The sequence below is a fragment of the Microbacterium sp. 22242 genome (assembly GCF_052045495.1).
Classification (GTDB): Bacteria; Actinomycetota; Actinomycetes; order Actinomycetales; family Microbacteriaceae; genus Microbacterium.
The window spans coordinates 114535-169603 of the sequence record NZ_JBQEOZ010000007.1 but is presented as its reverse complement, the minus strand read 5'-3'; the positions used below and the strand labels follow the sequence as shown (position 1 = coordinate 169603).

The following is a 55069-nucleotide window of genomic DNA, read 5'->3' as shown; positions in this document are numbered from 1 at the left end:
GCTCAGCGACGAGCACTACCCGGCGGCGCTCGTCGATGAGCGCGGCGGCATGGAGCGCCCCTCGCGCACCCTCGCCCCGCCGGCTCCCGCCGAGGAGCCCACGGTGGACCGCTATGCGCCGCTGATCGCGCGGCTGCGTGCGGCCGGCGGGGCGGACGCCGACACGGCCTGGCTGGAGCGCGAACTGGAGCACGCGGCGAAGCAGCGCTCAGTGGTCGCCGTCTCGGTGGCGATGCCGGACGGCTCCACCCGCGAGCTGATCCTCGAGGTGACGGGATTCGGCGGCGGGCGCCTGCGCGGCAGGGACCGCGCGAGCGACGTCGAGCGCACCCTGCCGCTCCGCTCGATCCTGTCCACCCGCGCCGTCGAGGAATCCGGCTCCTGAGTCGCCTACCCATCGGCGGTGCTTGACAGCGGCCGACGGACGGGTATATGCAGAAGTCGGGCGCACACCGCGTCCAGGCACAATGGTTGGAGTTCTCCGATCAGGACGCCGGTGGGCCCGAAACCCGACTTCAGGTTTGAGATCTCCAGGTCTTCGAGGAGGAGACATGGACAGAAGGCGTTTTCTGGCCGGCGGGTCGGATCCTCGGTGGCCGAGGTGAACAATGATCCTGCTCATCATCCTCGGGATTCTCCGGATCATCATCGGGGTACTCCTCACGCTCAGCGCGTACGGCAAGTACGCCCAGAGATACACGGCCGCTGTACGCGATGTTCGTGCATACCGGATCACGGGGCCACGCCAATCCGAGGCAGTGGCGATCGTCCTTCCCGCCATAGAGGTCTTCCTTGCGGGCTGCCTCATCCTCGGCGCAGGCCTGCCGATCTCGACCATCGCCGCTGCAGTCCTCTTCCTCGGGTTCGCCGGGGTCGCGATCTCGGCAACCGCTCGGCGCATCGTCACCGATTGCGGATGTTTCGGAAGCGTCCTCCGGCAACGGGTCGGGCCTGCGCTCATCGTCCGCAACCTGATCGTCGCCGTAGTCCTGGCGATCGATTCGTTCGCGGCGCCGCATCAGCTGGTCCTCGTGCAGAACCAGACCGAGGTTCTGATCGGGCTAACGGTGGCGGCGGGTCTGGGAGTCCTATGGGGCTTCGCGCGGCGCGCTGACCATCGGAGGGCGCCCGTGCGGACCTGAGGAGCGCGTCCCGCCCGCGGGCCGCGGGGTCGCAACGTTGTCGTGAGCACCGCCACGCCGAGCACCGGACGCGCCCGGTAGACTGGTCCGCTATGTCTGATGGCCCGCTGATCGTCCAGAGCGACCGCACCGTGCTGCTCGAAGTCGCGCACGCCGACGCCGAGAGCGCCCGCCACGAGCTGGCGATCTTCGCCGAGCTGGAGCGCGCGCCCGAGCACATCCACACCTACCGGATCACCCGTCTCGGGTTGTGGAACGCGAGGGCGGCAGGGCACACGGCCGAGGACATGCTGGAGACCTTGGACCGCTGGTCGCGCTTCCCGGTGCCGCCGTCGGTCTCAGTGGACATCCGCGAGACCGTGAACCGGTACGGCCGGCTCGTGATCGAGCGCGACGAGGAGGGCGCGCTCGTGCTGCGCTCGACGGATCCCGCGGTGCTCACGCAGGTCGCCGGGAACAAGCGGATCCAGCCGCTGCTGGTCGGCCACCCCTCCCCCGACTCCTATGTGGTCGACGCCTGGGCCCGGGGCCAGATCAAGCAGGAGCTGCTGAAGATCGGCTGGCCCGCAGAAGACCTCGCCGGCTACACGCCCGGCACGCCGCACGAGATCTCCCTTGCCGAGGACGGCTGGGAGATGCGTCCGTATCAGCGCCAGGCCGTCGACGCGTACTCGAAGGACGGATCCGGTGTCGTCGTGCTGCCCTGCGGGGCCGGCAAGACGATCGTCGGCGCGGGCGCGATGGCGGCCACGAAGACCACGACGCTCATCCTCGTCACGAACGCGGTCTCGGCGCGGCAGTGGCGCGACGAGCTGATCAAGCGCACCAGCCTCACCGCCGAGGAGATCGGCGAGTACTCGGGGCAGGTGAAGGAGGTCAAGCCGGTCACGATCGCGACCTACCAGATCCTCACCGCGAAGCGGAAGGGGCAGTACGCGCACCTCTCCCTGCTCGACGAGATGGACTGGGGACTGGTGGTCTACGACGAGGTGCATCTGCTGCCGGCGCCGGTGTTCAAACTCACCGCCGACCTGCAGGCACGGCGCCGGATCGGCCTCACCGCGACCCTGGTCCGCGAGGACGGCCGCGAGGGCGACGTGTTCAGCCTGATCGGCCCGAAGCGGTTCGACGCGCCGTGGAAGCAGATCGAGGCGCAGGGGTTCATCTCCCCCGCCGCCTGCTACGAGGTGCGGGTCGACCTGCCGCCGGACGAGCGTCTCGAATACGCCGCCGCGACCGACGACGAGCGCTACCGCCTGGCCGCCTCGGCTCCGGCGAAGATCTCGGCGGTGCGGGAACTCATCGCCAAGCATCCGGGCGAGCGGATCCTCGTGATCGGGCAGTACCTCGACCAGCTCGAAGAGCTGTCCGAGGCGCTGAACGCCCCCTCGATCACGGGCGCCACCCCGGTGGACGAGCGCGAGGAGCTGTACCGGCAGTTCCGCGAGGGCGAGATCGAGCTGCTCGTGGTCTCGAAGGTCGCCAACTTCTCGATCGATCTGCCCGAGGCCTCTGTCGCGATCCAGGTGTCCGGATCCTTCGGCTCCCGCCAGGAGGAGGCCCAGCGTCTTGGCCGTCTGCTGCGGCCGAAGCAGTCCGGGCACACGGCCAGCTTCTACACGCTGATCGCGCGCGACACGATCGACCAGGACTACGCGCAGAACCGCCAGCGCTTCCTCGCCGAGCAGGGCTACAGCTACACGATCATGGACGCACACGACCTCGAAGCCGCCTGACGCTCTGCCGCACTGGAGATCTGCGTCTCGTCGTTCGGCGCGAACCGGTCGAGTGCGAGACCGCCCCACGTTCAGGCATCGCGCGGTGACCGGTACGCGCCCCGTCTTCGGCGCCCCCTCAGCAGCGATTGCGCACTCGAACGTTATCGATCCGTGACACTGTGGCTTCGCCTATCGCCTCGTACATGTCTTCGAATGTCGGTGGCCGGTCGGAGAATCGGGGTATGGCAACTTTGGAGACGATCGCGACGCTGATCCCCACCCTCGCCGGGCGGATCGGTTCCGGTGCGAGCGCGTCCGCGGTGCAGACCGTGATCGAGGGCTTGGCCGACGCCGAGGCCGTCGCGGTGCGCCGTGAGGCCGGCGAGATCGGACGGCTCGTGGAGCAGATCGAGGCGATCAGCGCCGGCGTGATCGCGGACCGCTCGACCCGCGATGCCGGGCACGCCGGGCTCGCGCAACGACTCGGACACCGATCCGCGACCTCGCTGATCCAGGAGATCGGCGGTCTGACGAAAGGTGAGGCGGCGCGACAGGTGCGCGTCGGCGAGGCGCTGCTCGACCGTACGGCGGCCCGTCCCGGTGCGCGTGAGGCCGGGGACGTCCTGGACTCCGCTTCCGCCGACGGGCTGTCGTCGGAGCAGCCGGAAATGCACGATCCGCGGCAGGTGCTGCGAGTCGCGTTGCGGAGCGGGATGCTGACATCGGCGCAGTTCGACGCGATCCGGCGTGGACTCGGCGAACCACCCTCCGGCGCCGACGAGGCGTGGGCTCACGCGGCGAAGCAGCTCGTCGATGAAGCATCCGTGCGGACTGTGGAAGAACTGGCCGCGTCTGCCCGGACGGTCCGGGATCTGCTCGATCCCGAAGGCGCCGAGGCGCGGTTCCTCGCGCGATACGAGAATCGGTCGTTCCGGACCTGGCTGGACGGCGAAGGGATGCGGCGGGCATCGATCGCGTTCGATGACGAGGGCGGCGCGTTCGTGGCCTCGCTGTTCGCCGCCGCACTGCGCCCGCGCCGCGGTGGGCCCCGGTTCGTCGACCCGGACGAGAAGTCCGCTGCGGGTGAGCTCGTCGCCGATCCCCGCACGAACGATCAGCTCTCCTACGATCTGCTCCTGGACGTGATCGGCGCCGGAGCCCTCGCCGACCCGGCAGCCGTGTTCGGCACCCGGCAAGCCGGGCTGAGGCTCGTACAGGCCATCGACGCGGACGGCACCGTAGGGAAGGTCACGGTCGCCGAAGACGGGCTCCGCTCCCTGCCCGCCCCCGTGGCCGAACGCCGCCGTTGCGAGGCCGGAACGGTGACCATCACCGTCGACGCGTGTGGAAACCCGTTGGACGTCGGGCGGGAACAACGCCTGTTCACCTCACGGCAACGCATCGCCCTCGCGATCCGCGACGGCGGATGCCGGTGGACGGGGTGCGATCGGCCGACGTCGTACTGCGAAGCCCACCACATCGACGAGTGGCACCGAGACCAGGGACGCACCGACATAGACCGCGGCATTCTGCTCTGCCGCTTCCACCACATGCAACTCCACCACAGCGGATGGTCGATCACCCGGGAGGAGTGCGGCGGCCTCGTCCTGCACGATTCCTCCGGGAACGAGACCGTCCTGCCCCCGCGACTCCCGCTCCGCTACCTCTGGGGCAACATCGACCCGCCACCCCGACGATTCCGGCCCGCAGCCTGACGCGAGCCGTGGCCCGCGAGCCGGGTCTCAGCCTCGCGGCGGGTCGCCGGGCTCCAGGCCGCAGCGCCAGCAGGGGGCGGCGACGTCATCGAGCAGCGCGCCGCACTCCGGGCACACCTTCGAGAGCCAGCACGCGGAGTCGCCGCCGTACTCCTCGTCGTCCATGCTCGGGATCGTACCTCGCGGCTCGGGAAGGGGATCCGGATCCGCGCCGATCCGGATCCGCGCCGACCCGGATCCCCTTCGGGGGGACGGCCGTCAGGGCCGCGGGATGACCGTGAGCACGCGCAGCACGTGCTCCGCGAACGCCATGACGAACGTCCGCAGGAACTCCTCCGTCTCCGGCACGGTGACCTTGCCGTCGTCGTCCACGAGACCGGGCCGGTACTGGATGTAGGCCTCCGGCGAGGTCATCTGCCGCACGTTCAGGAAGCTCAGGGTGCCGCGCAGCGACTGCTGGCCGAGGGCTGTGCCGATGGCGCCGGAGGAGGCGCCGATGACGCCGGTGGGCTTGTTCGCCCACGCGTTCTGCCCCCACGGGCGGCTCCCCCAGTCGATCGCGTTCTTCAGCGCACCAGGGAGCGACCTGTTGTACTCGGGCGTCACGAACAGCAGCGCGTCCGCCTCCGCGACCGCCTCCTTGAAGTCGATCGCGACCTGGGGATAGTCGGCATCGAAATCGCGATTGTAGAGCGGCAGATCCGCATAGGAGATCTCGAAGAACTCGAACTCGGGAGGGGCGAGCCTCTCCAGGGCACCGGCGAGGCGGCGGTTGATGGAGTCGCGGGACAGGCTGCCGATGATGACGCCGACGCGGTACGGCGGCTCATGCTCGATGATGTCGATCTTCATGCCAACACTCTGCACCGGCGACCCTTGCTTCACCAGGGAATCGCACGCAATCAGCGCGAACACCGATCGGGTCACCATAATGGGGGCATGACTGAAGCGCGCATCCTGGTCGTCGACGACGAACCCAACATCCGCGATGTCCTCTCCACGGGCTTGAGCTTCGCCGGATTCTCGGTGAAGACGGTCGCCAACGGCGCCGCCACGATCTCCGCGGTGCTGGAGGAGGAGCCCGACCTCATCATCCTCGACGTGATGCTGCCGGACATGAACGGGTTCAGCGTCACCAAGCGCCTGCGCGGCGCGGGCTTCACCGCGCCGATCCTGTTCCTCACCGCGAAGGACGACACCGAGGACAAGATCGAGGGGCTCAACGCCGGAGGCGACGACTACGTCACCAAGCCGTTCGCCCTCGACGAGATCGTCGCCCGTGCGCAGGCCATCCTGCGCCGGACCATGCAGGCCGACGAGGAGTCGGTGATCCGCGCCGGAGAGCTGTCGATGGACCAGGACACGCACGACGTCTTCGTCGGCTCCTCCCCCATCGAGCTCAGCCCCACCGAGTTCAAGCTGCTCCGCTACCTCATGCTGAACCCGAACCGCGTGCTGTCGAAGGCGCAGATCCTCGACCACGTCTGGGAGTACGACTTCAACGGCGACGCCGGCATCGTGGAGAGCTACATCTCGTACCTGCGCCGCAAGATCGATCCGCACACCGAGGAGCCCGTCATCCAGACCAAGCGCGGCTTCGGCTACATGCTCAAGGTGGGAAAGCCCGCGTAGCGGATGGCGAACAAGCCTGATGCGATCACTCGGTGGTGGCGTCGGATCAGCCTTCGGGCCAAGGTCACCGGCGTCACCGTCGGCGTGCTCGCGCTGGGTCTCGTCGTCACCGGAATCGGCACGATGCCGATCCTGCGCAACCTGCTGATCAACAACGTCGAGTCGCAGCTGCCGACCCTGGTGACGAGCGACCTCGCGACGATCGCCCCGGACGGCTCGGGGAAGCTGAGGGTGACACTGAAGGACGAGACGCTGCGGCTCTCGGACTACTTCGTCGCGATCTACAACACCGAGGGACAGCTGGTCTACTCCGGCGGAGGCACCCAGAAGGCGGTCAGGCCCGACTTCCCGGTCGGGTATCCGCTCGCCGAGGCGACGCTCGACGCGGAGCGGAGCGAGCCGCGCGTGCTGACCGGCAAGGACGGATCCGAGTTCCGCGCCGCGGTCGCCGTGCGCGAGGATCCCAACACGAACGTCACCTACACGCAGGTCGTCGCGCTGTCGCTGGACGAGGTCGACCGCATCATCGCGACGTTCTTCGGCGTGTTCACGACGGTCGCGCTGGTGACGATCATCATCGGCGCGCTGCTCACCCGCGGTCTGGTCACCCTGACGTTCCGCCGGCTCGGCCGGGTCGAGTCCACGGCCATGGCGATCGCCGCCGGCGACTTCAGCCAGCGGCTCACCGATCTCGAGCCGACCACCGAGGTCGGGCGGCTGAACAGCGCCATCAACACGATGCTGGACCGCGTCGACGCCTCGCTCGCCCAGCGAGATCGCACGGTGCAGCAGATGCGCCGTTTCATCGGCGACGCGAGCCACGAGCTGCGCACTCCCCTGGTGAGCGTGCGCGGATACGCCGAGCTGTACCGCATGGGCGCGATCAAGGGCGACGAGGACACCGCACGCGCGATGGACAGGATCGAGAAGGAGGCGCTGCGGATGGGCGTGCTCGTCGAGGATCTGCTCGCCCTCGCCCGCCTCGACGAGCAGCGCCAGCTCACGATCGAACCGCTCGATCTCCGTCCCCTCGCACAGGACGCCGCGCTCGACCTCCGCGCGGCGGCGCCGCAGCGTCCGGTCACCGTCATCGACATGACCGCCGAGGCTCCGCCCGCCCCGGCCGAGCCCTCCGTCACGGCGATCACCCGGGCGGTTCCGACGCCACGGGCCGTGCCGCCGCGCGGCAGGATCCCGGCGATCCTGCGGCGCCGCCCCAGGGAGGACGAGCCGCTGCCGGAGATCGACTTCTCCGAGGCCGTCGTGGTGCCCGTCTCCACCCCGCCGATCGTGCTCGGCGAGGAGAACAAGGTGCGCCAGGTGATCGCGAACCTGCTCGGGAACGCACGGCGCTTCTCGCCCGCCGACTCCCCGATCGAGGTCGTCGTAGGCGCGGACCGCCATCGCGGCGTGGGCTGGTTCTCCATCGTCGACCACGGCGAGGGCGTGCCGGAGCAGATCAGGGATCAGATCTTCCAGCGCTTCTGGCGGGCGGACTCGTCGCGCACCCGCGACACCGGCGGAGCGGGGCTCGGGCTCGCGATCGTGGCCTCGATCGTGCGCGCCTTCCACGGTTCGGTGCGGGTCACCGAAACCCCCGGCGGCGGGGCGACGTTCACCGTCTCGCTGCCGCTGGCGCCCTCCCGCGACACACCGGAGCACCTGCTGCAGGACACGCAGCCGATCGAGCCGCTCGACCTGCCGCGCTGAGGATCCTGCCGGACCGCCGGAGGCGGATCACGCCGGGACCGGCTTGACCCCGCACAGCGAGCGGTGCGGCGGTTCTTCTCACGGATCGCGGCCCGTGGCTCCGCGCGGGCAGGGCGGCCGCCTAGCGTCGGCGGCGAGAACCCGCTCGACGAAAGGATCCGAAATGTCCGTCTACACCGTTGACACCGATGCCGTGCTGTCGACCACGAACGCCGTGCGCGGCACCGTGGATCGCCTGCAGGCCGAGGCGACCACCCTGATGGCCCAGCTCACCGGCCTGCAACCGTCCTGGACGGGCGCGGCCGCCGTCGCCTGCCAGGGCGCGGCCGAGCAGTGGCGCGGAGCCTATGCGCACGTCGAGGAGGCCCTGGCCGCGATCGCCCAAGCGATGAGCGCCGCGGGGCAGCAGTATGCACAGGCCGAGGACTATTCGGCTTCGCTGTTCCGCTGAGGCGCGCCCCGGTCGGGCCGGCGCCCGGGTCGAGCCGCCCGGGTCGAGCCGGTCCTCCGGCGTCGGCCCTCCGGCGTCGGCCCGAAGCGCGAACCGCCCTGCCGCGGAGGTCCTCCGGCCCCGGAGGTCCCCAAGCCCTGGAGGCCCCCAAGCCTCGGAGGGATCCGGACGTGGAGGGATCCGGGCGTGGGTGCTCCCGCCGCGGATGCGGAGAAGGCCCCCGGGACGGATCCCGGGGGCCTTCTCGATAGGGGCTCTGAACTCAGAAGTCCATGCCGCCGGACGGGTCGCCGGCCGGGGCCGAGGCCTTCTCCGGCTTGTCGGCGACGACCGCCTCGGTGGTGAGGAACAGGCCGGCGATCGACGCGGCGTTCTGCAGCGCCGAGCGGGTCACCTTGGCCGGGTCGATGATGCCCTGCGCGAACATGTCGCCGTACTCGCCGGTCGCGGCGTTGAGGCCGTGTCCGACGGGCAGCTCGGAGACCTTGTTCGCGACGACACCCGGCTCGAGGCCGGCGTTCAGTGCGATCTGCTTGAGCGGCGCCTCGATCGCGACGCGCACGATGTTCGCGCCGGTCGCCTCGTCACCCGTGAGCTCGAGGGCCGCGAGGGCCTTCGTGCCGGACTGGATCAGGGCGACGCCACCACCGGCGACGATGCCCTCCTCGACGGCCGCCTTCGCGTTGCGGACGGCGTCCTCGATGCGGTGCTTGCGCTCCTTGAGCTCGACCTCGGTGGCCGCGCCCGCCTTGATGACGGCCACGCCGCCGGCGAGCTTGGCGAGGCGCTCCTGCAGCTTCTCGCGGTCGTAGTCGCTGTCGGTGTTCTCGATCTCGCGACGGATCTGGGTCACGCGACCGGCGAGCTGCTCGGCGTCGCCGGCGCCCTCGATGATCGTGGTCTCGTCCTTGGTGACGATGACCTTGCGTGCACGGCCCAGCAGGTCGAGGGTCGCGTTCTCGAGCTTGAGACCGACCTCCTCGGTGACCACGGTGCCGCCGGTGAGGATCGCGATGTCCTGCAGCTGCGCCTTGCGGCGGTCGCCGAAGCCCGGAGCCTTCACGGCGACGGACTTGAAGATGCCGCGGATCTTGTTCAGCACCAGCGTCGCGAGGGCTTCGCCCTCGACGTCCTCGGCGATGATGACGAGCTCCTTGCCGTCCTGGATCACCTTGTCGACGATGGGCAGCAGATCCTTGATGTTCGAGATCTTCTGGTTCGCGATGAGGATGTACGGGTCCTCGAAGACGGCCTCCTGGCGCTCCGGGTCCGTGACGAAGTACGGGTTCAGGTAGCCCTTGTCGAAGCGCATGCCCTCGGTGAGCTCGAGCTCGGTGCCGAAGGTCTGCGACTCCTCGACCGTGACGACGCCTTCCTTGCCCACCTTGTCGATGGCCTCGGCGATGAGCTCGCCGATCGCGGGGTCGGCGGCCGAGATCGATGCGGTGGCGGCGATCTCCTCCTTGGACTCGATCTCCTTGGCGGAGGAGAGCAGCTCGGCGGTGATCGCGTCGACGGCCTTCTCGATGCCGCGCTTGAGGCTGATCGGGTCGGCGCCGGCCGCGACGTTGCGCAGGCCCTCGCGGACGAGCGCCTGGGCGAGCACCGTGGCGGTGGTGGTGCCGTCTCCGGCGACGTCGTCGGTCTTCTTCGCGACCTCCTTGACGAGCTCCGCGCCGATCTTCTCGTACGGGTCGTCGAGCTCGATCTCCTTGGCGATGGACACACCGTCGTTCGTGATGGTGGGGGCGCCCCACTTCTTCTCGAGCACGACGTTGCGGCCACGCGGGCCGAGGGTCACCTTGACCGCGTCGGCCAGGATGTTCAGGCCGCGCTCGAGGCCGCGGCGGGCCTCCTCATCGAAAGCGATGATCTTTGCCATGAGTACTGTCGTCCCTCCTGGACGTAGACATTGGGTTTAGCACTCAGATCAGTCGAGTGCTAAACCCAGTCTGGCACTCGCCCCCTGAGAGTGCAAGCCGCCGGGACGGCGCGGGGCGTCAGCCGCCCGAGCCGTCCGTGGCCGTGTCGGAGGGTGTCGGCTGGACGCTCGGCGCATTCTTCGCGAGGTCGGCGCCCAGCACGACGGTGAGCTGCTTCTGATCGGCGACGACGTCGTTGGAATAGACGTCGCTCTGCGCGATCCGGGAGACCCCGAGCAGCGACGCGAGGGCCTCGGCTCCGGCCTTGTCCGCCGGGGTCTGGTAGTACACCACGGAGACCGCGAGATCCTGCTTGTCGGCGTCGGCGGCGGCGACGGAGCCCGCGGAGAAGCCGGCGTTGACGACGGTGTCGCGGGTGGCCGTGGCGAGTCCCGTCGCCGTGGTGCCGTTCAGCACGAACACGGCGAACGACGTGTCCAGCGCGGGCTTGGCGGCGGTGGCGGTCGGTGAGGCCGTCGGCGCGGGCGTCGCGTCGAACCCGATCCGGCCCATCGCGAGCATCGCGAGGAAGATCCCCGCCGCGATGAGCACGACGGTCGCGACGGCCGCCCACAGCAGCACGAACCATCCGTGCATCCCGGGGTTCTCGGCACGGTGGGCGCCGACGCGTCCCTGCGAATGAGGGATCACGTCGAATCGGTCGCGCGCGGGTTCAGGCATCCCCCGATGTTATCCGGAGCGGGCCTGCGGATCCCGAGAGGCACGGACCCTGCACCGTGGCGGCGCGCCGGTCAGCCCGCGGAGGCGGTGCGGCCGGAGCGGCGAAGCGCCGCCTCGTCCCTGATCCGGCGCAGGCGGCGCACCAGCAGCGGATCCGCGGCCAGGGCCGGCTCGGTGTCGATCACGCGATCGAGCAACTGGTAGTAGCGCGCCGGCGTCAGCTGCAGTTCGGCGCGGATCGCCTCCTCCTTCGCGCTGGAGTGCCCGGGACGCCGCGCCTCGAAGTCGAGGATCACGCGATCGCGGTCGCTGAGGAGGTCGGTCACGCCTTCAGGGTACGTCCGCGATCGTCCGGTCCCTGGACGGCGCGCGGGCCGCGACGCCGACGGCCCAGGATCGCGGGAGAATGGACACGACCCCCGGGAGGATCCATGTCGCACCATGTGACCAAGACCGATGCCGAGTGGCGCGCCGAGCTCGCCCCGCAGCAGTACGCCGTGCTGCGCGAAGCCGCCACCGAGCGCCCCTGGACCGGCGAACTGCTCGACGAGCACCGCGCAGGGCTGTACACCTGCGGCGCGTGCGGGGCCGAGCTGTTCCGCAGCGGCACCAAGTTCGACTCCGGCTGCGGGTGGCCGAGCTTCTACGAGTCGGTGCGCCCCGAGGCCGTCGAGCTGATCGAGGACACCAGCCTGGGCATGGTCCGCACCGAGGTGCGCTGTGCGAACTGCGGCTCGCATCTCGGCCACGTGTTCCCCGACGGCTTCGGCACCCCGACCGGCGACCGCTACTGCATGAACTCGATCGCGCTCTCGTTCCAGCCGGACGCGGCGCAGTCGGACGCGGCGCAGTCGGACGACAGCGGCGTATGAGCGCACTCGAGGCCGTGCGCGCCCGTCAGTCCTGGTCGAAGGTCACCCCGGAGGCGCCGAGCCGCGAGGAGCTGCTGCCCCTCATCGCCGCCGCGGGACGCGTGGCCGATCACTCGTCGCTGCAGCCGTGGCGGCTCATCGAACTGCGCGGCGAGGACCGGGTGCGGCTGGGCCGGGCGATCTCGACCGTGCGGCACGATCCGGAGCCCTCCACGAAGCCGCTGCGCGCGTCGCTGCTGATCGCCGTGGTGGTGAGCCACCGGCCCAGCGAGAAGGTGCCGCACTGGGAGCAGGAGGCCACCGCCGCGGGCGTCGCGCACGTCCTCAGCCTGCTGCTGGACGAGGCCGGCTGGGGTGTGATCTGGCGGACAGGCGACTACACCCGATCCGCCGAGGTCGCGGAGCTGCACGGCCTGGGACCGGACGAGGCGCTGCTGGGCTGGCTCTACGTCGGCGGCAAGCCGAGCCGCTCCCCCGGCACCCGTCGCTCCGTCGACGCCGACCGGCTGCTCACCGCTCTGCCGCGCTGATCCGCTCCGCGCCGCTCGAACCGGCGCCGCGCCCGCGTCTCCGCCACGGCAGCGCGACGAGGACCGACGCCACCGCCGCGGCGACCATGAGGGCGACCTGCCAGGCGGCAGGACCCGCCGCGGGCGGCCAGACCAGGTCGATGAGCACCGAGACCACCAGCTGGCCGAGCACGGCGCCCAGGCCCATCAGCAGCACGCCGGTGCGCGCCACGATCACGACACCGAGCAGGATGTAGGCGGCGCCGAGCAGGCCGCCGAGATACAGCCAGCCGTCCCCGGGGAGGCTCAGCGGGAACGGTGCGGGGCCGCCCCGGAACAGCATGCTCGCGCCGGCCGCGAGGGCGAGCACCACCACACCGCCGACGAAGCTCATGAACGTCGCGGCGAGCGGCGACGCGATGCGCTGGCCGAGCCGCCCGTTCACGGCCGACTGGAAGGCGATCCCGGCGCCGGTCAGGAAGGGCAGCAGGAGCATCCACAGCGGCGCCCGGGCGAGCACGTCGCCGCCGAGCGAGACGCCGACCGCGATGAGGGCGAACAGGCCGCCCAGCAACCGCCCCGGCGTGATCGCGACGACGCCGGCCGGTCCGAAGCCGAACCGGTCCAGCAGCAGGCCGTGCAGCGTCTGCCCGGCGACGACGCCGACCGTGAACAGCGCCACGCCCAGCACACCAGCCACCAGGCCCTGGGTGGAGACCGTGAGCGCGCCGCACGCCCCGCCGACCAGCATCCACCAGGGCGCTCTGCGGGTGCGGATCCCGGTCCACAACCGCCCGAGCCCGGCACGTCCGGAGCGGGTCAGGAGCACGGGGACGCACAGCAGCACCAGGCCGACCGCGAACGAGACGAAGCCGGCGAGGATGCCGTTGCCGATTCGCACGCCGAGCTGGCCGTTCACCCGGGCCTGGATCGCCGTCATCGCGCCGATCGCGACGGCCCCGCCGAGTGCGAGGGCGGTCGCCCCGCGCACTGTCCGCCCCTGACCCGTCATCGCTCCGAGCCTACCCGCCGGCCCGCGACGCCTGTCGCGATGTCGGCGCACGGAGGTACGCTCCACGCATGTGCGCGAGCTACGGACTGGATCCTCGTTTCAGCGATCAGCAGCTCATCGAGGAGGCCGACGACGAGCTGATGGAGGGCATCAGGGCGTGGGCGCGGCGCAACGCCGACGAGACGCTGCGCCCGACCGGCCGGAACCTGCGCAACCTGAACCCGATCGTGGTGCCCGGGGATGATGCGCCGGCGCTCGAGCTCGGCTGGTGGGGATTCCTCATCGACGGGCGGCCGTCGCGCTTCCCCTCGATCAACACCCGTTCGGAACGGCTGCAGGATCGGCCGGGCGGACTGCGCGGGCGGGCGATCGTGCCGGCCACGCGCTGGTTCGAACTGCAGAAGCCGGCCGGGGTCTGGCACGAGTTCGGACTGGACGGCGCTCTCTTCGGCATGGCCGCGGTGACCCAGCGCGGGCGCACCGAGGACGGGTCCTGGTTCACCTGCTACTCGATCGTGATGCAGCCCGCGCCGGAGCGCCTGGCGGGTGTTCACGACCGCATGCCGGTGCTGCTGCCGCCGGGCTTCGCGGCCGATTGGCTGGCAGGAGCGGCCACGAGGGAGCTCATGGACGAGGCGCTGCTGGCCGCTGCGGACGAGACACGGCAGGTGCGGGCCGCAGCCATGACGAGCGCTCCCTGAGGCGGACGCCGCACGCAGGCACCCCGTGGGATGCACCCGGTCCGGACCGAGGGTGGAGCCTCCTGCCGGACTCGAACCGGCCACCTGCGGTTTACAAGGCCGCTGCTCTACCAGATGAGCTAAGGAGGCGAGGAGTGGCCCGAGAGCCGCTCCCAGGGTAGCAACTCCGGGCCGCGCCCTCGCGCGCGGCGGAAGGGCGCGAGAGCGCGCGTCAGGAGGTGGGCGTCACCGTCGGGGTCGGGATCGAGGTCGGCCCCGGAGTGCCGTAGTACGCGTCGCTCGCGACGGAGAGGACGAACTGACTGAACTCGGCCGCGTCGGTCAGCGAACCGGCGTAGGCCTGGCCGTTCACGACGATCGTCGGCGCGCCGGTCAGCACGAGCTTCTTGGAGCCGGGCAGCGGGCCGTCGAGCGCCCGGGTGGTCGCGTCCTTCACCCAGGAGGCGTAGGTCGCCTTGGCGATGCAGTCCTTCAGGCCCTTCGCGTCCTTGACGCCGCTCGCCGTCGCGAGATCCGCGAGCTCCGCGTCGGTCTTGCCGTCGCTGTCGAGCTTGGGCTGGTCGGAGAGCAGTGCGTGGTTGTAGGCGTAGAACGCGTCCGGCTGCTCGGAGGCGACGCAGGCCGCGGCCGACGCGGCACGCAGCGAGTACTTGGTCCCGTTCGAGTTCGCCGTCAGCAGCGCGACCGGGTGGTACGTCACGGTCGCCGCGTCCTGCTCTACCCAGGTGGCGAGCTGCTTCGCGTTGGCGCGCTCGAAGTCGCCGGCGCCCGGGGACAGGTAGTCGACGTAGATGTGGATGTCGACCGTGCCCGCACTGGTCGGACTGGGCGAGGACGTGGTCGACGCCGGAGCCGGCGCCGGGGTGCCGGCGGGCGTGGGCGTCGCCGACGGGGACGCGGTGGCGGATCCGCTCGAGGTCTTCGCGAAGTCGCCCTTGCTCACGAGAACGCCGTCGTCGTGCAGGTTCGACGGCGCCACCGAGGGCTTCGAGATGGCGGATCCGACGGCCCAGGCGACGGCGCCGCCGGCGGCGCCCACCACCACGATCGCGGCCAGTCCGATGCCCACGCGTCGCAGGATCCTGGCGCGGGACTGCTGGGCGTTCACCTGCTGGGCCTTCTCCCGCACGGCCGCACGCGAATGCGAGGGCGTGGGGACGTTCGGCGTTTCGTCGCTCGACATCGTTCCTCTTGATTCCCGGGGACGGGCATCCCCTGAGCGCCACGGCGACCATGCGCGGCGCGGCATGTCCGATGCTAGCCAGGCAGGCTGAGAAATGCCCAGACGGGCGCTGGCCGCAACCTGCGAGCCGTCGGCCTCGGCGGGTCCGGCCGGCCACGAGACGCCGGACGGTGGACGCTTCCCGCTCCCGCATGTCATACTGATCCCGGCCCGATGGCGGGCCACGGCGGCTCACCCCCGCCGCTTCCTCACTACGGATCGTCCGGCACGTACCTGCCGGTGAAGGAGAAGAGCAGATGGCATCTGTCACTTTTGACGACGCAACCCGACTCTACCCAGGGGGCACACGTCCCGCGGTGGACAAGCTGAACCTCGAGGTCGGCGACGGCGAGTTCCTCGTCCTGGTCGGCCCCTCCGGCTGCGGAAAGTCCACGTCCCTGCGCATGCTGGCCGGCCTCGAAGAGGTCAACGCTGGCCGGATCCTGATCGGCGACCGCGACGTGACCGACGTCCCGCCGAAGGACCGCGACATCGCGATGGTCTTCCAGAACTACGCGCTGTACCCGCACATGACGGTCGCCGAGAACATGGGCTTCGCGCTCAAGATCGCCGGCGTCGGCAAGGAGGAGCGCGCCAGCCGCGTCCTCGAGGCCGCCAAGCTCCTGGACCTCGAGCAGTACCTCACCCGCAAGCCGAAGGCGCTCTCCGGCGGTCAGCGTCAGCGCGTCGCGATGGGTCGTGCGATCGTCCGCCAGCCGCAGGTGTTCCTGATGGACGAGCCGCTGTCGAACCTCGACGCGAAGCTGCGCGTGCAGACCCGCACGCAGATCGCGTCGCTGCAGCGCCGCCTGGGCGTCACCACGGTCTACGTCACGCACGACCAGACCGAGGCGCTGACCATGGGCGACCGCATCGCGGTCCTCAAGGACGGCCTGCTCCAGCAGGTCGGCACGCCGCGCGACCTCTACGAGAAGCCCAACAACGTGTTCGTGGCCGGCTTCATCGGCTCCCCCGCCATGAACCTGTTCCCGGCGGACCTCGCCGAGGGCGGCGTGCGGTTCGGCAGCGAGGTCGTCGCCCTCGACCGCGACACCGTCGGCCGCGCCACGGGGTCGCAGGTCATGGTCGGCGTGCGCCCCGAGGACATCACCGTCGGCCCCGCCGACGGCAAGGGCCTCTCGGTCGTGGTCGACCTCGTCGAGGAGCTCGGAGCGGACGGCTACCTGTACGGTCACACCGACATCAACGGCAAGCGCGCCGACATCGTCGCGCGCGTGGACGGACGCAACCACCCGAACGCGGGCGAGACGGTCGCTCTGGCGGCGAACCCGGGCCACGTGCACGCGTTCGACCTCGAGTCGGGCGACCGGCTGAACGACAAGGTGATCGCAGCTTCCTGATCACGGATCCGGTCCGGTTCCCGGATCCGATCCAGCGACGCGGCGCGGGGGTTCGCCCTCGCGCCGCGTCGTCGTTCCCGCCGGCATCCTCCGGCACAGCACCCCGCACAGCACCCGAGGAGCCTCGATGAAGGACGCTCTGACCATCACCGCGAGCGCGGTCGATCCGGGGCTGCTCTCCCTGCCCTGGTCGCAGCCGCTGGCGAAGTGGCCGTCGAACGTCATCGTGTCGCTGCCGAAGGGCCTCTCCCGGCACCTCGTGCGCTTCGCCGACCTGTCGGGATCCGTCGTCGCGGTCAAGGAGACCACGTCGGAGATGGCCCGCCGCGAGTACGAGATGCTCGGCAACCTGGCGCGGCTCGACGTTCCCTGCGTGTCCCGGGTCGCGGTGATCGCCGGTCGCGTCGATGACAAGGGCGAGCAGCTCCCTGCGGCGCTGGTCACCTCGCACCTGCGCTTCTCGATGCCGTACCGCGCGCTGTTCACCCGTGTGCTGCGCCCGGACACCGCCACCCGCCTCGTCGACGCCCTCGCGCTGCTGCTCGTGCGACTGCACAACGTCGGCTTCTACTGGGGCGACGTCTCGCTCTCGAACGCGCTGTTCCGCCGCGATGCGGGGGCGTTCGCCGCCTACCTCGTCGACGCCGAGACCGGCGAGCTGCATGAGACCGGCCTGACCGACGGCCAGCGCGCGTACGACCTGGAGCTCGCCCGCACGAACATCGCCGGAGAGATCATGGACCTGGCCGCCGGTGGCCGCCTGGAGCACGGCGTGGACGCAGTGGCGATCGCGGACGGCATCGTGTCCTCGTACCGGTCGCTGTGGGACGCCCTCACCGAGCACGAGTCGTTCGCGGCCGGCGAGGCGTGGCGGATCACGGAGCGCGTGGAGCGGCTGAACGCGCTCGGCTTCGACATCGGCGAGATGTCGATCCAGACCACGGGCGACGGCACCCGCGTGGAGATCGAGCCCAAGGTCGTCGACTCGGGGCACCACCAGCGCCGGCTGATCCGGCTGACCGGGCTCGACGTCGAGGAGAACCAGGCGCGGCGGCTGCTGAACGACCTGGACGAGTTCCGCGCCCGCTCCGCGAAGCAGTGGGCCGACGAGGAGATGTACGCGCACGAATGGCTCACCCGCGTCTTCGAGCCGGTGGTGCGCGCGATCCCCTACGACCTGCGCGCCAAGCTCGAGCCCGCCGAGGTGTTCCACCAGGTGCTCGAGCACCGCTGGTACCTGTCCCAGGCCGAGGGTCGCTCGGTCCCGCTCGCCGAGGTGCTCACGTCGTACATCAACGACGTGCTGCGGCATCGCCGTGACGAGGCGACGATCATGGGTCCGCCGACCGAGACGACCTCGCTGCCCGTGATCACCGGATCGGTACCGCTCGATGACGAGGAATCCGGGATCGACTGGCGCGACCTGGTCTGACCGCGGGAGCGCCGCTCTCCCGCACGCGGGGCAGGATCCGGCCTGCGGCCGTCAGGCGGGAAAGGCGTCGAGGCCCGGCCTGCCGGACGGCGCCGGGGCGACGGACGCGTGCGTGCTCGGGGCCGCGCAGGGCACGAGCACCTGGGTGGGCGGCGCCTGGGACCCCTCCAGCCGGGCGATCAGCGCCTCCGTGGCCAGCCTGCCGAGCTCCTCGGCTGGCTGCGCGTAGGTCGCGATCGCCGGATCCAGCACCGCACCCGCCGACTCCGGCGCCGAGAGCATCACGATCGACAGGTCGCGGGGCACCACGACGCCCCTGCGACGGAGCACGTTCGTCAGCCCGAAGTTGGCGTCGCGGTGCATGCTGATCACGGCGGTCGTCCGCGGGGCCTCCGCGATCAGGATCTCGGCGAGACGTTCACCCGAGGCCGGGCCACGCGGCAGCCGCACGGAGAATCCGTGCACGCCCGACGCCAGGGCCGCGTCCGCGAACGCCTGCTCGACGCGGGGCGGCGGGGCATAGCCGGACAGCGGCGTGCCGTCGTTGTCCTCGACGACGAGGCTCACCTCACGGTGGCCCAGTGCGACGAGGTCGGCGAGCGCACGCGCGGTGGTGGACTCGAAGTCGATGTCGACGTAGTCGATGCCCTCGGTGTCGCGGGTGCGCCCGATCAGCACGAACGGGGCGGCGGCCTCCCGCAGACGCGTGACGCGCTCGTCTTCGAGGGTGACCTCCATGAGAAGAGCGCCGTCGGCGATCCCGGTCTTGATGAGCGAGGTCACCTCGGCCGCCGCGTTGTCGTTGCGGATCGGCCAGAGCACGAGGTTGTACCCCTTGGCCCGCGCCGCCGTCGCGGCCGCCTCGACGAACGGATTCAGCTGATGTTCGAGCAGCGGGAAGAGCAGGGCGATCACCCGCGAGCGCTGACTGGCCAGAGCCCGCGCCACCGCGTTGCGGCGATAGCCGAGCTCGTCGATCGCCTCCTGGATCCGCTCCCGCGTCTCCGGCGTCACGGGCTTGGTGCCGTTGACCACGAACGACACGGTGGAGATGGACACCCCCGCCCGGTCGGCCACCTGCTGCATCGTCACACGTGACCCGTGCGTCTTCCCGTGTCGCATAGTGTGCCCAGTATCGCACCCTCCGGGAAATTGTGGTCAAGCGCTTGACTTGATCGTCGCGACGGGTGCAGACTGCCTGTCAAGCAGGTGCGGCCCCCTTCGCGTGACGAACCACAGCCGTTCTGCCACCCGAGAGGTCAAGCGCTTGACCGTCTGGTCTCCCGGCACCCGCACGCAAGGAACGAAGCAAAGGAGCTCATCCGTGAACAGATCACGCATCGTGGCAGCGCTCGGCGGCGCGGCCGCGATCTCACTCGCACTGGCCGGCTGTTCCGGCGGTGGCAGCGGGGGCGGCGGCAGCAACACGCTGACCATCGAGGACTACTACCAGGCCAACTACGATCCGATCTACAAGGACTGCGCCGGCCAGGTCGGCGCGAAGGTCTCCATCAACCACATCGCGGGTGCCGGCCTCATCGCGAAGGTCCTGCAGCAGGCCTCGTCGAAGACGCTCCCCGACGTGCTGATGCTGGACAACCCCGACGTCCAGCAGATCGCGGCGACCGGGGCCCTCTCCGACCTGAAGGACTACGGCCTGAGCGGTGACGGGAACGTCGACGGCGTGACCAAGGCCGGCAGCTACAAGGGCACGCTCTACGGCCTCGCCCCGGTGACCAACTCGATCGCCCTGTACTACAACGCCGACATGCTCAAGGCCGCGGGCATCACGCCGCCGACCACGTGGGACGAGCTGCGCGCCGCGGCGAAGAAGCTCACAGATCCGGCTCAGGGCGTCTACGGCTTCGCGATGAGCAACATCAACACCTATGAGGGCACCTGGCAGTTCCTGCCGTTCTTCTGGACCAACGGCGGGGACGAGAAGAACATCGCCACCCCCGAAGCGGCCCAGGCGCTGCAGTTCGTCGTCGATCTGCAGAACGACGGGTCGATGTCGAAGAGCTCGATCACCTGGGCTCAGGCCGACGTGAACAACCAGTTCATCGCGAAGAAGGCCGCCATGATGATCAACGGCCCCTGGCAGCTGCCCGCGCTGAACGCCGCGAAGGGCCTGAACTTCGCGAGCATCCCGATCCCGGTGCGCGAATCGTCGCAGAAGATCGTCTCCCCCCTCGGCGGCGAGACCTTCACCGTGCCCAACACCGGCAGCAAGGACAAGATGGCGCTGGCCGGCAAGTTCGTCGGCTGCCTGAACTCCGAGAAGATGCAGCCGAAGATCGCCCAGGTCAGCGGGAACGTGCCGTCGAACCAGAAGGTGGCGGACGCGTGGGCGAAGACCCACGAGCAGGTCGCATCGTTCGTCACCACGGTGAAGACCGCACGGGCACGCACCGCCGAACTGGGTGAGAAGTGGCCGACCGCGGCCACCGCGATCTACACGGCCGTACAGCTCGCGCTCACCGGCAAGGAGACGCCGGCCGCCGCGCTCGAACAGGCGCAGCAGCAGAACAAGTGACCGCCGGGTCGGGCGGCCCGCGGGTCCGCCCGACCCTCCTCGACCGCGCAAAGGAGCGTGCCCATGTCCACGGTGAACGCCACGGCCCCGGCCGGCGTCGCACAGCCGCACGGAGGCGGCACCCGGCCGCGGAGACGCCGGAGGGTCGGCGCCACGATCTCTCGCTGGCTGTTCGTCGCCCCGGCGGTCCTGTTCGTGCTGATGTTCTTCGGCTACCCGGTGGTCAAGAACATCACGATGTCGCTGCAGAAGTACACCACGGCGACCTTCTACACCGGCGAGGCGCCCTGGGTCGCCTTCGCGAACTACGTCAGCATCTTCACCAGCCCGCTGTTCAGCACGACGGTCATCAACACCGCGCTGTTCACGGTCGGCTCGATCGTGCTGCAGTTCGTGATCGGCCTCGCCCTCGCCCTGTTCTTCACGCGGCGCTTCCCGCTCAGCGGGTTCCTGCGTTCGCTGCTCCTGCTGCCCTGGCTGCTGCCGCTGATCGCCTCGAGCGCCGTGTGGAAGTGGATCCTCGACCAGGACAGCGGGGCCCTGAACCAGTTCCTCGGGCTCTTCGGCATCCAGCCGGTGCCCTGGCTGGTGAGCCCGGGCCTCGCCCTCGTGGCCGTGATCGGCGTGAACGTGTGGCTCGGCATCCCGTTCAACACGACGATCCTGTACAGCGGCCTGCAGGCGGTGCCGGAGGAGCTCTACGAGGCCGCGGCCCTCGACGGCGCGGTGGGCTGGCGGGCCTTCTGGCACATCACCTGGCCGAGCATCAGGTCGGTGGTGAGCGTCGTCGTGGTCCTGGGCGTCGTCTACACGCTGAAGGTCGTCGACATCATCCTCGGGCTGACCGGAGGCGGGCCCGCGAACTCCACGCAGACCCTCGCCACCTGGGCCTATCAGAAGTCGTTCGTGCAGTTCGCGTTCGGCGAGGGCGCCTCGATCAGCAACGTCCTGATCGTGGTCTCCCTGGTGTTCAGCATGGTCTACCTCTACCTCTCCCGGAAGGAAGTCGACGAATGAGCGCGACGCAAGCCCTGATCCTGCCCCGCGGCTCGCGCGCGGCACGCCGCAGGCACGCCAGCCGATGGCCGATGTCCGTGCTCGGGGTGCTGTTCCTCGCGATCATGATCTTCCCGGTCTACTGGATGGTGAACAGCAGCCTGCAGGCGAACACCGGGGCCGCCACCACGACCTGGCTGCCGTGGAACCCGACGTTCCAGGGCTACCTCACCGCGTTCCAGCAGCAGGGCCAGAACTTCGTCACGAGCCTGATCATCTCCCTGAGCACGGTCGCGCTCACGATCGCGATCGCCACGCCCGCCGCCTACGGCCTCGCGCGCTTCAAGATGAAGGGCATGACGGTGTTCGTGTTCGCCCTGCTCATCACGCAGATGATCCCGACGATCGTCATCGCGAACGCGCTGTACACGCTGTTCAACGACGTGGGACTGCTGAACTCGTACCTGGGCCTGATCCTCGCGGACAGCGCGGCCCAGATCCCGTTCGCGATCCTGCTGATCAGGGCGTTCATGGCGTCCATCCCGCAAAGCCTCGTGGAGGCGGCGCTCGTGGACGGGGCGAACAACTTCCGCGCCTTCGTCTCGATCGTCGTGCCGATCAGCAAGAACGCGATCGTCACCGCCGCGCTGTTCACGTTCCTCGGCGCGTGGGGCGACTTCCTGTTCGCATTGACCCTGACGAGCACGCCCGAGGTCAGGCCGATCACCCTCGGCATCTACAACTACCTGAGCGCCAACGTGCAGCAGTGGGGACCGGTCATGGCCACCGCCGTGCTGGCCTCCCTGCCCGCGGCGGTGCTGCTCATCCTGGCGCAGCGCTACATCGCGGCCGGCGCCCTCGGCGGAGCCATCAAGTGACCCGCGCGGATCCGGCACGATCCGCGGTCCCAACCCGCTGTCTGCCCTCTCGGGCGGGCAGCACCACGAACAACCAGAAGGAGTACCGATGAACCCCACTCGCGAGCACCCGCTCCGCGTCGTCGTCTGGGGCGAGAACCGCCACGAGCAGGCGGAGCCGCATGTCGCCGAGATCTATCCGGACGGCATGCACAACGCGATCAGATCCGGCATCGAGGAGAACCTGGGCGACCGCGTGCAGGTGAGCACCGCGCTGCTCGACGACCCCGAGCACGGCCTCAGCGAGGAGCTGCTGGCGCGCACCGACGTGCTCACCTGGTGGGGCCATGCCGCCCACGGCGAGGTCTCGGACGAGATCGTCGAGCGCGTGCACCGCCACGTGCTGGACGGGATGGGGCTCGTGGTGCTGCACTCCGGGCACTGGTCGAAGATCTTCATGAAGCTCATGGGCACGACCTGCACGCTGCGGTGGCGCAGCGAGAACGACCGCGAGCTCGTCTGGACGGTCGATCCGACCCACCCCATCGCCCAGGGCGTGCCGCACCCGATCGAGATCCCGCAGCAGGAGATGTACGGCGAGCAGTTCGACATCCCCCGCCCCGACGAGATCGTCTTCCTCAGCACGTTCTCCGGCGGCGAGGTGTTCCGCAGCGGCATCACGTACCGGCGCGGCAACGGGAAGGTCTTCTACTTCAGCCCGGGCGATCAGGACTACCCCGTCTACCACCACAGGGACGTCCGCCGCGTGATCGCGAACGGCGTGCAGTGGGCCGCCTCGGATCGCCCGCAGCGCGAGACGCCGGTGCTGCTGCGCTACGACACCGGCGACTTCTTCACCGGGCACGGCTACCAGGGCGCGATGCACAACCGGGACGACTCGTGACCGGTGCGTTCGCCACGGTCCCCGGCGACGCCCCGCTGCGGGTCGTGGTGGTGGGTGCGGGCGCCATGGGGCAGGCCTGGCTGCACACGGTCCGCGAGACGCCCGAGGTCGAGCTGGCCGGGGTCGTCGACCTCGACCAGGGCGCCGCGTCCCGCGCCGCCGCGGTCCACGGCCCGGAGGTCGCGTTCGGCGATTCGCTGAGCGAGGTCGCGGAGCGCGCCGGCGCGCAGGCCGTGATCGACGTGACAGCGCCCGCAGCGCACCGCGCGGTGAACACGGAGGCGCTGCGCGCCGGCCTGCCGGTGCTGTGCGAGAAGCCGATCGCGCCGTCGGTCGCGGAGACGCTCGCCCTCGTGGCGACCGCCGAGCTCTCCGGCCAGCTGCTGATGACGAGCCAGTCCCGCCGCTACTACCCCGCGCTCGCGCGGCTGAAGGCCCTCGCGGCGGGTGTGGGCGAGATCGGCCTGCTCACGACCGAGTTCTTCAAGGCGCCGCATTTCGGCGGCTTCCGCGACGAGATGGACGACCCGCTGCTGGTGGACATGGCGATCCACGCGTTCGACGTCGCCCGGTACCTGCTGGACGCCGAACCGGCCTGGGTCGACTGCCGCTCGTTCAACCCGCCGTGGAGCTGGTACCGCGGAGACGCCGCAGCGACGGCCACCTTCGCCTTCGACGACGGCGCACGGTTCGTCTACACCGGCAGCTGGTGCAGCCCGGGGCTGGAGACGTCCTGGAACGGCTCGTGGCGGCTGAGCGGCGCCCAGGGCACGGTGACCTGGGACGGCGAGGGGGAACCCGTGGCGGCCCCCGAGCCCGCCGTCCTTCCCCCCGCGCACGCGGGACGGGCCGAGATCGCCGGCGCCCTGGACGAGTTCGTGCACGCCCTTCGCACCGGACGCACCCCCTCGGGCGAGGTGCATGCGAACGTGCACACCATCACGATGGTCGAGGCCGCCGTGCGATCAGCGCGCACCGGTGGCCGGGTCGAGCTGGCGGACGTGCTCGCCGAGGCCCATCTGGCGGCCGTCGCGACCGAGACGGATCCCGCGATCCTCGAGGTGCTCACCTCGTGGGGATCGGCGGACGAGGTCAGGGCGAGGCTGCGATGAACGGCACCGGCACGCTGCGCGTCGGCATGAACCGCCACGGGTTCTTGGGGGCGGTGCAGGCGCACGTGTGGCGCACCGCGCACCGGCTCTTCGACCCGGACGCGCTCGTCGTGCCGCGCGTGCTCACCGCCGTGGAGGCCTCGGCGCGGACGGGNGCACTCCGTCCGCGCCGAGGCGGCGGGTCAGTAGCCGACCGTGAAGCGCTCGCGGCGGTGCTTGCCGTTCTCGATCTCGTCGACCACGGCGATCGCGAAGTCCGCCCCGGAGATGTAGGACTTGCCCTCGGCGTCGCGGACGATCACGTCGCCGCCGTCGCGGTAGCGGCCAGTGCGCTCGCCCTCCACCCAGGCGCCGAAGACCTCGGCCGGGTGCACGAAGAACCAGTCCAGCGACGGGTCGGACTCCTCGAGCAGCGCGAGCGAGTCGATGCCGACCTGCGCCTCGTGCTTGTACTCCTCGGGGAAGTCGACGTCGAACAGACGCGGGCCGCCGGGAGCGATCAGGCTGCCGCCGGCGCCGCCGACCACACCCAGCCGGGTCGAGGTTCCGGTGAGCTTCGCGGCCAGCGCCTCGATGATCGGGAGCACCGCGTCCTCCATGTCGCCGCGGGGGCTCAGCGCCGAGACGACGGCGTCCGCGCCGTCGAACACGTCGCCGAGCGAATCCAGGTCGACCACGTTCCCCTGCACGTTCGTGGCGCCCTCGACGGGCGCGGCCGGAACCGAGCGCGAGACCGAGACGACCTCGTGACCGCGGTCGACGGCCTCCTGGACGATGTGACGACCGGCGTAGCCGGTCCCTCCGATGACGACGATGCGTGCCATGCGCGTTTCCTTCCGTTCCTGGACTGGTACGAGGGGTGCAAGGATCCCGGGCGCGCGGCTATTCCGCCGGTACGACTTCTCGCGTCATCGTGCGCGCTGGACCAGGTCCCGTGCGCTCCGGATCAGGCTCCGCCGCCGCGGGGTGCGGGCCCCGCGCGTCAGCCCTTCGCGGCGCGGACGGTCGAGACCTGGTAGAGCGCGACGGACGCCGCGATCCCGGCGTTCAGCGACTCGGTCGCCGCGGAGATCGGGATCGAGACGATCTGGTCGCAGGTCTCGGTGACCAGACGCGACAGTCCCTTGCCCTCGGATCCCACCACGATGACCACCGGACGGTCGGCGAGCTCGAGCGCCGGAAGCGAGACGTCGCCGCCGCCGTCCAGGCCGAGCACGAACACGCCCTGCTTCTTGAACTCCTTGAGCATGGTCGTCAGGTTCGCGGCGAGCGCCACGGGGGTGCGCGCGGCGGCGCCGGCGCTGGTCTTCCAGGCCGCGGAGTTCACGCTCGCCGACCGGCGCTGCGGCAGGATCACGCCGTGACCGCCGAACGCGGCGGTCGAGCGGATGATCGCACCCAGGTTGCGCGGGTCGGTAATGCCGTCCAGCGCCACGAACAGCGGCGTCTGGCCGCGGTCGATCACCTGCTCGAGGAGGTCCTGCGGGTGCGCGTACTCATACGGCGGAACCTTCAGCGCCACGCCCTGATGCACCCCGTCGAAGCCGGCCATGCGGTCCAGCTCCTGACGGGTCACCTCGAGCACCGGGATCTCCCGGTGCCGAGCGATCGCGAGCATCTCCTTGACCCGGTCGTCCATCTCCACGCGCTGCGCGATGTACATCGTGGTGGCAGGGATCTTGGTGCGCAGCGCCTCGAGCACCGAGTTGCGCCCGGTGACGGTCTCAGTGTCGTTCGAGGTCGCCGAGGAGGGCACCCGCCGGCTCGGGTTCGGATTCTGCGGCCGCTGTCCGGGGCGCCCCTTGCCGCCGGCGGCGGCGTAGCGCTCCTGGGCGGCCTTGCGCTTGCCGGCGACGTGCCAGGCGCGGTCCTCGGCCTTCGGGGTGTTCCCGCGGCCCTCGAGGGCCTTGCGGCCGTTGCCGCCGCTGCCCTTGGTGGCGCCCTTCTTCTTGCTGTTGCCCGCTCCGGGGCGGCTCGGCTTAGCCATCGATGCTCCAATGAGTTCCGTCTGGAGTGTCCTCCAGGGTGATGCCCGCCGCACCGATCGCATCGCGGATGCGGTCGGCGGCAGGCCAGTCCTTGTCTGCGCGCGCCCGGGCGCGCTGCGCGATCATCGTCTGGACGAGGGCGTCCAGGGCGACCGCGTTCCGGGAGTCCGCCGCGGTCCTGCCGCCCCACTCCGGCGCCTCGGGGTTGAGGCCGAGCACGTTCGTCATCTCCATGACGTCCATCACGTGCTGCTTGGCCCGACCGTACTCGCCGGCGTCGAGCAGCGCGTTGCCCGTGCGGATGCTGCTGTGGATCACGGCGAGAGCCCGGGGAACCGAGAGGTCGTCGTTCATCGCGTCCCAGAACTCGGTGGGCAGGCCCTCCTTGTACTCGGCCCAGCCCGGCTCGGCCAGGCGCCGTCCGCGTTCCAGGAAGCCGCGGATCCGCCCCAGCGCCGCCTCGGCCTCGGCCCAGGACGAGTCGCTGAGGTCCAGGCTCGATCGGTAATGCGCGGCGGCGAGCGCGTAGCGGACGACGAGCGGGTCGTGCTGCGCGAGGACGTCGGCGGCGAGCGTGAAGTTGCCGAGCGACTTCGACATCTTCTGCCCGTCGACCGTCAGCAGCCCGTTGTGCACCCAGTACCGCGCGAAGCCGTCTCCGGCCGCCGTGGACTGGGCGAGCTCGTTCTCGTGGTGCGGGAAGCGCAGATCGAGCCCTCCGCCGTGGATGTCGAACTCGTCGCCGAGGTAGCGGCGAGACATGGCCGAGCACTCGATGTGCCAGCCCGGCCTGCCCGCACCCCACGGAGAGGCCCAGGTCGCGTCGGCGGGCTCGCCGGGCTTGGCGCCCTTCCACAGCGCGAAGTCCTGCGGCGCGCGCTTGCCGCGAGGCCCTTCGACAGGCTCAGGGACCGGCTGTTCCTGAGCCTCCATCGCGTCGACGGACTGGCGGGTGAGCTCGCCGTATCCTGGCCAGGAGCGCACGTCGAAGTAGACGTCTCCCGACGCGTCCGCCGCGGGATAGGCGTGGCCGCGCTCGATGAGCCGCTCGATGAGCTCCTGCATCTGCGGGATCGAGGCCGTCGCGCGCGGCTCGTACGTCGGCGGCAGGATCCCGACCGCCGCGAAGGCGGCGGAGAACTCCTGCTCGATGCGGTACGCGAGCGCCCACCACGGCTCCGACTCGGTCGCGTTCACGAGCACCTTGTCGTCGATGTCCGTGACGTTGCGCACGAACGTGACCCGGTCGTAGCGCCGCTGCAGCCAGCGGCGCAGCAGATCGTAGCTCAGCGCCGAACGCACGTGCCCGATGTGCGGGCCGGACTGCACGGTGGGTCCGCACACGTAGATCGTCACGTTCGAGGGGTCGATCGGGACGAAGTCGCGCAGTTCCTGCGCGCGCGAGTCGTAGAGGCGGATCGTCACCGCCTCAGCCTACCGGGGCGCGTCTGCGAGACCGCGGCCGGCCCGTTCCCTGTCGACCTGCGTGTCTGCGGCGGTCGCACCGACCTGACCGCAGACATCGCACGTCGAATCGGAACCCCGTCAGGGACGCAGCAGGATCTTGCCCTCGCGCCCGGCGCGCAGGTTGCCCTCCGAGGCCTCCGCGACCCGCTCGAACGGCAGCACGGCCGACACCGGGAGGGTGAGCACGCCGTCGCGCAGGCGCTGCAGCAGCTCGGTGAACAGTGCGCCGCGCTGGTCGGCCGGCATCGCGGCGGCGACCTTGGATCCCCAGAAGCCGCGCACGGTGAGCTGCTTGAAGATGACGTCGCCCGAGGCGATCCGCATGGTCGGGGACTGCATGGCGCCGAACACGACGAGCAGCCCTCCCTCGCCGAGCATCGCGGCGATCTGACCGCTGCCGTCGCCGCCGACCGAGTCGATCCCGGCGCGGATCGGGGCTCCCCCGGTCAGCGCGCGGACCTGATCCTGCCAGTCCTCCGCATCGGTCGCGATCGCATCGCCGACGCCCTGCGCGGCGAGCTCCGCGATGCCCGCCGCCCGGCGGACGAGGCTCACCACGTGCACGCCCCTGGCGGCGGCGAGCTGGGCGACCATGCGGCCGACGGCGCCGTTCGCGGCGTTCTGGATCATCCAGTCCCCGGCGGCGAGGCCGAGGGAGTCCAGCACGCTGATCGCGCTGAACGGCATGGATCCGAGCTGGGCGGCCTGCTCGTCCGGGACGTCGGCCGGCACCGGGATGAGCCCGGCGGCGGGGGCGAGCACGTACTCGGCCCAGGCCCCGAACGCGCCGCCGACCGTGACGCGCCGCCCGGCGAGCGCCGCATCGACGCCCTCGCCCACGGCGTCCACCACGCCGACGGCCTCCGTGCCGGAGCCCGCGGGCAGCTCCGGCTTGTACCCGTAGAGTCCGCGCACGGTCAGCAGGTCGTGGTTGTGCACCGTGGCGAGCAGCACCCGCAGCCGCACCTGGCCGGGCCCCGGCTCCGGCAGCGGCACCTGCTGGACCGAGAGGACCTCGGCAGGATCCCCGAAGGAGGAGTGGACGAGTGCACGCATGGCGATGACCTTTCTACGGCGGGTGCGGAGGGCGGCGGGTGGCCGCCTCCTGCAGCGTAGGCACGGTCGCGATGGCGCGGATGCGGATCCGGAGGATCCCTACGGTTTCCGGGTCAGCCCTGAGCGAACCGGTGCACGAGAGCCACAGCGGTCACCGCGATCCCCTCGCCGCGGCCGGGGAAGCCCAGCCCGTCGGTGGTGGTCGCCGACACCGCGACGGGGGCGCCGCCGAGGGCCGCGGAGAGCGCCTGCTCGGCCTCGCCGCGACGCGCGCTGAACCGCGGCCGGTTGCCCTGGAACTGCACCGAGACGTTGCCGATCGCATACCCCGCCCCGGCGAGGATCTCGGCGGTGCGCGCCAGGAAGACGTCGCCGTGCGCGCCCGCAAACTCCGGGTGGGCGGTGCCGAAGTGCTCGCCGATATCCCCGAGCCCCGCAGCGCCCAGCAGCGCGTCCACGATCGCATGCGCCACGGCATCGCCGTCGGAGTGCCCCTCGAGCGCCGGCTCGCCCGGCCAGTCCAGCCCGGCGAGCCGCAGCGTCCCCTCTGCGGCGAACGCGTGCACGTCGGTGCCGATGCCGATGCGGGGGACGGCGGGGGCGGGGCCGGCGAGGATCATGCGGGCGCGCTCCAGGTCGTGCGGAGTGGTGATCTTGAACGCCTCCTCGGATCCGGCGACGCGGCGCACCGCACCCCCGGCCGCGGCGAACAGCGCGGCGTCGTCGGTGTGGTCGGTCCCCTCGGCCTCGGCCCGCGCATAGGCGGCCTCGAGCTCGGCGCGCGGGAAGCCCTGCGGCGTCTGCGCGGCGGCGAGCTCGGAGCGGTCCACCGGGGCGACGACGTCGTCGCCCCGCACGCGCTTGAGGGTGTCGACCACGGGCAGGGCCGGGATCACCCCGACGCCGGGGGCGACGGCCGCGGCGACCGCGGCGATCTGGGCGGCCGGGGTCAGCGCACGCGCGGCGTCGTGCACGAGCACGACGTCGATGCCGTCGGCGAGGGCCGCGAGACCCGCGGCGACCGAGCGCTGCCTGGTCTCTCCGCCGACCACGATCCGCACCTCGGCCGCCCCGGCGGCAGCGGCGGCAGCGGCGGCCTCGGCCTCGCGCCCTTCGGGGACGACGAGCACGACCTGCGCGGGCGCGGCGGCAAAGACCCCGTCGAGCGCGTGCTGCAGGATCGTGCGACCGGCCAGCGGCACGAAGGCCTTGGGAGCGCCCGCGCCGAGGCGGGTGCCGGATCCGGCGGCCACGACGATCACGGCGGTGCGGGCGAGCGGAGTCACGCACTCACGTTAGCGCGCGGAGCTCCGCAGGAACGTGCCTCCGGCACCTCGCCCCGCGGATCCGCCGGAAAGAAGACCTTGCAGGCGCGAAGAAGGGGTGGCTGCCGATGGCAGCCACCCCTTTCCGCGGATCTCAGGAGGCCAGGACCTCGTCGAGCATCGCTCCGGCCCTGTCCTCGTCGGTCTTCTCCGCGAGCGCGAGCTCGGAGGTGAGGATCTGACGGGCCTTGGCCAGCATGCGCTTCTCGCCGGCGGAGAGCCCCCGGTCCTGGTCCCGGCGCCACAGGTCGCGGACGACCTCGCTCACCTTGATCACATCGCCCGAGGCGAGCTTCTCCAGGTTCGCCTTGTAGCGTCGCGACCAGTTGGTCGGCTCTTCGGTGAACGGGGCGCGCAGCACCTCGAACACCCGATCCAGGCCCTCCTGACCGATCACGTCGCGGACGCCGACCAGGTCGACGTTCTCCGCAGGCACCTCGATGATGAGGTCCCCCTGCGTGACGTTCAGCTTCAGATATTTCTTGGTCTCGCCCTTGATCACTCGGTCCTTGACCTCGATGATCGTCGCGGCTCCGTGGTGCGGATAGACCACGGTCTCGCCAACCTCAAAAAGCATAAAGTCATGTCCTTTCGGCAACCTCCAGGATACCACAGCGGGAATGCGCTAAGGTTCGCGCCCCCGCGCCGGACGCGGAACCGTTCCGGGACGGCGCGTGCCCCTAGAATGGACCTGGATCGTCACGTGAAGCTTCCAGGAGGACCCGTGAAATCGCGCCTTGCAGCGTCCATCGCCCTCAGCGCCCTCGTCATCGTCGGCGCGACCGGGTGCTCGATGATCTCGCCGCAGGCGACCACCATCGACTACTCCGCCTCGGACGGCGCGAACGTGCCGAAGAGCGGTCCCATCGAGGTGCGCAACGCGTTCGTCGTGGTCGACGAGGACGGCACCACCGGCAACCTGGTCGCGGGTCTCGTGAACACGACGTCGTCGGCCGCCACGATCCACATCACGGTCGGCGACAGCGCGGGCCAGAGCGTCCGCGTCCCCGCCCAGAAGGCCGTGAGCCTGGGCGGCGAGGAGACGCAGCCGCTGCGCTTCGAGGGCCTCGACGCCAAGCCCGGCACCACCGTCTCGGTCTACTTCCAGTCCGGCGACGCCGCGGGCATCAGCTACGAGCTCCCGGTTCTCGACGGCACCCTCCCCTACTACTCGAAGCTGGTGCCGTCGGACCAGCCGACCCCGACCAAGCCGGGCGTCGCCCCCGCCGTCGAGCCGACGCCGACCGCGAGCGAGACGCCGGCCTCCTGACCGCGGCGTCCTGACCTCGAACCGTACGACAGCGCCCCCGGCATCCGCGAGGATCCGGGGGCTCTGTCGTACGGCGGCGCTCAGCCCTCGAAGCGGTACCCGAGGCCGCGCACCGTGACCAGCATCACCGGCTCGGACGGGTTCTCCTCGATCCGGGAGCGGATCCGCTTGATGTGCACGTCGAGCGTCTTGGTGTCGCCGAAGTAGTCGCTGCCCCAGACCCGGTCGATCAGCTGACCGCGGGTGAGCACTCTTCCGGAGTTGCGCATGAGCACCTCGAGCAGCTCGAACTCCTTGAGCGGCATGTTGATCACGGTCCCGTCCACGGCGACCGTGTGCCGGTCGATGTCGACGGTCACCCTGCCGCCCTCGAGGATCCGCTCGTCGAGATCCTCCTCCGCCTGCACGACCCGGCGCAGCACCGCGCGCATGCGGGCGAGCAGCTCGCGGGACGAGTACGGCTTCGTGACGTAGTCGTCGGCGCCGAGCTCGAGGCCCACCACGATGTCCACCTCGGAGTCCTTCGCGGTGACCATGATGATCGGCACCGCCGACGTCGTCCGGATCTGCCGGCACACCTCGGTGCCGGGCATGCCGGGAAGCATCAGGTCGAGCAGCACGATGTCGGTGCCGCTCTCCCGGAACAGGGCGAGGGCGGTCGGACCGTCCTCGGCGATCTCGACCTCGTACCCCTCACGACGCAGCAGGTATGCGAGCGGGTCGGCGAGGTCGGGCTCGTCTTCGACGAGGAGGATGCGGGTCATACGAGTTCTCCGGAATCGGTGCGGACGTTCGCCGCGGTCGTCGTGGGCGTCGCGGCCGCCATGCGGGCCGCGCGCTTCCTGTCCTTCTTCTCTTTCTTGTCCTTCTTCTTCTTGCGCGCTGCCGCGTCGTCGTCGACATCGGGTCCCGCGATCTCGGGCAGGCGCATCGTGAACGTGGATCCGCGTCCCGGCCGGGACCACAACCGCACCTCGCCGCCGTGGCGCTGCGTCGCATGCTTCACGATCGACAGGCCGAGGCCGGTGCCGCCGGTGCGGCGGGAGCGGGCCTCGTCGGCGCGGTAGAACCGCTCGAAGATGCGATCGCGGTCCGCCTCGCCGATGCCGATGCCCTGATCCGCGACGGAGATCTCCACGATGCCGCCCTCGCTGCGCACCCCGATGCCCACCCGGGATCCGCGCGGCGAGTACACGATCGCGTTCGCGATGAGGTTCCCGACCGCCTCGATCAGGATCTGCGCGTCGCCCCGCACCCACGCGCCGCGGTCGCCGCCGCGGGTCAGTTCGACCCCGGCCGAGGCCGCCTGCACGGCGTGGGCCTCGACGCTGGCGGTGACGACCTCGTCGATCGCCACGGCGTCGAACTCGCCCAGGCCGTCCGAGGACTGCAGCCGGGACAGGCTCATGATCCGGCCGGTGAGCTGACCGAGGCGGGCTGCCTCGGCCTGGATCCTGGTCGCGAACGCGCGCACCTGCGCCGGGTCGTCGGCCGCCGACTCGATGGCCTCGGCGAGCAGGCCGACCGCTCCCACCGGGGTCTTCAGCTCGTGACTGGTGTTGGCTACGAAGTCGGTGCGCATCTGGTCGAGGCGCTCCTGCTCGGTCACGTCGCGGATGATCAGCAGGCTCAGCCGCGGGCCGATCCAGCTCGCCCTGGCGGCGACGAGGCGCGGGCTCAGGCTGTGCCCGCCCTGCGTGAGCCGGAACGTGCTGCTCTCCGACCCGCCCTGCCGCACGGCCCGTACGAGCTGGCGCAGCTCGGCGTTCTCGAGCGTGGCGCCGAGGTCGATCCCGAGCCGCGACGCGGCCGACGAGGCGGCGATCACGAGACCGGACGAATCCACCGCGCAGGCGGCGTCGTCCATCGCGCCCAGCACATCGGTGAGGCCCTCGGGGAGATCGACGGAGGCCTGCGCCCGAGCCGACATCCTCGCGCGCCACGCGAGGGCGATCATCGTCGCGATTCCGGCTCCGATCACCAGACCCAGCACCAGGGCGAGCAGAGTGCTGTCCATGCCTCCAGCGTAGAGGTCGTTCACCCGGTGATCCGGCCGGACCGTGTCTCCCGCACGCTACTATTCACGAGCACGGCACCGGCCGTTAACCTTCGCCGAAGACAATCGCCACGTGCGCGCTCGGAGTGACGCGCACGCATCGTCCCGTGCTGGCTCAGCGGGCCGCCGTGCGTCCCCGCGCCGCAAGAACCGAACGGGCCGCCAGAACGAAAGGTGCGCTGCCATGCGCGAAGTCTTCCACCAGTCCCTCGAGCATCTGCAGGACCAGCTCGTCGAGATCGCCGATCTCGTGGCCGTGTCCATCGAGAAGGCCACGCGCTCGTTCGCGACCAGCGACGTGGCGCTCGCGGAGGAGGTCATCGCGGACGACGCGAAGATCGACAAGCTCGCCGTCGAGCTCGACGAGCAGGCGATCGAGATCCTCGCCCGCCAGCAGCCGGTGGCCCGCGACCTGCGCATCGTGGTGACGGCGCTGCGCGTGAGCGCCTCGCTCGAGCGCATGGGCGACATGTCCGAGCACATCGCCCAGCTCGCGCGGCTGCGCTTCCCGGAGCGGGCGATCCCGAAGGGCCTCAAGGGCACGTTCACCCGGATGGGCGAGCTGGACGTCGAGATCGCGCGCACGCTGTCGGATCTGCTGCGCACGCAGGACCTGCGCCTCGCCGACGCGATCCGCAACGCGGACGACGACGTGGACGAGCTGCACGCCAACGTCTTCGCCAAGGTCCTCAGCGACAACTGGAAGGGCGAGGCCGGCGCGACCGTCGACGCCACGCTGGCCAGCCGGTACCACGAGCGCTTCGCCGATCACGCGGTCGCCGTCGCGAAGAAGGTCGTCTACCTGGCGACCGGCGATTGGGCCGTCGACGAGGAGCAGATCGCGCTCGCCCTCGAGGCGCAGGTCGAGGCGCAGAGCGGCACCGGACTGGCCTGATCCACGGCGGGCCTCCATCGATGAGAGAGGCCCTTCCTCACCGGCTGGTGGGGAAGGGCCTCTCGTCGGTCGGCGTCCGCTACTTCTTGCCCTGGGCGGCGACGGCCGCGGCGCCCGCGGCGGCCGCCTCGGGGTCGAGGTAGCGACCGGGACCGGTGGGCGCGTTGTCGTCGTCGAGCTCGTAGACGAGCGGGATGCCGGTGGGGATGTTCAGCCCGGCGATGTCGTCGTCGCTGATGCCCTCGAGGTGCTTCACGAGGCCGCGCAGGGAGTTGCCGTGCGCCGTGACGAGGACGACCTTGCCGGCCTCGAGGTCGGGCACGATCGCGTCGGCCCAGTACGGCAGCAGGCGATCGATCACGAGCTTGAGCGACTCGGTGCGCGGCACCTCTCCGTCGATCCCGGCATAGCGCGGGTCGTTCACCTGGCTGAACTCGCTCGCGTCGTCGAGCGGCGGCGGCGGGACGTCGAAGGAGCGCCGCCAGAGCTGGAACTGCTCGGGGCCGAACTCCTCGAGCGTCTGCGCCTTGTCCTTGCCCTGCAGGGCGCCGTAGTGGCGCTCGTTGAGGCGCCACGAGCGGGTGACCGGGATCCACAGCCGGTCGGCGGCGTCGAGCGCGATGTTCGCGGTCTGGATCGCGCGGCTGAGCAGCGACGTGTGCAGCACGTCGGGCAGGATCCCCGCCTCGGCGAGCAGCTCGCCGCCGCGACGGGCCTCGTTCCGGCCCTGTTCGCTCAGGCGGACGTCCACCCATCCGGTGAACAGGTTCAGTTCGTTCCACTCGCTCTGGCCGTGGCGGAGCAGGATGAGAGTGCGGGTCATGCCCTCAGCCTACGGCGTGCACGGCGGCGGTTCGAGGCCGGCGACGCCGCATGACGACGCCCGTTGACGACGCCGGTTGCGGCGTCCGGAAGCAGGCAGGATGGATCCATGGCGTCCTCTCCGCTCGGCCGGCCCACCCGGGGCACCACCGGCACCAACCGGCTGCGCCGCAACGATCGCTGGATCGCGGCGTCGCCCGCGTTCCGCAGGGCTGCGGATCCGCTGGTCGTGGACCTCGGCTTCGGCGCGAGCGGTGTGACCGCGTTCGAGCTCGCGGCCAGGCTCGTGCGGGTGCGCGCGGATGCCGAGGTGCTCGGGCTGGAGCTGGACCCGGCGCGGGTCGCGACGGCGAAGGCCCAGCTCGCCGAGTTGCGCACCGGCGCCGGGCACTTCCCGGCCGATCTGGCCGTGTCGTTCGCACGCGGCGGCTTCGAGGTGCCGCTGCCCACGGGCCGACGCCCTGCCGTGATCCGCGCGATGAACGTGCTGCGCCAGTACGACGAGGCGGACGTGCCCGATGCCTGGATGCGGATGGCCTCGCGTCTCGCGCCCGGCGGGCTGCTCGTGGAGGGCACCTGCGACGAGGTCGGCCGCATCGCGAGCTTCGTCGACGTGGGCCGCGGCGGGGAGCCGCAGCGGTTCACGATCTCACTCCGCCTCGCGGAGCTGGAGCGGCCGTCGATCGTCGCCGAGCGGCTGCCGAAGGCCCTGATCCATCACAACGTGCCGGGCGAGCGGATCCATGCGCTGCTGTCCGACCTCGACCGGGAGTGGGACCGCGCGGCGCCGCTCTCGGCGTTCGGCGCGACCCAGCGCTTCCTCGCAGCCGTCTCGGCGCTGCGCGACGCGGGTCGCCCGGTGCTCGGCGGCCGCTCCCGCTGGCGTCTCGGAGAGCTCACCGTGCCGTGGAGCGAGGTCGCCCCGTCCTGACCACCAGTCGTGCCGTCTCCGGCGACGCCGACGCCGACGCCGACGGCGAGGGCGACGGTCCGATCCTCACATCCGCTCGTACCAGGCGCGGGCGATGCAGTAGATCCCGTACACGATCAGTCCCGCCGCCACGGCGTACAGCAGCGCCGCACCGAACGGCAGCCGGTCGATCGCGTGCAGCGCGGCGTCGAGGCCGGCGGCCCTGTGCGGCTCGCGGGTGGCGGAGGCGACGATGAACAGCACCCCGGTGACGGCCACCGCGATGCCCTTCGCGAGATAGCCGACGACGCCGAACACCTCGATCCCCGTGCGCTGCGGGCCTGGCGGCAGCCGGAGCTCCTTCGTGAACGAGCGGGTGATCGCGGTGAACACGAAGCCGCCGCCCACGGCGATCACCGCGACCCCGACGGCCACGAGCAGGAGCCCGCCGGCCGGCGCCGCAAGGATCCGGGTGCTCAGCGTCTGCGAGCTCCGCGAGGAGTCGGTGTGGCCGCCGACCGCGTTCACGACCGCGATCACCGCGAGCACGGAGTAGGCCGCGGCGACCCCGAGCGCCTTGAACCTGCGTCCCCATTTCGTGGTCTCCTTCGGCGCGCTCGCGAGGAAGGCGTCGGCGAGGCGCCACACCGCGAGGGCGGCGAGGGCCACGGCGACGACGATGAGCAGCAGGGCCCCGATCGCGTTGTCATGCAGCTGCCCCATCGCGCCGCCCTGATCGGCCGCGCCGGTCCTGCCGCCGGCGGCGACCGCCATCGCCGTCGCGCCGATCAGGATGTGCAGCACGCCCAGCACGGCGAACCCGACTCTCGCGGTGCGCCGGAACGCGGGAGAGCGCTCCGCCGTCCGCGCGGCATCCTTCACCGTGCCGGACGCGCCCTGATCCTTCCCCATGCGGGCAGGATATGGCGGCCGCGCCCCACCGGGCAGAGGGTTGCGGAGGGGCGCGCTCTGTGCCACGGCCCAGGTCGTCCGCTGCGCGGATCTCAGCCCTCGGGGAACTCCGCGCCGGCCAGCCGCAGCAGCGGTCTGGCCTTCACGACGGTCTCGGTGTACTCGTCCGCCGGGTCGGACAGCGACACGATCGCGCCGCCCACCCCGTAGTCGACGCCGCCGTCGTGCGCGACGAGCGTGCGGATCACGACGCTGAGGTCGACGGCGCCGTCGAACGAGAAGAGGCCGAGGGCGCCGCTGTACAGGCCGCGCGCGCCGTCCTCGAGCCGGTCGAGGACGGACATCGTGCGCAGCTTCGGCGCCCCGGTCATGGAGCCGGGCGGGAAGGCCACCCGCACACAGGCCACCGGCGAGGCGGCCAGCCGCGAGCGCACGGTGCTGACCAGCTGGTGCACGGTCGCATAGCTCTCGACCCGGAACAGCCCGTCGACGTGCACGGATCCGAGCTCCGCCGTGCGGCCGAGGTCGTGCCGCACCAGATCCACGATCATCAGGTTCTCAGCGCGGTCCTTCTCCGCCTCCGCGAGCTCCGCACGGATCCGCTCGTCCTCGCCGGGAGTCTCCCCGCGCGGCCGGGTGCCCTTGATCGGACTGGACTCGACCGCGCCGTCCGCCGTTATCCGCAGGAACCGCTCGGGCGAGGTGCTCAGCACGCTCACCCCGTCGATGCGGAGGAAGGCGCCGAACGGGGCGGGGTTCTGCGCGCGCAGCACCAGGTAGGCGGCGAGCGGATCCCACCCCGCGGCATCCTCCGGCGCACCGCGCAGCATGTTGGTCAGGCAGGCCTCGTAGGTCTCCCCCGCGGCGATCTGCTCCTGCGCGTCCCCGATCAGGCGGAGATAGTCCGCCCGGGAATGCCGGGCGGACAGCGCGAACAGCGGCGGGCTCGCCTCGGCCGGAGCGGGCTCGGCACCGGTGAGACCGGAGATCCGCGCGGCGGTCCGCTCCAGCCAACCCGCGTCATCCTCCCGGGCGAGCAGCCGGATCCTGCGCTCCTCGTGGTCGATCACCACCGCCCTGTCCAGCCGTACGAGCAGCGCATCCGGGGTCGGCGCGCGCCCGCCGTGCGGGGAGCCGCACTCGGCGCGCAGCTCGTAGCCGAGCGCGCCGATCCAGCCCAGGGCGAACGGGAGTCCCGTGGCCGCCGTCCGGTTCTCGGTGAGCTCCGCGTCGAGCCAGTCGAAGAACCCGGAGCGGATGACCCGGGTCTCGCCGTCCGCGCCGCCACGGATGGTCACGGTCCCGGCCTGCACGTCGGCGGTCGCAGTGACCAGCGCGTCGCCCCCGCCCATGATCGAGTACCGAGCGCGCGGATCGCCCGGGCGGTTGCCGTCCAGCCAGACGGCCTGCGCGGCGCTCCCGAAGAGGGCGGTGAACAGTCGTGCCGGATCTACGGCCAGGGGCAGGATCTGCTGCGCCACCCGCTGCTCCACGGCCACGCCCGTGCCGCCTTCGGAGCCGGCCACCGGCACGCCGTCCCGTGTCCCGGCGCCGCCCGGGGGACCCGCGCCCATCCCTTCGGCAGTGGGCGCGGCGGGATCGCCGAGCATGCGCTCCCGCGCCATGGCAACGAAGTTCGCCATCATCCGCGTCCCGTCCGGGGTGCCGATCGACTCGGGGTGGAACTGCACGCCCCAGAGCGGCAGGGTGCGGTGCCGCAGCCCCATGATCACGCCGTCGTCGGCCCGCGCCGTGACGACGAGCTCCTCCGGCACCTCGTCGACCATGAGCGAGTGGTAGCGCACCACCTCGATCGGCGACGCCAGTCCCCGGAACGGACCGGTGCCGTCATGCGTCACCGGCGAGGGACGGCCGTGACGAGGCTCGGGAGCCCGCAGCACCGCGGCCCCGAACGCGGCGGCCAGCCCCTGATGGCCGAGGCACACGCCGAAGAGCGGAAGCCCCCGCGCGACGCAGCCGCGGATCGCCTCGGCGCAGATCCCGAAGTCCGCCGGGGTGCGCGGATCCCCCGGCCCGGGCGACAGGATGACTGCGTCGTACTCGTCCAGGACGGCCGGTCCCCAGCCGTCCCAGTCGTTCGGCACGACCTCGGGAGGCCGCCCCGCCGTCGCGGCGATCTGGTGCACGAGGTTGTACGTGAACGAGTCGTAGTTGTCGATCAGCAGCGTCCGCAGCGGACGCTCGCCGGGCGTCGGACCGCCCACGACGTCAGCGGGCGTCCCGCGGATCCGGCGCGGACGGCCGGCGCGACAGCCGGGTCAGCCTCGGCACGTCCGCGGTCGCCCCCGCATCCGCCGGGACGATGACCTCCTGCGCGGCGGCCACGTCCCCGTCGGGGGTGCGCACCACGAGGTCGCCGACCGGGGCGCGACGCGACAGGATCGCGAGCGCGATCGGACCGAGTTCGTGGTGCCGCGCGACCGAGGTGATCCGGCCGACCTCCTCGGCGCTGGATCCGGCACCGGACTCGGCACTGGATCCGGCATCGGGCTCGTCAGGCCCCGAGGGAGCCGGGCCGGAGGGAGCCGTGCCGGAAGCGGCTGCGCCCGCGGCGGGGGCGAGGACGAGCGCTCCCGGCTCCGGCAGCAGGTCGTCGCTGCCGTCCAGGTGCAGCGCGGCGATACGGCGCGGCGGGTGTCCGAGGTTGTGCACCTTGGCGACGGTCTCCTGCCCGCGGTAGCAGCCCTTGTTCAGGTGCACCGCGCTGCGGATCCAGTCGGTCTCGTGCGGGAGCGAGCGGTCGTCGACCTCACCCGCCCAGCGCGGTCGCCACGCCGCGATGCGCAGCGCCTCCGCGGCGAGCGTCCCGGCCCACGTCACGCCGGTGTCCACGGCGAGCGCGGCGGCGCTCTCCTGGTCCAGCACGGCGGTGCGCCAGTGGTAGGCGGTGCCGGGGTGCTCGGTGCCGGGGTGGTACTGATGCCCGCCGGGCTGCACCGACGGCCAGGGATCGGTCCAGATCACCGCGAGGCCGTGCGGGGCGAGTGCGGCGCGCTGGGCGCGCTGCTCCGCCTCGCCGCCGGCGAAGAAGCCGACGACGGCGAGCTCGGGTCGCACCTGGACGGTCACGTCGGCGCGGAACACCATGCGCTGCAGCCAGGTCGCGAGCGGCGCGGCGTCGGCGGCGTCCGCGATGAGCCAGGTCGAAGAGCCGTCCTCGAACACCGCGGCGACGTGCTCGATCCGCCCCTGCGGATCCAGCACCAGGAGCTCCGTGCTCTCGCCCGCGGCGAGCCGGGCGACGGACTGCGAGGTGATCGAGTCGAGCCAGGTGAGCCGCTCGGGTCCGGTCAGCTCGATCACGGTGCGGTCGCCGAGGGGCTCGAGCGCGAGCCCGCGCTCGAGCGCGCGCTGCTCGCGGAACGGGTCGCCGAAGTGCAGCACGACGGACCGCTCGGCGTCGTGCGGCGGGGCCCCATCCAGGACGCACCCCGGGAGCGCGGAGAACGCGGACACGGTCACACCTTCGCCAGCCGCGCGGAGGCGTGCGAGCGCAGCTCCGTGCCGAGGGCCGCGATGTCCCACGCCCAGAGCAGATGACCGTCCACGAGGCCGTACATGCGCGTGGCCGCGCCGTAGTTCTTCGCGCCGGCTGCCCGCACGACCGCGTCGGTGGCGATGTCGATGCGCGGGCCGTCTATGCGCCCGAGGTAGAGCTCCAGCATGCCGTCGGAGTGCGCGAGCGACACCTCGATCGGGAAGCCGCCCTCAGGCAGCCGCAGCGCCTCGACGTCGTCGGCGGTGCGGGCCGCGGTCCGCGTCTCCCGCGGCGGCAGCAGGGCCGGTCCGGCGTCGTCGGTCCCGGCCGGGCACGCCAGCCGCCAGAAGCCGGTCTCCGCGACCAGCGCGACGGGCTCACCGTCCTCGGGCGTGAAGGTGCCGGTCGCCGCGTAGTTCAGGAACGGACCGCCGTCGTGGCTGAAGCTCGCCCGGTGCGCGAACTCGCCGGCATAGCGATGCGTCTCGCCGTCCGGATCCGTCACCTCGTAGTCGATGACGCCGGTGCCCTCCCAGACTCCGAGCAGCCACGACAGCGGGACGATGTCGGCGGGCAGGTCCGTGGGCAGATCGAGCATGAGGGCCCTCTCGGCGTGCAGTCTGTGGGCAGGTTCCGGTCGGCGGTCGCGGGTCAGCGCTGGCCGCGGAACAGGTTGACCAGAACGGCACCCGCGCAGAAGGCGATCGCGAGCCCCGCCAATGCCAGCAGGCCGACGAAGAAGAGTTCGAGCGCGACGATGTCCATACGACTACTCTATGCCGTCTCCGCGTCGCCCGGCGTCCGGATCGCGCGGTGGCATCGCGGGTTCCGCCGGCTCATCCGGTGAACAGCGAGGCGACGCCGAAGCCGACCGAGATCACTCCCATCACGAGCAGCGCCCCCAGGCACCCGGCCGCCACCCGGAGGATGAAGCCGCGGGTCTCCGCGCGGATCAGCTGGACCCCGAAGGACAGCAGCACGCAGACGCCGAAGCCGACGACGTACCAGGTCATCATGGCCCGGCTCGGAGCGAGGATCCCGATCAGGATCGCGCCGACCGCCGCCACGGACCAGGTGACGACGAGGCCCACGAGCGGGCTGCGCGGAGCGAGGGCGGGGTCGGCTGCCATGCGCCCATTGTGGCGCATCGACACTGTGAGCGCACCGCGTCGCCGCGGCCACCGGACCCTTCGCGACACGAGGACGAAGGAGCGCGCGACGCTGAGTAGAGTGGGGGCCTGGAAAGGATCCCGCTTGGCGCAACTGCTGGTGCTGACCTCGTCTCCCGCTGCGGAGCCGGTCCTGCCCGCCCTGGAGCTGCTCGGGCACCGGGTCCGCACCATCCCCGCCCAGCCGGCCGAGCTGGTCACCGCACCGGACGCCGACGTCGTGATCGTCGACGCGCGCACCGACCTCGTCGCCGCGAAGTCGCTGTGCACCCTGATCCGCACGACCGGGCTGCGCGGACCGCTACTGCTGGTCGTGACCGAGGGCGGCATGAGCGCCGTGAGCGGCGAGTGGCGGATCGACGACGTGCTGCTGCGCGACGCGGGACCGGCCGAGATCGACGCGCGGATCCGGCTTGCGCTGTCCCGGGAGGAGTCCACCGCGGAACCGGTCAAGGTGCAGACCTCCGGGCTGACGATCGACGAGCAGTCCTACTCCGCGAAGCTGCACGGGACCCCGCTGGATCTCACCTACAAGGAGTTCCAGCTGCTGCACTTCCTCGCCACGCACCCGTCCCGGGTGTTCACCCGCGAGCAGCTGCTCAGCGAGGTCTGGGGCTACGACTACTTCGGCGGCACCCGCACGGTCGACGTGCACGTCCGCCGGCTGCGGGCCAAGCTCGGCGACCAGGAGCACATCATCGGAACCGTGCGGAACGTGGGCTACCGATTCAACGTGGACGAGGACGAGAGCCGCCCGGTCTCCCCCGGTCCGCGCTGAGTCCCGCGATCGCGGGAGCGGATGCACCGAGCCCGGTGCATCGATCACCGAGCCCGGCGCATCGATCACCTGGCGAGCGCCGCCCGCACGAGGGAGGCCGCGGCGGGGATCGGCTCGACGATCCGCGCGAGGTCGAGCGCGGCGAGCCGGCGGGCCGTCTCACTGAGCGGACCGCCGGCGATGATCACCGACTCGGCGCCGTTGGCCGCGCAGCGCTGGACGCACGCGCGCAGCTCGGCGAACTGCCGTTCCGGATCGGCGGCCAGCACGGTCGGCTCCGACTCCGTGAGCTCGACTCCCCTGAACGGCGCGCCTCCTCCGTGCTCGTCCGCGAGCGATGCCAGCGACGCGGCCAGCAGCGGGGTCGATGTCGCCATCGCGAACGGTCGCCCGCCCGCGGCGGCGGCGATGACGGACGCCATCCCGATTCCGATGACCGGAACGTCGAGCTGATCGGCGAGTTCGGCGCGACCGGGATCGCCGATCGCGGCGACCACGACCGCATCGACCGTGTGCGCGGCGAGGCCGCGCCGCGCCTGTTCCGTGACGTATCGCCGGGACTCGTCAAGTGCGACCGGGTCCAGGATCATCCGCGGGCCGCCTTCGGCCGTCGCGCCGACCACATTCATCTCGGGCAGCTGCTCACGAGCGAACCTGCACATCATGGCGGTGGTGTCCGCGTTCGAGTTCGGGTTGATGACCAGGACCGTCCGAATGCGGGTCGACATCAATGGACGACCGTCACGAGGTCGTCCTCTTCGAGCGGCTTTCCGAAGGTCTCGGGCGGGAACTGCACGACGATCCCCAGCAGCACGAACAGCATCGCCAGCAGGCCGAACATCCCCCACAGGCCCGACGCGTCGAACACCATGCCGGTGATCAGCGGGAACAGCCCACCCGAAAGCGACCCCATCGCCATGATGATCGACGCCCCGAAACCGCGGATGCGGGTCGGATACTGCTCGGGCGCGAACAGCCAGATCGTGGTGTTGAGGATGATGACGGCGAAGTTGAAGAGCCAGCCGAACACGATGATGAGCACGATCGAGCTGCTCAGGAACGCCATCGCCAGGCCCGCCGCCACGCCCACGATCGCCGCGATCGTGAGTGTGCGCTTGCGCGGCCAGCGACTCGCGAAGACCGCCGCGGCGATCGCGCCCACGAGGGAGCCGGACTGCATGATCAACGTGAACCACAGCGACTTGTTGATGTCATAGCCGCTCGCCACCAGAATCGTCGGCATGAGCGTGAGCATCGAGATCTGCGCCGCGTACGAGCACGCCACCGCGACGCACAGCAGGATCGTGCGCCGGCGGTAGGCGCCGCGCAGCACGTCCATCCACGATCCGCGCTGGGCGCCAGCCGGGACCACGACCTCGCCCGCCTTCGCGAGGAACGCATCGGCATGGATCGATCCGCGCAGCTTGCCCTGCGCCAGACGCGAGATGACGTCGTTGGCCTTGTCGACCTGCCCGCGGGATGCGAGAAACCGCGGCGTCTCGGGGATGTAGCGCCGATAGTAGATGACCAGCAGCGCGGGGATGAACAGCAGCCCGAACACCCAGCGCCAGCCCTCCGGGCCCGGGACGAGTGTGAACACGAGCACACCGAATGCAGGGGCGAGCATGTTGCCGAAGCCCGCGGCCGTGACGTTGACCAGGCCGACTGCCGTGCCACGGTGCTTGGCTGCGAAGAACTCTGCCACGAGGACGACGGCGACCGAGATCTCGCCACCCAGGCCGTAGCCGACGATGAAGCGACCGATCGCAAGCACTGCGTAGTCGGGGGCGAGCGCGCACAACAACGACCCCGCCGCGAAGATCATCAGGTTGATCATCAACAGCGTGCGCCGGCCGAACCTGTCGGCGACGAATCCGGTGACCACGCGACCGAGCGCAGTCGCCGTGAACGTGATGGTGTTCAGGAAGCCGATCTCCCCGGTCTGCAGACCCCAGTAGCTCTTGATCAGCGGGCCGGTGATTCCCACCGAGTTCTGCTCGATGGCGTCGAAGAACACGCCCAGCAAGACCATTCCCATGATGTAACGGTGGGCCTTGGTGACGCCGATCGTCGAGTACGCCCTCTCGATCTGCTGCGTGATCGGGGCGACTTGTTCACCCTCGGCATCACGGGATTCTGTCGTGGACACAATTGAACCTCCTTGTTCAATTTCACATTGTGGAATTCTAATTTCACCGCAATGCTACGCCCGCACGTGGCGGGGTGTCCACACCTCCCCCACCGAAGTTGAGAAACGCGTGCCCGCCGGACACACCACCCTGCAATGATGGGCGCATGATCGATCCCGCACTGGCAGACTCCGGTCTCGGCGACGCCGAGGACGACGACTTCGACGCGTTCGTCGAGCCTGACGACTCGCTCCTCCCGGACAACCGCTACCTGGACCGGGAGCTGAGCTGGCTGGCGTTCAACCAGCGGGTGCTGGAGCTCGCCGAGGACGAGACGCTGCCGACCCTGGAGCGGGCGAACTTCCTGGCGATCTTCGCGAGCAACCTGGACGAGTTCTTCATGGTGCGCGTCGCGGGACTGAAGCGCCGGATCATGACGGGCCTCGCCGTGCCGACCAACGTGGGGCGCGCGCCGGCGGACGTCCTCGCCGACATCTCCGCAGAGGCGCACAAGCTGCAGCTGCGCCACGCCGCCGCGTGGACCGGCCTGGTCCGCCCGGCGCTGGCAGAGGCGGGCATCGACATCGTGGACTGGGACGACCTGGACGGCGAGGCCAAGGCTGAGCTCACCGACTACTTCCAGGCCAATGTCTTCCCGGTGCTGATGCCGCTCGCGGTCGATCCCGCGCACCCGTTCCCGTACATCTCGGGCCTGTCGCTGAACCTCGCGATCCGGATCCGCAACGCCCGCACCGGACGCCAGGAGTTCGCTCGCCTCAAGGTCCCGCCCATGCTGCCGCGGTTCGTCGAGGTCCCGGCGCCGGACGGCGCCCTGCGCTTCATCCGCCTGGAGGAGCTGATCGCCAACCACCTCGACGACCTCTTCCCCGGGATGGAGGTGCTCGACCACCACGCGTTCCGGCTCACCCGCAACGAGGATGTGGAGATCGAGGAGGACGAGTCGGAGAATCTCATCCAGGCGCTCGAGGCCGAGCTGCTGCGCCGCCGGTTCGGGCCGCCGATCCGTCTCGAGATCACCGACGACATGGACGAGGTCACTCTCGACCTGCTGCTCAGCGAGCTCGACATCACCGACCAGGAGGTCTACCGCCTCCCCGGCCCGCTCGACCTGCGCGGCCTGTTCGGGCTCGGTCGCGTCGACCGCCCCGACCTGCGCTACACCCCGCACGTGCCCACGACCGCGGTGGCGTTCAAGCCGGGCGCGAACGAGAGCATCGACATCTTCAAGGCGATCCGCAAGGCGGACGTGCTGGTGCACCACCCGTACGAGTCGTTCACGACCAGCGTGGTGGCGTTCCTGGAGCAGGCCGCCCGCGATCCGCACGTGCTCGCCATCAAGCAGACGCTGTACCGCACCTCGGGCGACAGCCCGATCGTGCAGGCCCTGATCGACGCCGCCGAGTCCGGCAAGCAGGTGCTGGTGCTGGTCGAGGTGAAGGCGCGCTTCGACGAGGCGAACAACATCGTCTGGGCCCGCAAGCTGGAGAAGGCCGGCGTGCACGTCGTCTACGGCCTCGTCGGTCTCAAGACGCACTGCAAGCTCGTCAACGTCATCCGCGAGGAGGACGGCGTGCTGCGCAGCTACAGCCACATCGGCACCGGCAACTACAACCCGAAGACCAGCCGCATCTACGAGGACTTCGGCCTGTTCACGGCCGACCCGCAGGTCGGCAAGGACCTCACCCGCCTGTTCAACGAACTCAGCGGCTACGCGATCGAGAAGAAGTTCAAGCGCCTGCTGGTCGCCCCGCTGCACCTGCGCAAGGGGCTGCTGCGCCTCATCGAGAAGGAACGGCAGAACGCGCTCAAGGGCAAGCCGGCGCACATCCGCATCAAGGTGAACTCGCTCGTCGACGAGCAGATCATCGACGCGCTGTACCGGGCGAGCGCCGCCGGCGTGCCCGTGAACGTGTGGGTGCGCGGCATCTGCAGCCTGCGCTCCGATCTGCCCGGAGTCACGGACAACATGACGGTGCGCTCGATCCTCGGCCGCTATCTCGAGCACTCCCGGATCTTCGCATTCCACAACGAGGGCGATCCGCAGGTCTTCATCGGCAGCGCCGACATGATGCACCGCAACCTGGACCGCCGCGTCGAGGCCCTGGTGCGCGTCACGGATCCGGCCCACGTCGACGAGCTGCTGACGTTCTTCGACACGGCCCTCTCCCCGGAGACGTCGTCCTGGCACCTGGGCGCCGACGGGGAATGGACACGACGCGCGTTCCGGGACGATGGCACGCCGCTCGTGGACCTGCAGGATTGGACCATGTCGGAGATCCAGAAGCGTCGGCGGCCCAGGGCGGTCCGATGACAGCCGGCGCCACCGGTCCGCGCACCGCCACCGCGGACACCACCGGTGTCGTCGTCGTGGCGGACCGCCCGGATCGTGCCGTGTACGCGGCCGGCGGCCTGGTCTGGCGCCTCGTGGACCACAAGGTCCGGATCCTGCTGATCCACCGCACCAAGTACCGGGACGTGACCCTCCCGAAGGGAAAGGTCGACCCGGGCGAGATGCTGGCCGAGACCGCCGTGCGGGAGATCTTCGAGGAGACCGGGATCCGGGTCTCGCTGGGCGCGCCCGTCGGGGTGTCCCGGTACACGATGGCGAACCGCAAGCAGAAGGTCGTGCACTACTGGGCCGCGGAGGCCACCGAGGACGCGATCCGCGCGTCCGCGTTCGTGCCGAACCGCGAGATCGCCGCCCTCGAGTGGGTGAGCGTGAAGAAGGCGCGGTCACGGCTGAGCTATCCCGTCGACGTCGAGATCCTGGACGCGTTCGCGCAGCTTGTCGCCGACGGTGCGCTGCGCACCTTTCCGCTGATCGTGCTGCGGCACGCGAAGGCCACGAGCCGGGGCGTGTGGCTCGGATCCGATGCGGCCCGGCCGCTCACCCCGCGCGGTCGCGCTCAGGCCGACGCGATCGTCGGGCCGCTGCGCGCATTCGGGGTGCAGAAGATCGTGTCCAGCGACGCCCGCCGCTGTGTGCAGACCGTCAAGCCGCTCGCGAAGTCCCTCGAGCTGAAAGTCTCCAAGACGCCCCTGCTCAGCCAGGACGCCTGGGACGAGGGCAGGTCGGACCCCAGGGCCGTCATCGGCAAGCGCGTCCGCGCGGGCAAGGCCGCCGTGCTGTGCAGTCACGGCCCGGTGCTCCCGGACATCCTCCGCGAGATCGCGCTGGCCACGGGGACGATGCACGGCTCCTATCTCGGCAGCGCCTCCGCGCTCGAGGTGGGCGCGTTCAGCGTGGTGCACCTCAGCGCGACGAATCCGGGCTCCGGCATCATCTCGATCGAGACCCATCTGCCGAAGATCTGATCCCGTCGCGGCAGACAGGCGTTCACCGCCCGTTCACCTTCGATCTTTGATCGCGTAAGGGACGACACCTATCGTCTGGCGTGGCCCTGCACCGGGGCACTCCCGACACAGCGAAGGACTTACACAGTGAAGCTCAACAGCATCACCACGCTCGGCGCCGTGGGCGCGCTCGCCGCGATCGCGCTCGCAGGCTGCTCCGCCTCCCCCGCCGCGACCGGCAGCGACTCCCCGTCGTCGGCGCCGACCGGCAGTGCGGTGACCTCGAAGGTGGACGCATCGCTGACCGGCACGATCACCGCCGGCGGATCCAGCGCTCAGGCGAACGCGCAGGCCGCGTGGGTCGCCGCCTACAACGCGCAGGTGAAGGGCGTCACCGTCAACTACGACAAGTCGCAGGGCTCGGGCGGCGGCGTCACCAACTTCCTCAGCGGGGCGTACGACTTCGCCGGCTCCGACTCGCCCCTGAACGCGGAGCAGACCACCTCCTCGAAGGCGCTGTGCACCGAGGGCGGTCTCAACATCCCCGTCTACCTCGACGGCGTCGCCATCGTCTTCCACGTCCCGGGCGTGACGAGCCTCAAGCTCAGCGGCGAGACCATCGCGAAGATCTTCTCCCTGAAGATCACCGACTGGTCCGACCCGGCCATCACGAAGGACAACGGCACCGCGCTCCCCGCAGGCAAGATCACCACCGTGGCGCGCTCGGACGGCTCCGGCACCACGGCGAACTTCACCAACTACCTGGCGGGCACGCAGTCCAGCGTGTGGACCTACCCGGCGGGCAAGGACTGGCCGGTCGAGGGCGACGTCTCGAAGCAGAAGGGCGGCTCGGGTGTGGTGCAGGCCGTCGAGGCCGGCACCGGCACCATCGGCTACGCCGACCACTCCGCGATCGGCAAGCTCGACAGCGCCTCGATCCTGCAGAACGGCACCGCGATCCCGTTCAGCGCCGACGCCGTCTCGAAGACGTTCGAGGTCGCCGCGGTGGAGGCCTCGAACGGCACCCCCGGAGACCTGTCGAAGAAGTTCGACTACTCCAAGCTGACCGCCGAGACCTACCCGATCCCGCTGGTCTCGTACGCCGTCGCGTGCACGACCTTCAAGACGCCCGCTCAGGCCAAGCTCGTGAAGTCGTACATCGGCTTCGTCGACAGCACGATCGGCCAGCAGGTCGCCGCGAAGAACGCCGGCGCGGCGCCGCTTCCGGCATCGGTCCTGAAGGCCGCTCAGGAGACGCTGGCTACGATCAAGTAGGTCGCTCACGGTCAGTCCGGGTCGGCCCTGCGGGGTCGACCCGGATTGGGCAGAGCAGCCGCCTCGGGCGGAGGCTCTGCCGAGTTCTGTCTGACCCGACGATTCCCGGCCGCTGCCGGGACAAGCAGAAAGACGCGAGATGCGAGATCGAGAGTGCGACCGTGACTGATGTCGCGCAGCAGGAGGCCGTGAGGGTCGCCACCCCCGAGAAGCTCGTCGGGACACGACGCGCCGGCGACCGCTTCTTCCTCGGCCTGTCGACCACGGCCGCGGCCTCGATCATGGTGATCCTCGCCGGCGTGGCGCTCTTCCTGATCCTCAAGGGCCTTCCCGCCATCACGGCGAACTGGAACACCGACAAGGACCTCGCCGGCTACCAGAACAAGCACTGGGGATCCTTCTGGAACTACGTCGCTCCGCTGCTGTGGGGAAGCATCTGGTCGGCGCTGATCGCGCTGATCCTCGGCGCTCCCGTCGCGATCGGCATCGCGCTGTTCATCTCGCACTACGCTCCCCGCCGGCTCGCGACCGCACTGGCCTACGTGGTCGACCTCCTCGCCGCGGTGCCGTCGATCGTGTTCGGCCTGTGGGGCATCCTCGTGATGCGCCCCTTCCTGCTCCCGCTCGCGGACTTCCTGAACCAGTACCTCGGCTGGATCCCGGTCTTCCGAGGTCCGGTGTCGAGCACGGGATCCACCACGCTGACCGGCGGTGTGGTGCTCGCGGTGATGATCCTGCCGATCGTCACCGCGCTGACCCGGGAGATCTTCCTGCAGACGCCGCGACTGAACGAGGAGGCCGCCCTGGCACTGGGCGCGACCCGCTGGGAGATGATCCGGCTGGCCGTGTTCCCCTACGCCCGCAGCGGCATGGTGTCCGCGATCCTGCTGGGGCTCGGCCGGGCGCTCGGCGAGACGATGGCGATCGCGCTGATCATCTCGCCGTCGATCCTGTTCTCCTTCGCCGTGCTCACCGACGGCTACAACTCGCAGACCATCGCCGCGAACATCGCGCTGAACTTCCCGATCGCCACGGACATGCAGCGCTCGGCCCTCATCGGGACCGGTCTGATGCTGTTCGTCGTGTCGCTGGCCGTCAACATGATCGCCCGCGGCATCCTCGGCCGGTCCGAGCGCAAGGCGCGCACCGCCCCGAAGATCGGGAAGCGCGTATGAGCGCCGCCGGTCCCGCCCCGATCGTCGTCCAGCCGATGAATCTCACCAGCGGCCAACTGCCGCGGTGGATCGAACCGGCGACCGCGGTCGGCACGGCCGTCGTCATCGCGGCCGTGCTGCTGGTGCTGCAGAACTTCAACCCGGCGCTGTGGCTCGTCCTCACCGGCGTGGTCTACCTGATCGCGATCGGCGTCGGCTCCGGCATCGTCGAGAACCGCCGCAAGGCCACCGACCGGATCGTCCGCGGGCTCGTGGTCTGCGCGTTCGTGCTCGCCGTCGCACCGCTGATCTCGACGCTGTGGACCGTGCTGGTCCAGGGCCTGCGGGCGCTGAACTGGGACTTCATCACCAAGGTGGGCGGCGCGGCGTTCGACCCGAACACGCTCGCGGTCACGAACACGCCCGGCGCCCTGCAGGCGGTCGTCGGAACCCTGATCATCACCGGCATCGCCGCCCTCATCTCCGTGCCGATCGGGATCCTCGCCGCCGTGTACCTCACCGAGTACGCGCTCCCCACGAACCCGATGCGGCGGACGATCACGTTCCTCGTGGACGTGATGACCGGCATCCCGTCGATCGTCGCCGGACTGTTCGCGTTCTCGTTCTTCGCCCTCATCGTCGGCCCGAAGGCGTTCAGCGGCTTCTCGGCGTCGATCGCGCTCTGCGTGCTGATGATCCCGATCGTGATCCGCTCCACCGAGGAGATGATCCGGCTGGTGCCGAACGAGCTCCGTGAGGCCTCCCTCGCCCTCGGCGTTCCCCGCGCGGCCACCATCATCAAGGTGGTGCTGCGCACGGCCGCGAGCGGCATCGTCACGGGTGTGGTGCTGGCCGTCGCCCGCGTGATCGGCGAGACCGCCCCGATCTTCATCGCCGCGAGCTTCACCGACAACTTCAACGCCGACCCGTTCAGCGGCCCGATGCTGACCCTTCCCGTAGTGGCCTACACGTCCTGGAGCTTCCCGGGCAAGGACATCGACGCCTCGCAGGCGCAGGCCTGGGCGGCCGCCCTGCTGCTCGTCATCGTGGTCGTCATCTTCAACCTCATCGCTCGGGTCGTCGCGAAGGCATTCGCGCCGAAGAGCCGCTAAGTCAGGAAGGCACACCGCGTGTCCAAGAGCATCGAAGTCAACGACCTGAACGTCTTCTACGGCGACTTCCTCGCCGTCGAGGGCGTCTCGATGAACATCGCACCGCGCACGGTGACCGCCTTCATCGGCCCGTCCGGCTGCGGCAAGTCGACGTTCCTGCGCACCCTGAACCGCATGCACGAGGTGATCCCGGGCGCGAGCGTGCAGGGCAGCGTGCTGATCGACGGCGAGGACCTCTACGGTCCCGGGGTGGATCCGGTGCTGGTGCGCCGCCAGGTGGGCATGGTGTTCCAGCGGCCGAACCCGTTCCCGACGATGTCGATCAAGGAGAACGTGCTCGCCGGCGTCCGCCTGAACAACCGGCGCATCTCGGCCTCCGACGCGAACGATCTCGTGGAGAAGTCGCTGCGAGGCGCGAATCTGTGGAACGAGGTGAAGGACCGTCTCGACAAGCCGGGCGCCGGCCTCTCCGGCGGTCAGCAGCAGCGCCTGTGCATCGCCCGGACGATCGCCGTGGAGCCGCAGGTGGTGCTGATGGACGAGCCCTGCTCCGCCCTCGACCCGATCTCGACCTTCGCGATCGAGGAGCTCATCTCCGAGCTGAAGAACCAGTACACGATCGTCATCGTGACGCACAACATGCAGCAGGCGTCGCGGGTGAGCGACAAGACCGCGTTCTTCAACATCGCCGGCACCGGCAAGCCCGGCAAGCTCATCGAGTACGCCGACACGACGACGATCTTCACGTCGCCCAAGGAGCAGGCCACGGAGGACTACGTCTCGGGCCGCTTCGGGTGATCCTCCGGTCTCCTCTTCGGCGACGTCACCGGTATTCCGGGTTGGCGTCGTAGCCCCACCGCTCGCCGTCGTTCCACGCCTGCCGCAGGTTGCCGAAGGCGGGGATGCCGCCGGCATCCTTGAGCCGTCGGGCCGTGTGCAGCAGGTTCCAGGTCATGAACGTCGTGTTGCGGTTGGTGAAGTCGTTCTCCGGCCCGCCGGATCCGGGATCCAGGTAGCTCGGTCCTGGCCCGATCTCGCCGATCCACCCCGCGTCCGCGGCCGGCGGGATCGTGAAGCCGATGTGCTGCAGGCTGTACAGGATCGACATGGCCGCGTGCTTGACGCCGTCCTCGTTGCCGGTGATGATCGCCCCTCCGGTCTTGCCGTAGTACACGTACTGGCCCTTCGCGTTGAACAGGCCGCTCATCGCGTACAGCCGCTCGATGAGCTTGCGCGTGATCGATGCGTTGTCGCCCAGCCAGATCGGGCCGCCGACCACCACGATGTCCGCCGCGTCGATGAGCGGCCAGATCTCGTCGGGCCAGGCGTCGGACGCCCAGCCGTGCTCGCGCATGTCCGGATACACCCCGGTCGCGACGTCATGATCGATGAACCGGATGCTCTCCACCGCGACGCCCTGGGAGCGCATCAGGGCGATGCTGCGATCCATCAGGCCCTGCGTGTTGCTGAGCGCCGGACTCTTCTTCAGCGTGCAGTTGATGAACACGGCCCGCAGGTCGTCATAGGTCGCCGGAGCGCCGAGATCTTCTGTCATGGGGGCAGACTACGGCGGCCGATGCCGGAGCGCCTCGACTTCTTCCGATCCCGTAAGGGACTCTGCGCTGACGGGATTCCCGCCCGCGCAGGGACTCAGTCGCGCGGCGAGAGCAGGTAGGCGTTCAGGCCGGCGGTGAACGCGCTGTCCAGGGTCAGCCGAGTGTCGTCGATCGCGGTGATCGGGGCCGCGAGGCGCACGCTGGAGACCAGCCACGCCTGGTCCGCAGCGGCGAGGTCCTCGGTCGGGACCGTCTCGTACGCGGTCTCGAAGCCCTGCTCCTCGAGGTGTGAGAAGAGGCTGAGCTGCGTGGTGCCCTGCAGGATCCCGCCGTGCGGCGCTGGGGTGACGAAGCGGTCGCCGAAGCGCAGGATCAGCGAGGCGGTCGGAGCCTCCAGCACCACGCCATCCGTGGTGACGAAGATCGCGTCGTCGGCGCCGCGGCGGCGGGCCTCGCGCAGCGCCGCCATGTTCACGGCGTAGGAGAGCGTCTTGGCGCCGAGCAGCAGCCACGGCGAGCGCTCCGCCGCGCCGCTGTCGTAGCCGCGGTCGAGGGTGACCACTTTGATGCCGCCGGTGCGGGCGGCCGTGAAGTCGCCGGCGGGTGCGGCCGTCACCCAGGCGGTGGGCGCGGGCCCCTTCTCCACACCGCGGCTCAGGATGAGCTTGATCACGCTCTCTCCGGCCGGGCAGTTCCGCGCCGCGATCGCGACGGCCGCGCGCCACTGCGCCAGGTTCGGATCCGGGAGCTCGCACAGCTGAGCGGAGTGCGCGAGACGCTGCAGGTGCGGCTCGACCTCCTGGGCATGGCCGTCGACCACGCCGATCGACTCGAAGACGCCGTCGCCGCGCTGGGTGCTGAGCTCGCCGACGCTCAGCGCGGGAGCGGACGCGTCGACGACGGCGAACGTGCCGGCGTAGTCGGAGAGCGCCTCAGGAGCGGGCTCGATCATCAGGGCGAATCGGCGATCCATGGTGAGAGCCTACGGCCTCGCGCGACACTCCCGACGACGCCGCGGACCCGCCGCCGGGAATACCTCCCGCCATGACTTGTTACACTTGATCGGCCGGGCCGCATAACCCCGGGCTCCATTTTTCGCCGCTGCGAGCGGCCTTCCGCCGAGAGGCGTTCTTGCGGCCCGGCTCCTTCATGCCTGCGGACCATGCCTCACAGGTAGGGGCGCGTGATGAGCTCCAGGTAGTGCCCGGACGGATCCAGCAGGTACACCCCGCGCCCGTCGTGCTCGTGGTTGATCTCGCCCGGGGAGGACCTCTGCGGATCCGCCCAGTGCTCGATCCCGCGCGCCACGATCGTCGCGTAAGCGCGATCGAAGTGGTCGTCGTCGAGCAGGTAGGCGTAGTGCTGCGGCGGGAACTCGATGGGCGGCGTCGCGAACTGCAGCAGGACGCCGCCGCCGATCTGCACGTTCGTGAAGGGCCCCCAGGACGGGGCCGCGTCGGCCTCGAGCAGGTCGCGGTAGAAGCCCGCCATCGCGGCCGGGTCGGTCGACGCGATGATGGTGTGGTTGAAATGCGCTGTCATGTCTCTCCTCTGTGTCGTTCTGCGCTGTGCTGAAGTGCGGAGAACGAGAGGAGGAGCGCGGATCAGTCGGCGACCAGATCGCCGATCCGGGAACGGCTCGCGCGGGCCTGACTGGTCATCATCGGATCCAGCCTAGCCGAGCCGGTCGCCGGAGGGGAGGTGCCGGCGGCTCAGTTCAGGGATCCGGTGCGCCACGCCCCGGCGGACGCGGCGAGATCGTGCGCGAAGGCGCTCAGCCGTGAGGCGCGCGCGGTGAGGTCGCTGGAGCGATGCGGCTCGGTGGGCTCGTAGTCGTCGGCGAGGTGTGTCGAGCCCGACGCCTGCACCCGGCAGAACGCCGCCGCACGCTCCAGG

The 55069-nt window shown here is 70.5% G+C and carries 55 protein-coding genes and 1 tRNA gene (2 of these 56 running past the window's edge); 27 read left to right on the top strand and 29 right to left on the bottom strand.

Annotation, left to right across the window (positions count from 1 at the left end; genetic code table 11):
* The 4 genes from ACTJJZ_RS10170 to ACTJJZ_RS10155 form a co-directional block, all read left to right on the top strand.
* Positions 1 to 385, top strand: partial view of a helicase-associated domain-containing protein gene (locus tag ACTJJZ_RS10170; RefSeq protein WP_440721064.1) — the end only. The gene continues 1376 nt to the left of window position 1, outside the view; only the last 385 of its 1761 coding nucleotides appear in the window; its start codon lies beyond the left edge, outside the window; it ends in the stop codon at positions 383 to 385.
* Between the two features lie 223 nt (positions 386 to 608).
* Entirely contained in the window at positions 609 to 1142 is a 534-nt protein-coding gene (locus ACTJJZ_RS10165) for a MauE/DoxX family redox-associated membrane protein (RefSeq protein WP_440721063.1), read from the top strand.
* A gap of 92 nt (positions 1143 to 1234) precedes the next feature.
* On the top strand, positions 1235 to 2878 hold the full coding sequence (locus tag ACTJJZ_RS10160) for a DNA repair helicase XPB (protein WP_440721062.1): 1644 nt from the start codon (positions 1235 to 1237) through the stop codon (positions 2876 to 2878).
* Between the two features lie 224 nt (positions 2879 to 3102).
* Positions 3103 to 4575: a DUF222 domain-containing protein gene (locus tag ACTJJZ_RS10155; protein WP_440721061.1), complete on the top strand. Its 1473-nt coding sequence runs from the start codon at positions 3103 to 3105 to the stop codon at positions 4573 to 4575.
* Positions 4576 to 4602: 27 nt separating this feature from the next.
* On the opposite strand, the gene ACTJJZ_RS10150 is transcribed toward ACTJJZ_RS10155, so the two are convergent.
* Positions 4603 to 4740: a hypothetical protein gene (locus ACTJJZ_RS10150; RefSeq protein ID WP_440721060.1), complete on the bottom strand. Its 138-nt coding sequence runs from the start codon at positions 4738 to 4740 to the stop codon at positions 4603 to 4605.
* A gap of 93 nt (positions 4741 to 4833) precedes the next feature.
* Complete coding sequence (locus ACTJJZ_RS10145) at positions 4834 to 5427, bottom strand: NADPH-dependent FMN reductase (RefSeq protein ID WP_440721059.1); 594 nt, start codon at positions 5425 to 5427, stop codon at positions 4834 to 4836.
* A gap of 87 nt (positions 5428 to 5514) precedes the next feature.
* On the opposite strand from ACTJJZ_RS10145, the gene ACTJJZ_RS10140 reads away from it, so the two are divergent.
* The 3 genes from ACTJJZ_RS10140 to ACTJJZ_RS10130 all read left to right on the top strand — a co-directional run bounded on the left by ACTJJZ_RS10140 (position 5515) and on the right by ACTJJZ_RS10130 (position 8368).
* Positions 5515 to 6207, top strand: a complete 693-nt coding sequence (locus ACTJJZ_RS10140) for a response regulator transcription factor (protein ID WP_308489382.1) — start codon at positions 5515 to 5517, stop codon at positions 6205 to 6207.
* A 3-nt stretch (positions 6208 to 6210) separates the two neighbouring features.
* The gene (locus ACTJJZ_RS10135) at positions 6211 to 7917 is read left to right on the top strand and encodes a sensor histidine kinase (protein WP_440721058.1); all 1707 of its coding nucleotides are present in this window, start codon (positions 6211 to 6213) and stop codon (positions 7915 to 7917) included.
* A 163-nt stretch (positions 7918 to 8080) separates the two neighbouring features.
* Positions 8081 to 8368, top strand: a complete 288-nt coding sequence (locus tag ACTJJZ_RS10130; RefSeq protein ID WP_440721057.1) for a WXG100 family type VII secretion target — start codon at positions 8081 to 8083, stop codon at positions 8366 to 8368.
* A gap of 262 nt (positions 8369 to 8630) precedes the next feature.
* Here ACTJJZ_RS10130 and groL read toward each other — a convergent pair whose 3' ends face one another.
* From groL to ACTJJZ_RS10115, 3 genes are all read right to left on the bottom strand, one after another.
* Positions 8631 to 10250 carry a chaperonin GroEL gene (gene groL, locus ACTJJZ_RS10125; protein WP_440721056.1) on the bottom strand — a complete coding sequence of 540 codons (1620 nt, stop codon included), beginning with the start codon at positions 10248 to 10250 and terminating at the stop codon, positions 8631 to 8633.
* Between the two features lie 118 nt (positions 10251 to 10368).
* Complete coding sequence (locus ACTJJZ_RS10120) at positions 10369 to 10971, bottom strand: LytR C-terminal domain-containing protein (RefSeq protein WP_440721055.1); 603 nt, start codon at positions 10969 to 10971, stop codon at positions 10369 to 10371.
* A 71-nt stretch (positions 10972 to 11042) separates the two neighbouring features.
* Positions 11043 to 11297, bottom strand: coding sequence for a DUF3263 domain-containing protein (locus ACTJJZ_RS10115; protein WP_440721054.1), 255 nt, complete (start codon positions 11295 to 11297; stop codon positions 11043 to 11045).
* A 105-nt stretch (positions 11298 to 11402) separates the two neighbouring features.
* Here ACTJJZ_RS10115 and msrB point away from each other — a divergent pair, with 105 nt between their 5' ends.
* Positions 11403 to 11843 carry a peptide-methionine (R)-S-oxide reductase MsrB gene (msrB, locus tag ACTJJZ_RS10110; RefSeq protein WP_440721053.1) on the top strand — a complete coding sequence of 147 codons (441 nt, stop codon included), beginning with the start codon at positions 11403 to 11405 and terminating at the stop codon, positions 11841 to 11843.
* The gene (locus ACTJJZ_RS10105; RefSeq protein WP_440721052.1) at positions 11840 to 12373 is read left to right on the top strand and encodes a nitroreductase family protein; all 534 of its coding nucleotides are present in this window, start codon (positions 11840 to 11842) and stop codon (positions 12371 to 12373) included. The genes msrB and ACTJJZ_RS10105 overlap by 4 nt, the downstream gene beginning before the upstream one ends.
* On the opposite strand, the gene ACTJJZ_RS10100 is transcribed toward ACTJJZ_RS10105, so the two are convergent.
* On the bottom strand, positions 12354 to 13364 hold the full coding sequence (locus ACTJJZ_RS10100; protein ID WP_440721051.1) for a DMT family transporter: 1011 nt from the start codon (positions 13362 to 13364) through the stop codon (positions 12354 to 12356). The two genes, ACTJJZ_RS10105 and ACTJJZ_RS10100, sit on opposite strands and share 20 nt — an antisense overlap.
* 68 nt (positions 13365 to 13432) lie before the next feature.
* Here ACTJJZ_RS10100 and ACTJJZ_RS10095 point away from each other — a divergent pair, with 68 nt between their 5' ends.
* On the top strand, positions 13433 to 14065 hold the full coding sequence (locus tag ACTJJZ_RS10095) for an SOS response-associated peptidase family protein (protein WP_440721050.1): 633 nt from the start codon (positions 13433 to 13435) through the stop codon (positions 14063 to 14065).
* Between the two features lie 53 nt (positions 14066 to 14118).
* Here ACTJJZ_RS10095 and ACTJJZ_RS10090 read toward each other — a convergent pair.
* Positions 14119 to 14194: transfer RNA gene (locus ACTJJZ_RS10090), tRNA-Thr, on the bottom strand.
* An 82-nt stretch (positions 14195 to 14276) separates the two neighbouring features.
* A complete protein-coding gene (locus tag ACTJJZ_RS10085; protein WP_440721049.1) occupies positions 14277 to 15248 on the bottom strand; it encodes a DsbA family protein in 972 nt (323 codons plus the stop codon).
* A 296-nt stretch (positions 15249 to 15544) separates the two neighbouring features.
* Here ACTJJZ_RS10085 and ACTJJZ_RS10080 point away from each other — a divergent pair, with 296 nt between their 5' ends.
* Both ACTJJZ_RS10080 and ACTJJZ_RS10075 read left to right on the top strand, forming a co-directional pair.
* Positions 15545 to 16648 carry an ABC transporter ATP-binding protein gene (locus tag ACTJJZ_RS10080; RefSeq protein ID WP_440721048.1) on the top strand — a complete coding sequence of 368 codons (1104 nt, stop codon included), beginning with the start codon at positions 15545 to 15547 and terminating at the stop codon, positions 16646 to 16648.
* 127 nt (positions 16649 to 16775) lie between these two features.
* A complete protein-coding gene (locus ACTJJZ_RS10075; protein WP_440721047.1) occupies positions 16776 to 18080 on the top strand; it encodes a DUF4032 domain-containing protein in 1305 nt (434 codons plus the stop codon).
* Between the two features lie 51 nt (positions 18081 to 18131).
* On the opposite strand, the gene ACTJJZ_RS10070 is transcribed toward ACTJJZ_RS10075, so the two are convergent.
* Complete coding sequence (locus ACTJJZ_RS10070; RefSeq protein ID WP_440721089.1) at positions 18132 to 19166, bottom strand: LacI family DNA-binding transcriptional regulator; 1035 nt, start codon at positions 19164 to 19166, stop codon at positions 18132 to 18134.
* 238 nt (positions 19167 to 19404) lie between these two features.
* On the opposite strand from ACTJJZ_RS10070, the gene ACTJJZ_RS10065 reads away from it, so the two are divergent.
* The 5 genes from ACTJJZ_RS10065 (at position 19405) to ACTJJZ_RS10045 (ending at position 24485) form a co-directional block, all read left to right on the top strand.
* Positions 19405 to 20616 carry a sugar ABC transporter substrate-binding protein gene (locus ACTJJZ_RS10065; protein ID WP_440721046.1) on the top strand — a complete coding sequence of 404 codons (1212 nt, stop codon included), beginning with the start codon at positions 19405 to 19407 and terminating at the stop codon, positions 20614 to 20616.
* A gap of 63 nt (positions 20617 to 20679) precedes the next feature.
* On the top strand, positions 20680 to 21633 hold the full coding sequence (locus ACTJJZ_RS10060; RefSeq protein ID WP_440721045.1) for a carbohydrate ABC transporter permease: 954 nt from the start codon (positions 20680 to 20682) through the stop codon (positions 21631 to 21633).
* Positions 21630 to 22490, top strand: a complete 861-nt coding sequence (locus ACTJJZ_RS10055) for a carbohydrate ABC transporter permease (protein ID WP_440721044.1) — start codon at positions 21630 to 21632, stop codon at positions 22488 to 22490. The genes ACTJJZ_RS10060 and ACTJJZ_RS10055 overlap by 4 nt, the downstream gene beginning before the upstream one ends.
* A gap of 88 nt (positions 22491 to 22578) precedes the next feature.
* The gene (locus tag ACTJJZ_RS10050; RefSeq protein WP_440721043.1) at positions 22579 to 23373 is read left to right on the top strand and encodes a ThuA domain-containing protein; all 795 of its coding nucleotides are present in this window, start codon (positions 22579 to 22581) and stop codon (positions 23371 to 23373) included.
* On the top strand, positions 23370 to 24485 hold the full coding sequence (locus ACTJJZ_RS10045; protein WP_440721042.1) for a Gfo/Idh/MocA family protein: 1116 nt from the start codon (positions 23370 to 23372) through the stop codon (positions 24483 to 24485). Before ACTJJZ_RS10050 ends, ACTJJZ_RS10045 begins: the two co-directional genes overlap by 4 nt.
* Before the next feature lie 182 nt (positions 24486 to 24667).
* Here the strand turns inward: ACTJJZ_RS10045 and ACTJJZ_RS10040 are convergent, their stop codons facing one another.
* The 6 genes from ACTJJZ_RS10040 to ACTJJZ_RS10015 form a co-directional block, all read right to left on the bottom strand.
* Positions 24668 to 25309 carry an NAD(P)-dependent oxidoreductase gene (locus tag ACTJJZ_RS10040; RefSeq protein ID WP_440721041.1) on the bottom strand — a complete coding sequence of 214 codons (642 nt, stop codon included), beginning with the start codon at positions 25307 to 25309 and terminating at the stop codon, positions 24668 to 24670.
* A 158-nt stretch (positions 25310 to 25467) separates the two neighbouring features.
* Complete coding sequence (gene rlmB / locus ACTJJZ_RS10035) at positions 25468 to 26472, bottom strand: 23S rRNA (guanosine(2251)-2'-O)-methyltransferase RlmB (protein ID WP_440721040.1); 1005 nt, start codon at positions 26470 to 26472, stop codon at positions 25468 to 25470.
* Positions 26465 to 27898, bottom strand: a complete 1434-nt coding sequence (gene cysS / locus ACTJJZ_RS10030; protein WP_440721039.1) for a cysteine--tRNA ligase — start codon at positions 27896 to 27898, stop codon at positions 26465 to 26467. Before cysS ends, rlmB begins: the two co-directional genes overlap by 8 nt.
* Positions 27899 to 28018: 120 nt before the next feature.
* A complete protein-coding gene (locus ACTJJZ_RS10025; protein WP_440721038.1) occupies positions 28019 to 28996 on the bottom strand; it encodes a zinc-binding dehydrogenase in 978 nt (325 codons plus the stop codon).
* 113 nt (positions 28997 to 29109) lie between these two features.
* A complete protein-coding gene (ispD, locus tag ACTJJZ_RS10020; protein WP_440721037.1) occupies positions 29110 to 30282 on the bottom strand; it encodes a 2-C-methyl-D-erythritol 4-phosphate cytidylyltransferase in 1173 nt (390 codons plus the stop codon).
* 133 nt (positions 30283 to 30415) lie between these two features.
* Positions 30416 to 30898, bottom strand: a complete 483-nt coding sequence (locus ACTJJZ_RS10015; RefSeq protein WP_440721036.1) for a CarD family transcriptional regulator — start codon at positions 30896 to 30898, stop codon at positions 30416 to 30418.
* A gap of 147 nt (positions 30899 to 31045) precedes the next feature.
* Between ACTJJZ_RS10015 and ACTJJZ_RS10010 the strand changes: the two genes are divergently transcribed.
* Positions 31046 to 31591 carry a DNA modification methylase gene (locus ACTJJZ_RS10010; protein WP_440721035.1) on the top strand — a complete coding sequence of 182 codons (546 nt, stop codon included), beginning with the start codon at positions 31046 to 31048 and terminating at the stop codon, positions 31589 to 31591.
* 80 nt (positions 31592 to 31671) lie between these two features.
* Here the strand turns inward: ACTJJZ_RS10010 and ACTJJZ_RS10005 are convergent, their stop codons facing one another.
* Complete coding sequence (locus ACTJJZ_RS10005) at positions 31672 to 32355, bottom strand: response regulator (protein WP_440721034.1); 684 nt, start codon at positions 32353 to 32355, stop codon at positions 31672 to 31674.
* Positions 32352 to 33608 (bottom strand): sensor histidine kinase, encoded by a 1257-nt coding sequence (locus tag ACTJJZ_RS10000; protein WP_440721033.1) that lies wholly within the window; start codon positions 33606 to 33608, stop codon positions 32352 to 32354. The genes ACTJJZ_RS10005 and ACTJJZ_RS10000 overlap by 4 nt, the downstream gene beginning before the upstream one ends.
* A 223-nt stretch (positions 33609 to 33831) precedes the next feature.
* On the opposite strand from ACTJJZ_RS10000, the gene phoU reads away from it, so the two are divergent.
* Positions 33832 to 34542: a phosphate signaling complex protein PhoU gene (gene phoU, locus ACTJJZ_RS09995; RefSeq protein WP_440721032.1), complete on the top strand. Its 711-nt coding sequence runs from the start codon at positions 33832 to 33834 to the stop codon at positions 34540 to 34542.
* A gap of 79 nt (positions 34543 to 34621) precedes the next feature.
* Here phoU and ACTJJZ_RS09990 read toward each other — a convergent pair whose 3' ends face one another.
* On the bottom strand, positions 34622 to 35365 hold the full coding sequence (locus tag ACTJJZ_RS09990; protein ID WP_440721031.1) for a phosphoglyceromutase: 744 nt from the start codon (positions 35363 to 35365) through the stop codon (positions 34622 to 34624).
* Between the two features lie 108 nt (positions 35366 to 35473).
* On the opposite strand from ACTJJZ_RS09990, the gene ACTJJZ_RS09985 reads away from it, so the two are divergent.
* Positions 35474 to 36295: a class I SAM-dependent methyltransferase gene (locus ACTJJZ_RS09985; RefSeq protein ID WP_440721030.1), complete on the top strand. Its 822-nt coding sequence runs from the start codon at positions 35474 to 35476 to the stop codon at positions 36293 to 36295.
* Positions 36296 to 36361: 66 nt separating this feature from the next.
* On the opposite strand, the gene ACTJJZ_RS09980 is transcribed toward ACTJJZ_RS09985, so the two are convergent.
* The 5 genes from ACTJJZ_RS09980 to ACTJJZ_RS09960 form a co-directional block, all read right to left on the bottom strand.
* Positions 36362 to 37186: a DUF1206 domain-containing protein gene (locus ACTJJZ_RS09980; protein ID WP_440721029.1), complete on the bottom strand. Its 825-nt coding sequence runs from the start codon at positions 37184 to 37186 to the stop codon at positions 36362 to 36364.
* A 92-nt stretch (positions 37187 to 37278) separates the two neighbouring features.
* On the bottom strand, positions 37279 to 39411 hold the full coding sequence (pabB, locus tag ACTJJZ_RS09975) for an aminodeoxychorismate synthase component I (RefSeq protein ID WP_440721028.1): 2133 nt from the start codon (positions 39409 to 39411) through the stop codon (positions 37279 to 37281).
* A 4-nt stretch (positions 39412 to 39415) separates the two neighbouring features.
* Positions 39416 to 40663 carry a CAF17-like 4Fe-4S cluster assembly/insertion protein YgfZ gene (ygfZ, locus tag ACTJJZ_RS09970; protein WP_440721027.1) on the bottom strand — a complete coding sequence of 416 codons (1248 nt, stop codon included), beginning with the start codon at positions 40661 to 40663 and terminating at the stop codon, positions 39416 to 39418.
* A gap of 2 nt (positions 40664 to 40665) precedes the next feature.
* Positions 40666 to 41283 carry an FABP family protein gene (locus ACTJJZ_RS09965; RefSeq protein ID WP_440721026.1) on the bottom strand — a complete coding sequence of 206 codons (618 nt, stop codon included), beginning with the start codon at positions 41281 to 41283 and terminating at the stop codon, positions 40666 to 40668.
* A 238-nt stretch (positions 41284 to 41521) separates the two neighbouring features.
* Positions 41522 to 41815 carry a hypothetical protein gene (locus ACTJJZ_RS09960; RefSeq protein ID WP_440721025.1) on the bottom strand — a complete coding sequence of 98 codons (294 nt, stop codon included), beginning with the start codon at positions 41813 to 41815 and terminating at the stop codon, positions 41522 to 41524.
* 124 nt (positions 41816 to 41939) lie between these two features.
* Here ACTJJZ_RS09960 and ACTJJZ_RS09955 point away from each other — a divergent pair, with 124 nt between their 5' ends.
* Positions 41940 to 42632, top strand: coding sequence for a winged helix-turn-helix transcriptional regulator (locus tag ACTJJZ_RS09955; RefSeq protein ID WP_440721024.1), 693 nt, complete (start codon positions 41940 to 41942; stop codon positions 42630 to 42632).
* A gap of 65 nt (positions 42633 to 42697) precedes the next feature.
* Here the strand turns inward: ACTJJZ_RS09955 and ACTJJZ_RS09950 are convergent, their stop codons facing one another.
* Entirely contained in the window at positions 42698 to 43360 is a 663-nt protein-coding gene (locus ACTJJZ_RS09950; protein ID WP_440721023.1) for an aspartate/glutamate racemase family protein, read from the bottom strand.
* Positions 43360 to 44781 (bottom strand): MFS transporter, encoded by a 1422-nt coding sequence (locus tag ACTJJZ_RS09945; RefSeq protein ID WP_440721022.1) that lies wholly within the window; start codon positions 44779 to 44781, stop codon positions 43360 to 43362. The genes ACTJJZ_RS09950 and ACTJJZ_RS09945 overlap by 1 nt, the downstream gene beginning before the upstream one ends.
* A 146-nt stretch (positions 44782 to 44927) precedes the next feature.
* On the opposite strand from ACTJJZ_RS09945, the gene ACTJJZ_RS09940 reads away from it, so the two are divergent.
* The 6 genes from ACTJJZ_RS09940 (at position 44928) to pstB (ending at position 52415) form a co-directional block, all read left to right on the top strand.
* Positions 44928 to 47093: an RNA degradosome polyphosphate kinase gene (locus ACTJJZ_RS09940; protein ID WP_440721021.1), complete on the top strand. Its 2166-nt coding sequence runs from the start codon at positions 44928 to 44930 to the stop codon at positions 47091 to 47093.
* Positions 47090 to 48097, top strand: coding sequence for an NUDIX hydrolase (locus ACTJJZ_RS09935; RefSeq protein ID WP_440721020.1), 1008 nt, complete (start codon positions 47090 to 47092; stop codon positions 48095 to 48097). The genes ACTJJZ_RS09940 and ACTJJZ_RS09935 overlap by 4 nt, the downstream gene beginning before the upstream one ends.
* A gap of 126 nt (positions 48098 to 48223) precedes the next feature.
* Positions 48224 to 49351: a phosphate ABC transporter substrate-binding protein PstS gene (locus tag ACTJJZ_RS09930; RefSeq protein WP_440721019.1), complete on the top strand. Its 1128-nt coding sequence runs from the start codon at positions 48224 to 48226 to the stop codon at positions 49349 to 49351.
* A gap of 161 nt (positions 49352 to 49512) precedes the next feature.
* Complete coding sequence (gene pstC / locus ACTJJZ_RS09925) at positions 49513 to 50526, top strand: phosphate ABC transporter permease subunit PstC (RefSeq protein ID WP_440721018.1); 1014 nt, start codon at positions 49513 to 49515, stop codon at positions 50524 to 50526.
* Positions 50523 to 51617: a phosphate ABC transporter permease PstA gene (gene pstA / locus ACTJJZ_RS09920; RefSeq protein ID WP_440721017.1), complete on the top strand. Its 1095-nt coding sequence runs from the start codon at positions 50523 to 50525 to the stop codon at positions 51615 to 51617. The genes pstC and pstA overlap by 4 nt, the downstream gene beginning before the upstream one ends.
* Before the next feature lie 18 nt (positions 51618 to 51635).
* Positions 51636 to 52415 carry a phosphate ABC transporter ATP-binding protein PstB gene (gene pstB / locus ACTJJZ_RS09915; RefSeq protein ID WP_440721016.1) on the top strand — a complete coding sequence of 260 codons (780 nt, stop codon included), beginning with the start codon at positions 51636 to 51638 and terminating at the stop codon, positions 52413 to 52415.
* Positions 52416 to 52440: 25 nt separating this feature from the next.
* On the opposite strand, the gene ACTJJZ_RS09910 is transcribed toward pstB, so the two are convergent.
* From ACTJJZ_RS09910 to ACTJJZ_RS09895, 4 genes are all read right to left on the bottom strand, one after another.
* Positions 52441 to 53172 carry a flavodoxin family protein gene (locus ACTJJZ_RS09910; protein ID WP_440721015.1) on the bottom strand — a complete coding sequence of 244 codons (732 nt, stop codon included), beginning with the start codon at positions 53170 to 53172 and terminating at the stop codon, positions 52441 to 52443.
* A 95-nt stretch (positions 53173 to 53267) separates the two neighbouring features.
* Entirely contained in the window at positions 53268 to 54146 is an 879-nt protein-coding gene (locus ACTJJZ_RS09905) for an aminodeoxychorismate lyase (protein WP_440721014.1), read from the bottom strand.
* Positions 54147 to 54340: 194 nt separating this feature from the next.
* Positions 54341 to 54715, bottom strand: coding sequence for a VOC family protein (locus tag ACTJJZ_RS09900; RefSeq protein ID WP_440721013.1), 375 nt, complete (start codon positions 54713 to 54715; stop codon positions 54341 to 54343).
* Between the two features lie 170 nt (positions 54716 to 54885).
* A protein-coding gene (locus tag ACTJJZ_RS09895) for a DNA-directed RNA polymerase subunit beta (RefSeq protein WP_440721012.1) crosses the window boundary here: on the bottom strand, positions 54886 to 55069 show its end. It continues 446 nt past the right edge of the window; only the last 184 of its 630 coding nucleotides appear in the window; its start codon lies beyond the right edge, outside the window; the stop codon is at positions 54886 to 54888.

What these genes read in the sequence shown, in the direction of transcription:
- ACTJJZ_RS10165 (WP_440721063.1), top strand. Translation starts at nt 609, where the DNA reads ATGATCCTGCTCATCATCCTCGGGATTCTCCGGATCATCATCGGGGTA.
- ACTJJZ_RS10160 (WP_440721062.1), top strand. Translation starts at nt 1,235, where the DNA reads ATGTCTGATGGCCCGCTGATCGTCCAGAGCGACCGCACCGTGCTGCTC.
- ACTJJZ_RS10155 (WP_440721061.1), top strand. Translation starts at nt 3,103, where the DNA reads ATGGCAACTTTGGAGACGATCGCGACGCTGATCCCCACCCTCGCCGGG.
- ACTJJZ_RS10150 (WP_440721060.1), bottom strand. Translation starts at nt 4,740, where the DNA reads ATGGACGACGAGGAGTACGGCGGCGACTCCGCGTGCTGGCTCTCGAAG.
- ACTJJZ_RS10145 (WP_440721059.1), bottom strand. Translation starts at nt 5,427, where the DNA reads ATGAAGATCGACATCATCGAGCATGAGCCGCCGTACCGCGTCGGCGTC.
- ACTJJZ_RS10140 (WP_308489382.1), top strand. Translation starts at nt 5,515, where the DNA reads ATGACTGAAGCGCGCATCCTGGTCGTCGACGACGAACCCAACATCCGC.
- ACTJJZ_RS10135 (WP_440721058.1), top strand. Translation starts at nt 6,211, where the DNA reads ATGGCGAACAAGCCTGATGCGATCACTCGGTGGTGGCGTCGGATCAGC.
- ACTJJZ_RS10130 (WP_440721057.1), top strand. Translation starts at nt 8,081, where the DNA reads ATGTCCGTCTACACCGTTGACACCGATGCCGTGCTGTCGACCACGAAC.
- groL (WP_440721056.1), bottom strand. Translation starts at nt 10,250, where the DNA reads ATGGCAAAGATCATCGCTTTCGATGAGGAGGCCCGCCGCGGCCTCGAG.
- ACTJJZ_RS10120 (WP_440721055.1), bottom strand. Translation starts at nt 10,971, where the DNA reads ATGCCTGAACCCGCGCGCGACCGATTCGACGTGATCCCTCATTCGCAG.
- msrB (WP_440721053.1), top strand. Translation starts at nt 11,403, where the DNA reads ATGTCGCACCATGTGACCAAGACCGATGCCGAGTGGCGCGCCGAGCTC.
- ACTJJZ_RS10105 (WP_440721052.1), top strand. Translation starts at nt 11,840, where the DNA reads ATGAGCGCACTCGAGGCCGTGCGCGCCCGTCAGTCCTGGTCGAAGGTC.
- ACTJJZ_RS10100 (WP_440721051.1), bottom strand. Translation starts at nt 13,364, where the DNA reads ATGACGGGTCAGGGGCGGACAGTGCGCGGGGCGACCGCCCTCGCACTC.
- ACTJJZ_RS10095 (WP_440721050.1), top strand. Translation starts at nt 13,433, where the DNA reads ATGTGCGCGAGCTACGGACTGGATCCTCGTTTCAGCGATCAGCAGCTC.
- ACTJJZ_RS10085 (WP_440721049.1), bottom strand. Translation starts at nt 15,248, where the DNA reads ATGTCGAGCGACGAAACGCCGAACGTCCCCACGCCCTCGCATTCGCGT.
- ACTJJZ_RS10080 (WP_440721048.1), top strand. Translation starts at nt 15,545, where the DNA reads ATGGCATCTGTCACTTTTGACGACGCAACCCGACTCTACCCAGGGGGC.
- ACTJJZ_RS10075 (WP_440721047.1), top strand. Translation starts at nt 16,776, where the DNA reads ATGAAGGACGCTCTGACCATCACCGCGAGCGCGGTCGATCCGGGGCTG.
- ACTJJZ_RS10070 (WP_440721089.1), bottom strand. Translation starts at nt 19,166, where the DNA reads ATGCAGCAGGTGGCCGACCGGGCGGGGGTGTCCATCTCCACCGTGTCG.
- ACTJJZ_RS10060 (WP_440721045.1), top strand. Translation starts at nt 20,680, where the DNA reads ATGTCCACGGTGAACGCCACGGCCCCGGCCGGCGTCGCACAGCCGCAC.
- ACTJJZ_RS10055 (WP_440721044.1), top strand. Translation starts at nt 21,630, where the DNA reads ATGAGCGCGACGCAAGCCCTGATCCTGCCCCGCGGCTCGCGCGCGGCA.
- ACTJJZ_RS10050 (WP_440721043.1), top strand. Translation starts at nt 22,579, where the DNA reads ATGAACCCCACTCGCGAGCACCCGCTCCGCGTCGTCGTCTGGGGCGAG.
- ACTJJZ_RS10040 (WP_440721041.1), bottom strand. Translation starts at nt 25,309, where the DNA reads ATGGCACGCATCGTCGTCATCGGAGGGACCGGCTACGCCGGTCGTCAC.
- rlmB (WP_440721040.1), bottom strand. Translation starts at nt 26,472, where the DNA reads ATGGCTAAGCCGAGCCGCCCCGGAGCGGGCAACAGCAAGAAGAAGGGC.
- ACTJJZ_RS10025 (WP_440721038.1), bottom strand. Translation starts at nt 28,996, where the DNA reads ATGCGTGCACTCGTCCACTCCTCCTTCGGGGATCCTGCCGAGGTCCTC.
- ACTJJZ_RS10015 (WP_440721036.1), bottom strand. Translation starts at nt 30,898, where the DNA reads ATGCTTTTTGAGGTTGGCGAGACCGTGGTCTATCCGCACCACGGAGCC.
- ACTJJZ_RS10005 (WP_440721034.1), bottom strand. Translation starts at nt 32,355, where the DNA reads ATGACCCGCATCCTCCTCGTCGAAGACGAGCCCGACCTCGCCGACCCG.
- ACTJJZ_RS10000 (WP_440721033.1), bottom strand. Translation starts at nt 33,608, where the DNA reads ATGGACAGCACTCTGCTCGCCCTGGTGCTGGGTCTGGTGATCGGAGCC.
- phoU (WP_440721032.1), top strand. Translation starts at nt 33,832, where the DNA reads ATGCGCGAAGTCTTCCACCAGTCCCTCGAGCATCTGCAGGACCAGCTC.
- ACTJJZ_RS09990 (WP_440721031.1), bottom strand. Translation starts at nt 35,365, where the DNA reads ATGACCCGCACTCTCATCCTGCTCCGCCACGGCCAGAGCGAGTGGAAC.
- ACTJJZ_RS09985 (WP_440721030.1), top strand. Translation starts at nt 35,474, where the DNA reads ATGGCGTCCTCTCCGCTCGGCCGGCCCACCCGGGGCACCACCGGCACC.
- ACTJJZ_RS09980 (WP_440721029.1), bottom strand. Translation starts at nt 37,186, where the DNA reads ATGGGGAAGGATCAGGGCGCGTCCGGCACGGTGAAGGATGCCGCGCGG.
- ACTJJZ_RS09965 (WP_440721026.1), bottom strand. Translation starts at nt 41,283, where the DNA reads ATGCTCGATCTGCCCACGGACCTGCCCGCCGACATCGTCCCGCTGTCG.
- ACTJJZ_RS09960 (WP_440721025.1), bottom strand. Translation starts at nt 41,815, where the DNA reads ATGGCAGCCGACCCCGCCCTCGCTCCGCGCAGCCCGCTCGTGGGCCTC.
- ACTJJZ_RS09950 (WP_440721023.1), bottom strand. Translation starts at nt 43,360, where the DNA reads ATGTCGACCCGCATTCGGACGGTCCTGGTCATCAACCCGAACTCGAAC.
- ACTJJZ_RS09940 (WP_440721021.1), top strand. Translation starts at nt 44,928, where the DNA reads ATGATCGATCCCGCACTGGCAGACTCCGGTCTCGGCGACGCCGAGGAC.
- ACTJJZ_RS09935 (WP_440721020.1), top strand. Translation starts at nt 47,090, where the DNA reads ATGACAGCCGGCGCCACCGGTCCGCGCACCGCCACCGCGGACACCACC.
- pstA (WP_440721017.1), top strand. Translation starts at nt 50,523, where the DNA reads ATGAGCGCCGCCGGTCCCGCCCCGATCGTCGTCCAGCCGATGAATCTC.
- ACTJJZ_RS09910 (WP_440721015.1), bottom strand. Translation starts at nt 53,172, where the DNA reads ATGACAGAAGATCTCGGCGCTCCGGCGACCTATGACGACCTGCGGGCC.
- ACTJJZ_RS09905 (WP_440721014.1), bottom strand. Translation starts at nt 54,146, where the DNA reads ATGGATCGCCGATTCGCCCTGATGATCGAGCCCGCTCCTGAGGCGCTC.
- ACTJJZ_RS09900 (WP_440721013.1), bottom strand. Translation starts at nt 54,715, where the DNA reads ATGACAGCGCATTTCAACCACACCATCATCGCGTCGACCGACCCGGCC.